The organism is Bacillus cereus group sp. MYBK95-2 (assembly GCF_051915225.1).
Lineage (GTDB): Bacteria > Bacillota > Bacilli > Bacillales > Bacillaceae_G > Bacillus_A > Bacillus_A cereus.
Window position 1 is genome coordinate 57,672 of the sequence record NZ_JBQAEH010000002.1, and the last position, 57,671, is coordinate 115,342.

Below are 57,671 nucleotides of genomic sequence, written 5' to 3' on the forward strand. Positions count from 1 at the left end.
AAAGCATACGTTCAGGCAGGAGCAGGAGTCGTTTACGATTCAGATCCAGTAGCTGAATATGAAGAAACATTAAATAAAGCGAGAGCGCTTTTGGAGGTAATGAAATGATTGTACTTATCGATAATTACGATTCGTTCACATATAACTTGTATCAACTGTTAGGCGAACATGAAGAAGAAATTGTAGTTGTAAGAAATGATGAAATAACGATAGAACAGTTAGAAGAGGTGAATCCAAGAGGAATTGTACTTTCACCAGGACCAGGAAAACCAGAGGATGCTGGCATTTGTATCAACGTCATCCGTCATTTTTATAAGAACGTTCCCATATTAGGGATTTGTCTTGGCCACCAAGCGATCATAGCTGCATTTGGAGGAGACATTGTTAGAGCAGAATGTATTAAACATGGAAAAACATCGCGTGTGAAACATAACGGAACGTCAATCTTTTCATACGCTACACAGCCGCTAACGGCAATGCGCTATCATTCCCTTGTTGCAGCGCAAACGAGCTTGCCAGAGTGTTTTGACATATTAGCGACAGCGATGGACGACGGAGAGATAATGGCAGTCCGTCACAATTATTATCCGCTCTTCGGATTACAGTTTCATCCGGAATCAATCGCAACAGAAGAAGGCGGAAAGTTAATACGTGCCTTTTTAACAGAAATAAAAGAGGAGGAAAGAGTATGAATAACTATCTTCGTAAATTAGTGGAGGGTCAACATTTAACAGAAGAGGAAATGTATAAAGCAGGACTACTTTTATTAAGTGAAAACATATTAGAAAGTGAAATTGCAGCTTTCTTAGTCTTACTGAAAGCGAAAGGTGAAACTGCAGAAGAAATATACGGTCTCGTTCGAGCTCTTCGCGAAAAGGCATTGCCGTTTTCGAACCATATACAAGGAGCAATGGACAATTGCGGGACGGGTGGTGACGGTGCTCAAACGTTTAATATTAGCACAACATCAGCATTCGTACTGGCAGGAGCAGGTGTAAAGGTTGCAAAACATGGTAATCGTGCTGTTTCTAGTAAAACAGGAAGTGCAGACTTATTAGAAGAACTAGGTGTAAATATTAGTAGTACGCCAAACGAAATTGATTATTTACTAGAGCATGTGGGCATTGCATTTTTATTTGCACCAGTGATGCATCCAGCACTAAGGCGCATTATGAAAATAAGAAAAGAGTTAAACGTGCCGACGATCTTTAATTTAATTGGTCCTTTAACAAATCCAGTGAATTTAGAAACACAATTTGTCGGTATTTATAAACGAGATATGTTATTACCAGTTGCGCAAGTATTACAAAAGTTAGGCCGGAAACAAGCGCTTGTCGTAAATGGAAGTGGTTTTTTAGATGAAGCATCATTACAAGGGGAAAATCACGTAGTCCTTTTAAAAGATAATGAAATAGTGGAAATGAGTATTGATCCAGAAAAGTATGGTTTTTCAAGAGTGAAAAATGAAGAAATTAGAGGGGGGAATTCAAAAGAAAATGCAAAGATTACGCTTGAAGTATTGAGCGGAGAAAAGAGTGTTTATCGCGATACAGTTTTATTAAATGCAGGTCTAGCTCTTTTCGCAAATGGAAAAACGGAAACGATTGAAGAAGGAATTAAACTCGCGGCACATAGCATTGACTCTGGAAAAGCATTAGCCAAATTAAACTTATTAATTGTAGCAAGCAACGAAAAATTAGAAAGGGTGAACTAAAGTGGGGACGATTTTAGATAAAATTGTAGAACAGAAGAAAAAGGAAGTTGCGGAGTTATATGAAATATATACACCAGTAAAAACAAAAAGAAAGACACATTCACTTGTAGAAGCGTTACAGCAGTTTACTGTCATTGCAGAAGTAAAGCGAGCATCACCATCAAAAGGAGATATCAATTTACACGTTGACGTACGAAAACAAGTGGGAACATATGAGAAATGTGGTGCAGGAGCAGTATCTGTTTTAACAGATGGTCAATTTTTTAAAGGATCGTTTCACGATTTACAAACAGCAAGAGAAGAAAGTAACATTCCGCTTTTATGTAAAGATTTCATAATTGATAAGATTCAAATCGATAGAGCGTATGAAGCGGGAGCAGATATTATTTTACTAATTGTAGCAGCGTTAACGAAAGAGAAGTTAAAAGAGTTGTATAGCTACGTGTTAGAAAAAGGATTGGAAGCGATTGTTGAAGTTCATGATGAACAGGAATTAGAAACTGCGATTGTATTAAATCCGCACGTTATTGGCATTAATAATCGTAATTTAAAAACGTTCGAAGTAGATTTAAGCCAAACTGAAAAGCTTGGAAAAAGATTGAATGAGGAGAAATTATTTTGGATTAGTGAGAGTGGCATTCATTCAAAAGAAGATATTATCCGTGTTAAAAGAGCTGGAGCAAAAGGTGTATTAGTTGGAGAGGCACTTATGACATCATCTTCTATTAGTAGTTTTTTTGAAGATTGTAAGGTGAATATATGAAAGTGAAAATTTGCGGCATCACTGATGTGGAAACAGCGAAAAGTGCGTGCGAATATGGCGCAGATGCACTCGGATTTGTTTTTGCAGAAAGTAAGCGGAAAATCACTCCAAAGAGAGCGGAAGAAATCATTCAGGAGCTTCCAGCCAACGTGTTAAAAATCGGTGTTTTCGTAAATGAATCAGTAGAAGTGATCCAGAAAATTGCAGATGAGTGCGGGTTAACACATGTACAACTACATGGGGATGAAGACAATTATCAAATTAGAAGATTGAATATTCCGTCTATAAAATCGCTAGGAGTAACTTCAGAGAGTGATATGAAAAACGCTCAAAGGTATGAAACGGATTATATATTATTTGATAGCCCGAAAGAAAAGTTTCATGGAGGAAATGGAAAGACATTTTCATGGGAACTACTTGGGCATATGCCAAAAGAATTGCGAAAGAAAACGATATTAGCTGGTGGATTAAACGCTCTTAATATAGAAGAAGCAATTCGAACTGTTCGGCCATACATGGTCGATGTGAGCAGTGGAGTAGAGACAGAAGGAAAGAAAGATGTAGAGAAAATAAAACAATTTATTATAAAAGCGAAGGAGTGTTCCAAATGAACTACGCATATCCAGATGAAAAAGGACATTACGGTATATACGGAGGACGATATGTTCCAGAAACGTTAATGCAATCTGTGCTAGAACTAGAAGAAGCATATAAAGAAGCGATGCAAGATGAAGCATTTCAAAAGGAATTAAATCATTATTTAAAAACGTACGTCGGAAGAGAAACACCGCTATATTATGCTGAAAATATGACGAAGTATTGCGGTGGTGCAAAGATTTATTTAAAACGTGAAGATTTGAACCATACAGGAGCTCATAAAATTAACAATACAATCGGTCAGGCACTACTTGCAGTGCGAATGGGCAAGAAAAAAGTTGTCGCTGAAACAGGAGCTGGACAACACGGAGTTGCAACAGCTACTGTATGTGCTCTTCTCGGATTAGAATGCGTCATTTTTATGGGAGAAGAAGATGTAAGACGTCAAAAATTAAATGTGTTCCGAATGGAATTACTCGGAGCGAAAGTAGAAAGTGTAGCGGCAGGTAGCGGTACATTAAAAGATGCGGTAAACGAGGCGCTTCGTTACTGGGTTTCACATGTGCATGATACGCACTACATTATGGGATCTGTTCTCGGACCACATCCATTCCCGCAAATTGTCCGTGATTTCCAAAGTGTAATTGGAAATGAAACGAAAAAACAATATGAGGCGTTAGAAGGAAAGTTACCAGAAGCAGTCGTTGCTTGTATTGGCGGTGGTAGTAATGCGATGGGGATGTTTTATCCGTTCGTACACGATGAAGAAGTTGCTCTTTACGGCGTAGAAGCAGCTGGAAAAGGCGTTCATACAGAAAAGCATGCAGCAACTTTAACGAAAGGAAGCGTTGGCGTTCTCCACGGATCAATGATGTATCTTCTGCAAAACGAAGAAGGACAAATTCAAGAAGCACACTCTATTTCAGCAGGACTTGATTATCCAGGTGTTGGTCCAGAACATAGCTTGCTAAAAGATATTGGCCGCGTTTCCTATCATTCGATAACAGACGAAGAAGCATTAGAAGCATTTCAATTATTAACGAAAAAAGAAGGCATTATCCCGGCGTTAGAAAGCTCGCATGCTGTCGCATACGCATTAAAATTAGCGCCGCAAATGAAGAAAGATGAAGGGCTTGTCATTTGTTTATCTGGCCGCGGTGATAAAGATGTAGAGAGTATAAAACGTTATATGGAAGAGGTGTAAAAAATGGGAGTAGAAAAAATTAAAGCAGCGTTTGAAAATGGCAAGAAAGCATTTATTCCGTACGTAATGGGCGGAGATGGTGGCCTTGAAAAATTAAAAGAAAGAATTCGTTTTCTTGATGAAGCAGGAGCAAGCATCGTTGAAATTGGTATTCCGTTTTCAGATCCAGTTGCAGATGGCCCAACGATTCAAAGAGCAGGGAAACGAGCGCTAGATAGCGGCGTAACATTAAAAGGCATTTTTCAAGCGTTAGCAGAGGTAAGGAAAGAAGTACAAATGCCTTTTGTTCTTATGACATATTTAAATCCGGTACTTGCATTCGGAAAAGAGAGATTCATTGAGAACTGTATAGAAGCAGGTGTAGACGGCATCATCGTTCCAGACTTACCGTATGAAGAACAAAATATTATTGCGCCGTTACTTCGAGAGGTAAACATTGCGCTCATCCCACTGGTTACCGTAACGAGTCCTATTGAAAGAATTGAAAAAATTACGAGTGAATCAGAAGGGTTCGTTTATGCTGTTACAGTAGCGGGCGTAACGGGAGTACGTCAAAACTTTAAAGAGGAGATTCATAGTTACTTAGAAAAAGTAAAATCACACGTCAACTTACCAGTAGTCGCTGGATTCGGCATCTCAACAAAAGAACATGTAGAAGAAATGGTTACAATATGCGACGGAGTTGTCGTTGGAAGTAAGGTCATTGAGCTTTTAGAAAATGAAAAGCGAGAAGAAATATGTGAATTAATATATGCAACAAAACAAAAAGAAGAGGCATAGTCTCTTCTTTTTGTTTTGCGTAATAAATGTTAAAATATACAGAAAATACATATAAATTAGAGGGTGAGAAGGCATGCTAAGACGTAAATTACTATATCTATTTTTAACTGTACCATTATACGCTTGGCTCATTAGCATGACGAAAATAGAGTTAATGGCTCTATTTTTAGGGTATGTATTCATCTTTTCCAACTTAAATCGCATTCAAGAACAGTCTATTTTAGAAATATGTCTATTTTCGATTAGTATAGAATTATTTAGTATCGTTTCGATTGTATTATTAAACGAATTATTTTTACGGATTCATTCATTTACATTAATGAAATTTTGGAATATTATATTGCAAGCAATATGTACTTACATTGTGTTTGTTGTGTTGAAAGAAATAGTCGGAAAGCAGACAGTTTTTCAGGATAATAGAAAATGGGAGTGAATGAAAAGGAGCCGTTTGGTTCCTTTTTTGAATCTGTTGTAAAAACAATTGAAAATTATAGCATCTGTTATATAATAATTAAAAATTGTATTTTAAACGAAATGAGATGATAACATGGCCATATTGTTGGCACTTATCCCAATTATGATGATTTTCATTTGTTTATTTTTATTTAAACAAACGTCATTAAGATCCTCGTTAATTTCTTATGTTGTGTCTGTTGGAATCGTTTTACTCTCGCCAACGTTTCAATTAGGGATAAGTGAAACTGTGCACGCAACGATTAAAGGATGGTTAATTTGTTTTATTGTCGGATACGTTTTATTTTTCGGTATTTTTTTATTTCACCTCATGAACAAAATGGGGTACATCGATCAAGTAGCACGTTTTCTAGAAGCAGTTACTCAGGATCGTTTATTACAAATGCTGCTTATGTGTTTTGGCATTTGCCCACTTATTGAATCAGTAAGTGGATTCGGTATTGGCTTCATGGTTGCAGCACCTATTTTTCTTTCACTAGGATATAAACCATTTCAAGCTGTACTGCTCTCATTCATCGGCTTACTAGCTAGTTCATGGGGCGCAATGGCAACGGGTACGATTATCGGTTCGCAGCTAATAAATATGCCTCTTACAACACTTGGTACAAATACAGCGCTATTAAGTATTCCGATGTTTGCTTACTTCGTTATTCTTTCTTTACACGTTGTTGGCGGCTGGCGAGCGGTTATAGAAAAGTGGAAAGAAGGAGTAGGATTCTTTCTATTATTTTCTCTCGGAATCTACCTTTCTAATGCGTACGTAAGTGTTGAACTAGCAGGGATATTAAGTTCTATCGTTACGATTACATTTGGCTTTCTTATCATTAAATTAAAAGGAAAAAGTGGGCAAAATCTTATAACAGAACATGCCGCTGCAACGGAGAGAGAAATATCCATTATAAAAATTATTAGCCCTTATATATTTCTAACAGTTTGTATTTTACTTTCCCGCCTCGTTCCAGCATTACATGATTTGTTTAGATCATATGCGGTTCTTGATTTGAAATCATACTCTTACAAACTAGAGTTACTATATTCACCAGGATTTTGGCTCGGTATGACTTGCTTATTTACTATTATTTTCTTCCGCATCCCGTCTAATATTATTAAACAATCACTCTCACAAATGATCAAACAATGGATTCCTTTTGCTATTACGACGACAATGTTTATCGCCATTTCAGAACTAATGGGTGCATCAGGCATGCATTCATTACTCGCAAAGACAGCTGGTGATACATTTGGAACGTTTTTCGTTTTCGTTGCGCCGTTTATTGGCGCTATTGGTGGATTTTTAACAGGTAGTAACGCAGGATCAAATGCAATGTTTATAAAACTACAAATGCAAACTGCACAAAACGTTGCACTCCCGTGGCAATATGTCACAACACTTCAAAACACCGCATCATCAGTAGCGACAATCGCTTGTCCATCACGGATTACACTAGGTGCTTACTTATGTAATATCCCTTACCGTGAAAATGAACTATTAAAGAAGACGACGTTAATGATCTTTGGTGCGGTTTTGCTTGTAGTGGTAGAGGTTATTGTTTGGTATATGTTGAGAAATTAAAAATCCTCCTAACATAGGAGGATTTTTTTTATGAATGGATAATGATTTAAATATGAATAGCTTCTACTCAATGAATAGGAGATGAAATGTATGCCCCTAAAAAACTACGGTGTATTAAAAGGTACAGTTATACAATCAAAGATGGGAAAAGGGAAAACTCCTCATTATCAAGTTCATTTACAAGGCGAAGCAGAAGTAGATTATCGCATTGCAATTAACGTAAAGTCGCAAAGTTATCCGTCAGAAGTTTTATATTTTGCGAGCGACAATATTCGGTCAGAGGCGATTCATATTTTACCGACATTACCATTCGGTTTTACAGAAATAAAAAACAATGAACCGAAAGTAGCTTTAGATTATATAAGAGGAAATCTATTTGACTCAAATCAAATGATTCCTTTACCTCCCGAAAAAGCAGGAGCAGATAATGATTTAAATGAAAAAATAGAACGTTATATAAAACGAGCGATAGAAGAAAAAGCAATTATTTACGCGTTTGGCGAAAGATGGGGACCAGAAGAAAATACACCAGATTCCTATTTTCATTTCAAACCGGGAAACGGTATACATGATATTCATATGAATCAAGGGAATGTAGAAAAATGGCAAGGTGATGATGGAATATGGCAAGATGGAGGGATACTCATTCACTTTGAAAAGGAAGAAGAATGGATTGGTATCTTTCTTGCATTCCAATCACAGTCATGGTGTACCGATGAAGAAGGGCATGCTCGTGTTCCGGTTGAACATTGTGATTATAAGAGGAATAATTAATAAGAAGAGGGCGTTCAAAAAGAACGTCCTCTTCTTATTTTATAAAACGAAAAACTAACAAGTGTAGAAATACAAGAGAAAAGCAGTGCTACACTAGAAAACGCAATGAGATACATATTATATTTCATAACCTGTCCAATTAGCTGGTTACTGTCGTATTGAAACAGTCCCGCTATGATGTTGAATAAAAATAAAACGATAAACATGACGATAACTCCGTCTATTGATCCTTTAATGTCTGGTTTACTTAAAGCGATATGTGCGGAAATGCAAATGGCGATAAATAAAAATAACCAAAAGGAAGGATTCAATAAATTGCCGATTGTAAATAAGTTTTTCAATAATACAAACGTCGACAAGAGCATGTTTTGAATCATTTCTACATTAATAGAAGTAGAAGCAATCGTTTTTTCGAGAGTTGTATTAAATAAAAAATATGATTCTGGTACGAAATAGCGCATTAAAAGGATTAATGCAGTAATACCAGAAATAATAGGCCCAATGCCGATAAAGAAATTCCCAATTCGTTGATACACACTTTTTTGATTGTATTGATGTTGTATGTAACCTAAAGCCCCTTGACTTGTATCTGTTGGGAAGAACTGAGTCGCCACAATTTTATGACGGAACAGTACGCACATAATGGCATGTCCAAGTTCGTGAATCGGAACACCGATCCAAGCCGTTAATAGGAATCCTTTTCTTCCGAAAGCTCTCGACCAATACATGCGTGTGAGAGATTCTACATAGCCTAATAGAAATCCAATTACAATGATAACGCCAATTAAAGATAATAATTGGATTACGCTTGTAAGGAGTATTTGAAAAATTGAGTTTACCAATTCCATTGCCAGTCATCCAATCTGTTAAAAATATTATTTATTCTGTTTCATAATAGCATTTTTTTCAAGATTACTAGTACATATATTTTCTTTCGGAAGAAGGATTTCAGAATCTTTTTCTTGTAGTCATGTTTTATGTACAAATTCATATATTGAATTTGTAACACCCTATATGGTATATGCTTAAGGAGGGATAAGAGAATGAAATGTCCGTCATGTCATACAGAAAATGCAGCGGAGGCAAAGTTTTGCGGGAATTGTGGACATTCGTTAACGGAAGAAGTAGTGGCAAGTAGTGGCCAAGAAGAAGGGCCGGAACAAGCACGTGCGGCACAAGCAAAGGAAGCTCGGCCAAATGAAACGGTAGAGCAAGCGAAGCGGTTCGCGAGCGGCTATTTTCAATTTTTTAAACATGCATTACAAGCACCGACAGCGATTATGAAAAGCGGCGCTATTGAAGTGCGAAATGGAATTGTAAGTCTTGTTCTTATTTGTTTTTTAGGAGCATGTATTTTTTATAGAATGATGAGTGCAGCATCAGCAGTTACGAGAACATTTGCACTAGATATATCTACTCCCACGTTTTTTGGAGAATCTATAACGGTCTTTTTCTTTTTATTAATTTTAACTTTATTTGTCGGATTTATTATTTTTGTAAGTGGCAAGATGATGAAATCATCTTTTTCGTTTCTTGAAGTATTTGGTATATGGGGAACGATAGCGACGCCGGCTATTGTCATATTAGTCCTTTCTTTTCTTTTTAGTTTCTTATTAATCTTTTTCTTACCTATATTATTATCCGTAGCTGCAACTTATATAGGAATTAGTATAACTGTAGCCGTATTAAAGCTAGACAATGGCGGATTAGATCTCGTTTACACACTTATTATTGCAAATGTTTTAATTGGAATTGCAACGTTCATTGTACTTTGGTCTTACATTAGCACGATAATTCAAGCCTTAACAAAGGGAATAACTGGCTTCTAATGAAAAGGTGGTTGACTGAATGAATGTATGTACAAAGTGCGGAGCTCAGTTTGAAGATGGTGTGCAATTTTGTCAAAACTGCGGGTCGAAGAGGGGACGTCCTGTAGTAAAGAAGAACATGAGCGGTGGTACAAAAGTTGGCATTACACTGTTAGCACTATTTGTTATAGCGATTATTGGATTGTATTTGTACGGAGCATCGTATTATACGCAGGTGGCACAAGTAGACCGGATGATTACGATTTTACAAGAGAGGGACGGAGAGAAATTAGCTGAGATCGTTACGGCAGATGATCCATCGCTTATGATAACGAGAGAGAGTTTAACGCCTCTATTTTCATATATAAAAGAAAATCCATCTTACGTAAATGAATTAAAAGGATATTTGAGACAAGGTGAAAAACAACGGGATGGAATAGAAAGAGTTGATTTTTCATTAACGAAAGACGGAAAGTATTTCTTTATATTTGATCGATATAAATTGAAAGCGAAGACGTACTATACAACTTTGCTTACAAATGAAAAAGGCGTATCGTTAAAAATGAACGGAAAAGAAATTGATAAGACAGATGACAAAAAGTTTGAGAAGCAATATGGGCCATTTCTTCCGGGAAATCAAGTGTTTCAATCAGATTATAAAAATGACTATGTAAAATTATCTCGTGAGGAAAAGGTTGTACTTATGAAACAAAGCCAAAATAACGTAACGATAGATTTAACGTTGCAAGGTCAATATATTACAGTTCAAACGAACGCGCCTGGTGCAACATTGTACGTAAATCAAAAACCGGTTACAGCGCTAGCAGGAGAAGAAATTACATGGGGGCCTGTAGCGACTGATGGAAGTGCGACGATTTATTTAGAACGAAATGGAGAAAGCGGACGAGAAACGACACAAGTAGAGACGATAACGACACTTTCGTCTTATAATCTTCCATTCCAAAAGAAAAGTACAGAAAAAACAGTTGTTTATAATGTTACTCCAACGCCCGCGACTGGGTATGTATATAATGGTTTCATCTTTCCTGATAGTGATATTCGAAAATTAACGAGCGCAGATTTAACATATTTATCGAAAGAGCAGTTGAAAATTGCTAGAAATGAAATATATGCAAGGCATGGACATATTTTTCAAACGAAAGATATGCAAGCGTATTTTGCAAAACAGTCTTGGTATAGAGAAAATCCTTATTTTAAAGGAACGTTAACAGATATTGAAACTTATAATATTGAACTAATCAAATCAAGAGAATAGGCACTTGAAAAAGGTACAGTGTATATTGCTGTACCTTTTCTATCGTTATTTAGCTGGACCAGGATCCCTTGAGAAAAAGATATGAAAGAGAAATGTGACTTTACTTGATCCTCCTGATGTACTAGCTTGTATATGTGATAAAGGACCAGACGTTAGGGCAGCCTCGGAATGGGGTGGTACGACTATTTTGAGCGCATGATCTGATTCTGGTGAAGCAGTAACAGTAATTGTATCATCAGAGAAGTTTATAATTTTAACAGAACCGACTGGAAAGATGGACTTGCCAGCATGTGATGCTGAAGCGAATTGGGTAGCTTTCCAAATATCTTGCGCAAACGTATCATCGTTAGATAACCAAGCACGAGCGCTATATATTGTTGCATTAATGGAAAATTCTTGGTCAAGTGAGACGGCGGGTTTCGGTTCTTTTGGTTCTTGCGGTTCATCTGGAAGCTGGGCGAGAAGGCCGGCGCACATATATTTCACCTACTTTCAATAGTAACTGTTATAGCATATTAAACATATTGTTTATAAGACACGACAGTTACCTATTCACGTATAAGTTTGTGCAACAAATTTGAAGATAAAATTCTCTTTCTTTACAATGGAAGTAGGTGTTATTTCTATAAAATATGGAAAACGTAAAGAGTATGTAAAAAAGAAGGAGTGGTAAAGTGAACTATGTCATTATTGGCGGAGATGCAGCTGGTATGAGTGCAGCGATGCAAATTGTTAGAAACGATGAAAATGCAAATGTTGTAACTTTAGAAAAAGGTGAAATTTATTCGTACGCTCAGTGTGGATTACCGTACGTCATTAGTGGTGCTATCGCTTCAACTGAAAAGTTAATCGCGCGTAACGTAAAGACGTTTCGTGAGAAATATGGAATTGATGCGAAAGTGCGTCATGAAGTAACGAAAGTAGATACGGAAAAGAAAATGGTGTACGCAGAGCATACGAAGACGAAAGATGTCTTTGAATTACCGTACGATCGATTATTAATTGCGACTGGAGTGCGTCCTGTTATGCCAGAATGGGAAGGACGGGAATTACAAGGCGTTCATCTTTTAAAAACAATTCCTGATGCTGAGCGCATATTAAAAACGCTAGAAACGAATAAAGTTGAAGATGTATCGATTATTGGCGGTGGTGCCATTGGACTTGAGATGGCAGAAACATTCGTCGAACTTGGTAAGAAAGTAAGAATGATTGAGCGAAATGATCATATCGGTACGATTTATGATGCAGATATGGCAGAGTACATACATAAAGAAGCAGATAAACATCATATTGAAATTTTAACGAATGAAAATGTAAAAGCATTCAAAGGGAATGAACGAGTAGAAGCAGTTGAAACGGATAAAGGTACGTATAAAGCGGATCTTGTTTTAGTATCTGTCGGAGTGAAGCCAAATACTGATTTTCTTGAAGGAACAAATATACGTACAAATCATAAAGGGGCAATTGAAGTAAATGCATATATGCAAACGAATGTGCAAGACGTATATGCAGCTGGTGATTGCGCAACACATTACCACGTTATAAAGGAAATTCATGATCATATCCCGCTCGGAACGACTGCCAATAAACAAGGGCGACTTGCTGGACTGAATATGCTTGATAAACGAAGAGCCTTTAAAGGTACGTTAGGTACAGGTATTATTAAATTTATGGATTTGACGCTTGCAAGAACAGGATTAAATGAAAAAGAAGCGAAAGGGCTACACATCCCGTATAAAACAGTCAAAGTAGATTCGACTAATATGGCGGGCTATTATCCAAATGCGAAACCACTTTACTTGAAATTACTATACCGTTCCGACACGAAACAATTATTAGGCGGACAAGTAATTGGAGAAGAAGGTGTAGATAAACGGATTGATGTAATCGCAATGGCACTCTTCAATAAAATGAGCATTCACGATTTAGAAGATGTCGACTTAAGTTATGCCCCACCATATAACAGCGTTTGGGATCCAATTCAGCAAGCGGCAAGGAGAGCGGAATAGCACTTTTTAAAGTGCTATTTTTTTGTTAAAGGGGAATTATCATTTTTGTCGAATGAAGAGGATCGGGAAATAGTTACATATTTGGAAGGGGAGTTTTTTTATGATTGTAGCACTTCAAAAAGTTCAAGAATCAGAAAAAGAAATATTACGTAATTTGTACGCTTTATATCTTCATGACCTTTCTAAGTTCACTATGAATATAACTATCGGAGCGAACGGATTTTTTGAATACGAAGATTTGCATATGTTTTGGAAAAATGACGGAATCACGCCGTATTTTATAAAAGTTGATCAGAGTATTGTAGGATTCTTATTACTACTGGAACGTCCGTTTTTGAAGAAGGAAAATGATTTTGGTATTAATAATATTTTCATATTGAATCAATATAAAGGAAAAGGAATCGGTAAACAAGCTGTTGAGAATTTACTAGAAGAGAAAAGAGGACAATATTTCGTTATCGAACTTGTAAAAAATGTACCAGCATTGTCGTTTTGGAAGAAAGTATATAAAGAACTAAACATTGAATTTGATGAGAGAGCGCAGCTAATTGATGATGAAGAATGTCTCGTTCAAACGTTTAAAATTTAATGAAATTGGTGTTCCTTTTATATTAATTTGAAATTTAACTTTCTCCCGCTATTTGCGGGCAGTAAGCTCCCACTGATTAAAGTTTCACTTTATTTTGAATATACCGTTTCCCCTTGAAAACATATTAAGTATCGCTTATATTTTCATATAGTATATATTTTTTTAACGAAGCAATGAACGAACCTGGGGGCGCAGTATGGCAATTAACATGAAAACAATCGAAGAATGGATTGCTGAATCAAATGCAAGACATGAAGAAGACTTTGGACACGTTGTGGAAGAAATGAAAGAAGTATGTGTCGGACTTGATAACGCGACATTAATTTATACGAAAAATGTATTTTGTTTCGGTAAAAAAGTAGAAGTATTTTTCTTCTTCCAAGACCATGTCGTGATTGGACAAGAAAAAGACGAATATGTTGAGATTGAAAAATTAAAGTATGATGCCATTACAAATAGTAACTTAAAAACAAATGACAAAAATACTACGTTAGAATTAAAGTTTGCTAACGGACAATCTATCAACTTAGATAGTTTAAATGATAACTACGGTACGAAAAATTGGTTATTTGCTAGACAAATTAAGAGTATTTTTAAGTTAATCTAGTAAAAAAGCAGACCCTTTGAGGTCTGCTTTTTATTTAATTCCTATTACACAAAGACAATCTCTTTCTTCGTAACATTGTACACTTGTAAATCCTGTTTTATAAAAGAGATTTATTAGTTCTTCGGTCGTGTTAAATTTCTTCATATGATATTGAATTTTGAAAGTTTCAGCCACTAATAAAAAGGAGCCGTCCGGTTTTAAGACGCGAAATACTTCTTTTATATCTTGTTCAACATCAGGCCAAAAATAATGAGTTTGAAAGGCGGTAATGAGATCGAAGAAGTTCGTATGATGTGGAATAGAAGAAACGCTTGCTTGTTGAACAATTACTTTTTGTTTTTGAACATCTTTTGCATTCGTCTGTATAGAATTTTTCACAGCTTGATTGGAGTAATCAATCCCATATATTTCCCCAAGTGGAGTTCGTTTTGAAAGAGTGTGTATGGTTTTACCTCCACCACAGCCGATGTCTAATACGACTGCATCTGTCTTTATATGTACTTTCTGCAATGCCCAATTTATTAATCTCGTATGTGCAGCGTTCATAATACAAAGCATGGAGGAACCAATTGTTCCGCTAGGATTTTTTGCTTGCTGAATTAACCGTTGTAAAATGCTCAAGTTAAATTCTCCTTTTATGTAAGAATATATACTCATTTCGCCTTTTATAAATTAAATCCTTTAAAAAAGCACGCCGATAGACGGCGTGCTTCTAACAATGCAAATCCCCTTTTAACCAATTCCGCGCCCGATATGCCCCAACTGGAACTTGAATAAGAGATGTTTCATTCCCAGCATCTATTCCGTACAATTGATCACATGAATTTGTATCAAAACTAAGTAAAGGATGCCCGCCCATCCCCATCGCGGTCGCTGCAAAAACGAGTTTATGAACGAGTATACCAGCTTCCATTTGGTGAATGCGGTATCCTCTATAGCCTAATGCATTTGTATAGTAATCTTTCTTTCCGACTACATGTAAGCAAAGTGGTACTTGAAAAAGGTTCACGTTATCCATCGTCATACTAGACTGAAGTGGGTAGCGAAGGTCTCCATATCGAATTGGTTGTATGGAATGTGTTTTACTGTTATAAGCGTAAGCCCCGTTTTTAATATTTTTCACGTTATAAAAACATCCATATAAGGAGACGCTTGTATTTTCATTTGTATACTTACCGTCAAGATCGTTGTAATAGGGGAAGGAGAGACTCGCTTCTTGTAGTAAAGTAGCGAGCTCAGCTGCATCCCATTTCGTTAAAATAAAGTCAGCATCAGGGGAATACCGTTTTCTGCAAAGTTGTAAGAAATCATAATATAAACGCTCTACTTTCGGCAGTTGTACAGCGTGCGCATGATGTTGATAGTGCTCTTCATGAGCTAGTGTTTGGAACTGTGCTGTCGATTCGATCATAGAAGCCTCATTTATTTTTGTTATCATAGGATACTCATTTACATGCTTTGAGCGAACGAAATGTTCATGTGCGAGCGGCGGAATTTGTTGCAACAACTCATGAGAAGTAACTGTTTTATTTTCACGGTAATCATTGTGAAACCAATTAGTTTCTGGCTCTGTACTTAAAGGAATAACGGCATACACACTTTCTTCACATTCTGACAATCCGAGTAAATGATTCAGTGCACGGTCTAGAAATTGAAAGTATACGCCGTTCGTATAACCGAACTGTTTTGCACATTCTAGTAATTGTCCAATGAGAACCCCGCTATCTAATCCTTGAAGTCGATATGAAAAGTTATTGTATTTAAAGAAGTTTTTCCAAAACATAGTGGATACAAATGCAGCACCGAAACAATCATGTATATTACAGCGATTACCGAGTGCGTCTGCTAAATAAGAATCGAAATTTCCTTCGCGAAGTAAAATAAGTCGGTGATGCGCGGCGTCATAATGGTAAATGCCGTTTGGATAATCGTCAATCTTTAAATAGATATACAATTCATTCGGATATAAGGCACCGCCTGAAGGAATGGATCTACGTAATACATTTCTCTCGCTATTTAGCTGACATAATTGTGTTACACCAAATGAATACCAAAGGTAGTGACCAATCTCATTTAGAGTAGGTGTAGTAGAAGAGTTCGATAAAGATAACGGGATTTCTAAGGAGAGCGGGATGGTAGGTACATTTCGATATAATTTATAAGGAAGCGGTGCGTCTTTCCAGTCCACCTCATGATTCGGCATAATTTCATCGATAGAGAAATGGAGATGATGTAAAAAAGTATCTAGCTGCATGAAATCCCTCCTTTACTATGGAAACGGGTGCGGATGTGGATTTAATTTTTCATTTGTTAAAGGTTCGTCTGTATATCCAAGTGTCATCGGTACGGTATATACCCGGTCCAGTCCTGTAACCCGAGTAAGATGGTGTCCGAACGTCATTGGTAACATACCTGGAATAATAACTTTTACACAGTGTAGTCCGTTCTTTTCTATAAGGGGAACGGTTTGATCTACAACGATTACTTCAAGGTCAGATTGATGCAAACGATTTAAAAGTTGGTGGAGATCGGATGTTAAATCCATATCAAATGATTGTGATACATTCATTTCTTGGAACGTTTGCACCGGTGCATCTTCTCGTAAAAGGAAGTGAAGACGTTCTTCCGTTTCTTTCAATCCGTACAGCATACTATGGTCTTCCATTTTATTAACGAAATAAGGATCTTGTAAGCATTTTTCGTAGTATTCTCTTTTGTGCTCGAGCTCATCGTCTGTTATAAGTAACATGCCTGCTATTTCTTGAATGGCACTTTTTAAAGCTCGAATAGGATCTAAATGAGCGCCTCCTGCACAAACAACGTTCATTCCATTTTCACGCGTATTTTTTGCAATTACCCATAAGCTAGGGATGCCGTGTTCCATCGTCGCGTTAAAAGCGTGTAATTCATATCCGGTAATCGTACGTAACCGCTGAATCATTAATTGTAATTCTGTATCATTTGCTGAACTCAGATCAAGGCGGGGAAGAGGTAATTCTGCATACCAAGTGAGTAAGAAGGCATCACGCTCTACAATTTCTAAAATGCCGTGAAAAATCGCTTCTTCTAAACTACCGCCAATTGCACATCCATTTGATGTTTCATACACGAAAGCATCTCGATGACCGAGGCTATAATAAGCAATTGATTCAGGAACTAAAAGCGGTCTGTTTTGTGATAAAGAATATCCCCATACCCAGTTTTGCTCATAATCAGGATCAAACGGCTTAAATGGAAAATTATCACGATTGTAATGTTCATTTGTATGTACACCGAGCGAGAGGGGATTTAGTGCATGTTCCTCTAAATCATGGAAACTACCATGCACATTTGTCTTTTTCCCTCGAGGCGACATACCGCAATATCGTTCTAAACCTTCTAAAATAGCAGTTGCTTCACTTACTGCAAATGAATGAGTTCGGCCTGCAACACCTTCATTTCCAAACATTAATGGCATGTTTATAATGACGTCAGCGAATGGTAATAATGAATGCTGCATTTTGCCGTTCAACATACCGACCCGATAATCTAAATAGTCTCTCGTTAAAAATGTGTTTAATTCATGAATGGAACGGCAGCGATACGTTTCGGTGCTTACTTTTAAACTCGGTTGTAAAGAAACTTCCGCCGCATCCGCAGTATCATCAGGTAAATTACTACATACAGGACAGAGAGGATCTGGAAGAAAAGAATGCCGCGTACATTGTAATGTTTGTAAGTTTAGTAAAATAAGTTTATTTTCTAAAGAAGAATGGTTATGAGTTAATATTTTTTCTGTTTCTGCGCAAATAAGATGGCACATTTGTAACATTCCATTTTGGGTGGCACGTACATCACGCCTCGTTACATTATCTGCTTTAAAGGCATATTTCCGCTGTAGTTCCCACATTTCTTTTTGATCAAAACCAGCGATAAAACGGCGTCCATCAGAACAATGGGAACATCCAGGCGCAAGAGGATGAATGTAAGGACCGATAATACCTTCGCCAAATGAGGTAAAACCACGTAGCCACGGAATATGATTTGACCGAAAAATTAGCTCAGCATCATGATGAATAGTAGAAGGAGATCCATCATGTAATACGAGAGCGAGATGAATATTTTCAGGAAGTTCTTCTGTAAGGGTATGCTGACGAATGATGGAATATTGTTTGCATAAATGATCGTGTACATAGTCTGCAAGAAGGCCATCCCCTATAAGCAATATATTTTGTGTCATAGACCGTCCTCCTTTGCAATTAATACTCCGTATACACCATCTAAGTTTTCTTTCAAAAATGATTCAATTGCTAAATCAAATACGAATGGATAAAAATTATGTTCTTCTAAATGCTGTAAGGCAAGCTGTAAAGATTGCACACTTGGAATTTCTTCTTCCGCTTGTATTTCCACTCTAAAAGAATCCGTGTCATATAAAATAATAGATGATTCAGGCAAGATATTAGCTCTGTAAGGAGTCTCTTCACTTTGAATGTGGAGCAGTGATAGTTGTAGTGCGTTCCGTAAGGCTAATGTCATATTAATATTAGATGCACCGTACCATCTATCATTTATACCAACCCAAATGACTGGAAAACTGAGAATCTCTTCACTCATTGCGATTTTAGGTGTTTCATGAATTGTAGCAAGAGCATCGTAATAAAATCTACAATGTTTATCGTGAATATCAGTTAAATCAATCGTTGTAAGTTCTTCTAGCATATGTGACTGCCGTTCATACAATTTATTGTTTAAATGTTGTTGTAGTGCCCGGTAAAACCCTTCTGTCATCGTTTCTCCAGCACCGATACCGATATCGTTATGTTCAGGAATAAGGCGGTGAATGATTTCTGCTACATATGTTTCAATCCCTGTTAAACCAGCTTCTCGGCGTGCTTCATTATGAGTCAATCCACTGCGAGTCATAAGAGGCAGAAGGGGAGCTGGGCCATCTGATAATGGAGTGGCTACTTGAATATAGCATTGTGATAACGGTAATTGATATGAATCTTGTTCATCCCATACATGGAATATACCGGCTTCTTTAGAAGTTAATGAATCAAAAAAGCGGAATACATCAGTTGAAGTATGTTGGCCATACCGATGCTCAAGTTTTTCAGAAAGATTTTCTATCGTATCAATTGTAAAACTTTCATCAGTTGCAAGAGGGTGTTTTATAAAAGGATGCCACGTTCCTTCAAGTGTTTCATAGTTTAATAAAAAGAATTGTGATTCTTTTTCACGATAAGAATCATCCGCGACATGTTTAAACAATTCAAAAACGATTACATTTGCTAACATGGCAGATGTAATTTGTGAGAAGGAATCCGATGAATTTTCATTTTGCAAAGTCGTTTCATGTAGCCGATGCCATGCGGATTCCCAGCATTCATCACGGTTTTCCATTACGACAGGTCCAGCTATACCGAGTGTTGATAAACAAATAGCTGGTATAAAATTCTTTTTCGTTTCTCTACAAATAGTGTGAACTGTTTTTAAACCGTCAATGTCTCCATTTTGAGAAACATATAAAATCCAATCAAAAGGTTCGAATACTTCACGTAAGGGACGGTCAATTGTAGTATCGATTTCTTGAAGGAGTACACTGTTATCAACTTCATATGCACGTTCTATTAGCTCATGTATTCTGTCATAGTTTGTTTCATCTCGATCTGTAACGAGGTAATGAAATGTAGGTAAACCAGATTCTAATAAAGAAGAAACTAAGGAAGTGAGCATATCCCCAGAACCAAGTACAAGGACATTTGCTCCGCGGTACGTTTCGAATTTTAAAGCACCTGAATGAGAATCGGCTTCTAAAAATTCAATTTGCGAAGCATATCTGTCGAGTAATGTACTGTTTAATTCATGAGGTGCATCTTGATTTGCATCGCGAACGAAACCATTTTCATATAAAATCTCTCCAATTTCAAATACCCGATTTTGATAGGGGAGAGGGAGGCCATCGGTTATTTCTGCTAAAGAATAATTTCCGTTAAACATTGGCATTAATTTTTCAATCCAGTCATAAATTCCATCACCGTCCATGCGAAATGAACTGGCGTTATTTCGAAAATAGACACCCCCGTTTGAATCGGGGAGGAAGAAAGTATCCTTATTTACTTTAAGTTTTGCATGAATTGGAAGGTTATTCATTTTAATCCTCCTTACGTTTAGGCATACATTATTAGCTTATGTCATGACATTTGTCCCGTATGAACGCAAAAAAAGGCTGTAGAATGATGTATTCTACAGCCTTTATATATTAGATTATTAATCCATCAACCTTCTAATAATAATGATTTTGGATCTTCAAGCATATCTTTAACAGCAACAAGGAAGCTAACTGCTTCTTTACCATCAACAATACGGTGATCGTAAGATAAAGCAATGTACATCATTGGGCGGTTTTCCATACGCTCGTTATCAATTGCAACTGGGCGTACTTGGATTTTATGCATTCCTAAAATACCAACTTGAGGGCTATTTAGGATCGGTGTTGACATTAGAGAACCGAATACACCACCGTTTGTAATTGTAAATGTACCACCTTGTAGTTCTTTTAATGAAAGTTTGTTATCGCGTGCTTTTTTACCTAATTCACGAATTTCGCTTTCGATTTCAGCGAAGTTTAATTGGTTAGCATCGCGTACAACTGGAACAACTAATCCATCTGGAGCTGCTACTGCAATACCGATATCATAGAATTTTTTAATGATAAGCTCGTCACCTTGAATTTCAGCATTTAATAATGGGAATTGTTTTAATGCTGCAACAACTGCTTTTGTGAAGAATGACATGAAGCCAAGACGTACATCATGTTTTTTCTCGAAAGCATCTTTGCGTTCTTTACGTAATTCCATGATCGCACTCATATCAACTTCGTTAAATGTTGTTAACATTGCAGATGTTTGTTGAACTTCTACAAGACGTTTTGCAATTGTTTGACGGCGGCGGGACATTTTCACGCGCTCAACTGGTTTTTCGAATTCCGTTTTTGCAACTGGAGCAGGAGCTGGACTCTTTGGAGCAGCTGGTGCTTCTTTTGGTGCTGCAGCATGAGCTTGTACATCATGTGGTCTCACGCGTCCAAGTGGATCTGTACTACGTACGTCGTTTAAGTCGATTCCTAATTCACGAGCCATCTTTCTAGCAGCTGGTGATGCGATAGGACGGTTTGTATTTGGTAACCCTTGTAGTGTTGCAGTTTGCTCAGCACTTGGTGCCGCAGCTTTCGGTGCTTCAGCTGTTTCTTGTTTTGGTTGCTCAGCAGCCGGTGCAGGTGTACTTACTGTAACTGGTGCTCCATTAGCATCTAAAATTGCGATAGTTGCGCCAACTTCAACTGTATCCCCAGGTTCGCCTAGTAACTTCGATACAATACCTGAATCTTCTGCAATGATTTCTACATTGACTTTATCAGTTTCAAGCTCAACAACGCTGCCACCTTTCTCAACTTTGTCGCCTACGTTGATAAGCCATTGTGAAATAGTTCCTTCAGTAATAGATTCTGCAAGCTCAGGTACTTTAATTTCGATCATTTTAAATGTCCTCCCCTTATTTGCCTAACGGTGTGTTTTTTCTTCTTTTGTCTTCGGTAATCTCCATTTGTTAGCCTGGCCTTGGGCAGAATATCTGCCCAAGGAACAAGCTAGAAACCTTCATTGTTACTTTTTAGTTGCTGTAAACTTCAATTTCTTGTTTATCTTGACGGAAGTTATACTTCACATCTAAAGCGTGTGCAACAATTAGTTCTTGCTCAGCTTTGTGAGCGAATGGATCGCCGCCAGATGGACTAGAGCGATCAGGACGTCCAATGTAGCCTGTTTTCACTTTATCTCCAGCAAGTTCGAACAGAATTGGAGCCATGTAATGCCATGCACCCATATTACGAGGTTCTTCTTGAACCCAAATGATTTCTTCTAAGTTTTTAAAGCGTTTAATAATAGATTGAACTTTCTCAGCAGGGAATGGGTACAATTGCTCAATACGAACGACATGAACTTCGTCTAAGTTGTACTCATGTTTACCAGACTCGATTTCTGCTGCTAAGTCAATCGCCATTTTACCTGTGCTTAAAACAAGACGTTTTACTTTATTTGGTTTCATGCCAAGGTTTTCTTGTTCTAAAGCAGGTTGGAAACGTCCTTCGCTTAACTGACTAGCAGTTGAAAGCGTAAGTGGGTGACGTAATAAACTCTTCGGCGTCATCAGTACTAATGGTCGAACAGCTTCTGTTCCTAAGATAGATGCTTGACGACGCAGGATATGGAAGTATTGAGCCGCGCTCGTTAAGTTTGCAACTGTCCAGTTATTCTCAGCAGCTAACTGTAAGAAACGCTCTGGACGTGCACTAGAGTGTTCTGGCCCTTGACCTTCATAACCGTGTGGTAATAGAAGAACTAAGCCAGATTTTTGACCCCATTTTGCTCTTCCAGCTGACACATATTGATCAAATAATGCTTGCGCAGTATTTGAGAAGTCACCGTATTGCGCTTCCCACATAACGAGAGTTTCTGGAGCGAATACGTTATAACCATATTCGTAACCAACAACAGCAGCCTCTGATAACGGACTGTTATGAACAGAGAACGATGCATTAATGTTTGGTAAGCGATGTAACGGTGAATATGTTTCGTTTGTATCAGTATCGTGTAATACGATATGACGGTGTGCGAATGTACCACGCTGTGAATCTTGACCAGTTAAACGAATTGGCGTACCTTCTTGTAAAATAGAAGCGAATGCTAACGATTCAGCAAGTGCCCATTCAATTTTACCGTTCTCTTCAAGAGCATCTTTACGGCGCTCAAGAATTTTCTTCACTTTCGGATATACGTTAAATCCTTCTGGCCAAGATAGTAGACCTTCATTAATTGCACGAAGTGAGTCAATCTCAACACCAGTATCAATTGGTTGAATACCTTTTGCAACAACATCTGGTACTTTAACGTGAATTGTTGCGTCGCTCGTATCAGCTGGTGGTACTTGTGCATAGTCGGATTTTAATTGCTCTTGTGTAAACTGTGTAATTGTTTCAACCTCATCTGCATTTAGAACACCAGCAGCTTGTAATTGATCTGCATAAATTGCCCTTACAGTTGGATGGTTTTTAATTTTTTTGTACACTTGTGGTTGCGTAACTGCTGGATCATCCATTTCGTTATGACCGTAGCGGCGGTAACCAATTAAATCGATTAAGAAATCTTTTTTGAACAACATGCGATATTGAATCGCAAGGTTAGCAGCTGCAAGACAAGCTTCCGGATCATCAGCGTTCACGTGAACAATCGGAATATCGAAACCTTTTGCAAGGTCACTAGAATATTTCGTAGAACGAGAATCATAGCTATCAGTTGTAAAACCAACTGCATTGTTTGCGATAACATGAATCGTTCCGCCTGTTTGATACGCGTTCAATCTGCTTAAGTTGAGTGTCTCAGATACAATACCTTGACCAGGGAATGCAGCATCACCATGAACTAAAATTACGAATGATTTTGAAGTATCTTGATCTGGAAGACCAGATTTTTTACGATTCTCTTGAGCAGCACGTGCGAAACCTTCTACTACAGGATTCACGAACTCAAGATGACTCGGGTTATTTGCTAATGTCACGCGAGTGCTAACTTCTTCGTTACTAACGACTTGTTCTCTACCTAGGTGGTATTTCACATCGCCAGTCCAGCCAGAATTAGCCACTGCGCCTTCTATTTTTGCATGTTTGAACTCAGCAAACATGTGGCTATATGGTTTTTCTAATACGTGAGCAAGTACGCTTAGGCGACCGCGGTGAGCCATACCAATCATGACATCCTCTACGCCGTTCTTAGCACCTTCTAGAACAATTTCATCTAAAACAGGTACAAGCATATCAACGCCCTCGATAGAGAAACGTTTTTGCCCAACGAATGTTTTATGCAAGAATTGCTCGAAACCTTCAACAGCTGTTAAACGTTTTAAAAGAGCAGTTCGTTTTTTATTTGATAGTGGTTGACGCAATGAATTTGATTCCACCATTTGATGCAACCACGCGCGTTCTTCACTATCTTGTATATGAGAAAATTCATAAGCTAAAGATTTTGTATAAACGTCTTTTAATCTATGAATTACATCAAGTGCAGTGTGAATACCTTCTGGTGCATCTGGCCATACTGTTTTCGCTGGAATCGCTTTCAAGTCAGCGTCGCTCAGTTCGTTCAATGCTTTCTCAAGAAGAGATTGTCCATTTGCAGCATCTTCCATCGGGTTGATGTGAGCCAACGTGTGCCCGAAAGAACGAATCTGCTCAACAAGTTGAACGACTTTAAGAATTTTTTCAATGTTACCTGTGTTTTGAGGAGAAAAATGTGTTGCTGTGTTGTCCCCTGTTACGACATCATCTTGAAACGAAGGAGCTCCAAAAATTTCAAAAAGCTCTTGTAATTCCGGATCAACAGAACCTGCTCCAGTTACGTAAAGATCATACTGCTCAATAACATAACCAAGGTTCGGACCGTGGAACTTGGCCCAAGGGTTTGTCGTTGTATTCTTCCTCGTCATTTGTTTAAACCTCCCAATGCATATAATCCTTTTCCATACAAAGGTGCATTTTGCTCTTTTTCAATAAGTAATAAATCAATAATCAATGTAAATGTTTTCTTTACTCTTATGTTATTACAATAATTTACATAATACCAAACACTATTACTTATCTGTTTTGTAAAAAAACATTCACAATAACTTATCACCCAAGTTAATCTTTCATGTTATAAAGTAATTTTACAGAAAAATGGGGTGGATATATTTGGTATGCCTATACTAATAGCTGTAATTGTTGCATTTAAATATAGGTATAATAGTTAGAATGTTTCGATAAAATTAGTTTGAATTATGTATATTGAAATAATAAGCGCTTTCATAGATATTATACAACAATATAACGGAATATAGTATAAAAAATAAAAAATTATGAATTTATCGTAAACTTTATTTAGATAGTGTTAAATATTGAAAGGAAAGTGAAGGATTTCTACAAAAAAAGTTGCTAAACATAAAAAATGCTCCATAAACAGTTAGTTTCTATAAATATGACGAAAAACACCGTAAAACAAATAACGTATTTCGTGAAATAAAGAAATAAATGAAATGTTTTAAAAGGATAAAACAAATATGGAGATATTAAATTTTAAAAAAAGAAGTGAGGAGATATAGTAACATTTATTTACAGTGTTCCGTGTTTCGCTTCAAAATAGACGTGCTGAAATTGAAAAAAGTTTCTTCTATATTATTGAATATACTTATGGCACTTACAATGAGTACCGTCTTTATCTCATTTGTTGTTTTGGCAAAAAGATATTAAGATGGAAGAGAGAAAGGAAGATTAACATATGCAAATGATGTATGCTTTTGGCATTGGGCTTGTATTATTTTTAGCTGTATTCTTATTTATTCGTAAAGACGTTCAAGGCGGGACGTTAACGAAACGAGGATTTTATAAAATGATCGGCTGTTTAGTTGTTATGTTTATAGCGATTATTGTAATGATCGTTTTAATAAGTCAGTCACTATAGAATGAAAAAACGGAACCTTACTTTGGTAAGGTTTTTCTTTATTATTCAACCTAAAAATTACCACTAAATCCATTTACTATAAATGACTTATATTATATAATCCAATGAAATGATAGATAAGGAGTGTAGTATATGAATAAAAAAACTATCTTCTATTTATTAACTTGTCTACTACTTGTAGCTAGTACTACTTATATAATATGTAACAAAAGAGAACGAGTGCCACCTATATTAGTATGGGACAAACAAGAATACTATGTTACGAATGAACCAGCCAAAGTAAAAGAAGTTGGGCAAAAACTTGGCGAAGTAACAAAGAAAATTAAAACAAGTAGAAAACCTACTAAAAATAGAGAATCTAATACATTACAAGAGAAAACAGAAGTATTTACAATGATTGAGGAAGAAAAAAGTGATTACCCGCCTTTAATCATAAAGGAAGCTTATAGTGATGAATATAGGGTAGTGAGGCCGATGTTGAAGCAAGTATTGTGATGAAAAGGGGATTCATATGCAGACAGTAATTTCGTATCCGTGGGTGTTAAGAAAAATATTTGTCTTTTTCCTCCTATCGGTGCTGTTTATATTTTGATGAATAGAGGAGCGATACAAAAGAGAGATTTTATATTTATTATTTGCTGCTATGAATATATCACTTTGGTTATTGCTTATGATTTTTGATTGGAGTATGTGGATGGTAGTAGGGCATTATTTGTTTGGAGCAGTTGTTATTGTTTTTTCGAATATGAATAAGAGCTAAGCCAGCAACCTTAAAGTTGCTGGTTTTTATTTTGCTATTTATAATGAAGAAACAAATTTTTAATAGAGAGTAGTGGGCGTTATGAGATGGAAAGAGGGAACGTTTGAAAAAATAGACACGAATAACTCATCTGTTGAGCAACTTATAAACACGTTTAAGGAACAAAACTTAATTGGTGGAGCAATAATAAGCTGTTTTAAAGTGCATAACGAAAATTTTTTAAAGAAATACCACATTCGGAAGATGGACATGAGCACTTCTTTAGAAGAATCTTCAACTCTTTAGATATAATCAATAACTTAGAAGAGTTAAAAATACATACATCAGACAAATATAAGTTTCGTTTTAAAGAGCAGCTGGCAGTTATGCTTGATGGTAGCATTGCTGCGCAAATTTTGTGGGGCGGAGCATATGAAGGGTTTAAGGAACGACCAGTTATCGCAAAACAATTAGCAGTCAATGTATGTCAATATATGTTCCAAAATCGATACGAAGATATTAAAGTGTTCGAAAGCTATCGCCCTTGGACAGATTGGTTTTACGATGTTGCGTGGGATGTTACTTGGATGGTGTTAGATAGTAGGGAACAGAAAATGTGGTTCATTTGTGCTACGGATACAGATTGATAGAAGAGGGACCTTGTAGGAATGCTGCAAGGCCCTTTATCTTTTGGGAATTAATAGAAAACGAATCATATAAATGCTATACTAAAAAATGTTTGTAATGTCAGTTTCATAATATTGTATGATGCTGACTTACTAGAAAAGATAAGAGGAGAATGAGCGTGCAAAAGATAAAGAGATTATTGCTATTAATGATGGTAGTAGGATTAACAGCAGGTGTTTTAGCAGGGTGTGCAAATCCGAAAGATACTACAGAAGAATTTTTAACAGCGATACAAAAAGGTGATGTAGAAAAGGCTCGTACATTTGTTGAGAGTGACAAGGAATTTAATAAGCTAAATGAAAAAACAGATGATGCTGAGGCAAAAGCAATGCTAAGTGCAATTACAAAGAACTTTAAATTTGAAAAGCTAGAAGAAGTATCGAAAAAGGATGACAAAGCAGAAGTGAAAGTGAAAATTACATCTGCTGATCTATCCGTTGCTGTAACAAAAGCAGTGGGAGAAGTTATGCCAATGGCCTTCGCTAGCGCATTTAGTGAAGACAAAGAACAATCTGAAAAAGCAATCGAAAAAACAATGACCTCAACTATCATCAAAAACTTAACGGATAAAGATGCAGCAATGGCAACTCGCGAAGTTACATTGAACTTAAAGAAAGACAAAGATGGCGACTATAAAATCGTTGCTGACGATAACTTGAAAGAAGTATTGTTTGCAAATGCGAAATCTTTGGAGAAGATGTTTGGTGGGAAGTAATTGAATTAGATAAAAAAGAGACACTATATCACGTAGAAGGTTGATATGGTGTCTCTTTTTTATATGACCCCGGAGAGGCTCGAACTCACGACCTCCACCCTGTCAAGGTGGCGCTCTCCCTGCTGAGCTACGGGATCCCAACTATAAATGTTACCATCAGCAATGTATTTTCATTTCATTCGTGTAATCGGAGGATTTGTACAATTTGTTGAGTATTGTAACATTTGATGTATTCCTATAATAGCAACAAAATTTCATAGTGTAAAGATGTAATTTTCTGAATATCATTATTCCAATTTGTATATAAAAAATAAGCCCCGAAGAGCTTATTTCAATAATAATAATATCACCGCAATTATCAATGATATTATCAAAAATACAAGCATAAATAATAGAGCTCGTTCATGAGCTATCGTCCTGTAACTGTCATTCCTGCTGTGTAAATTGTATCTACAGAACCGTCAGCACTTACAACTTCAACTTTATAGCGATATGTTCCATTGTCTGAAATGTTTTCGCCATATCCTGTGAAAGTAGAAATTTCATCGTTACTTCCAGCTGGAACCCATTGATTTTGCCAATGGAAGAAAGTATCATATTCTCCCCAGTTATCGCCATATTTTTTCTCGATGCTGACATTGTAATGAATATCTTCAGCTCGGTCATTTGTAATTCTTGCAATTACGCTGTTACCAAAAGTAACTTGTGTAGAGTGTACTTGAACTGTAACACCGTTCAACGTTTCGCTAGGACCACAAATATAACGACAGAACTCGCTTGCTGCGTCAGCATGTGCTTTTGGTGTTTCAATGTTCATAACCGTTAAACCCCCTAAAGCTAAAGCTCCTGTTAATAATACTTTACTAAATGCCTTCACTTGAAATTCCCCCTAAGTATATTCTCAATTCGTTCGATAGATATCACATTAAGTAGTTTTATAACATTAATCTAATCGAACACTTTTTTCCTCGAGTGTATTCGCTATGAATCTTTCATCTTGTAGTAATCTAACCTCTACATAAAATTTCATAGTTTTGATTTCATATATGTATCATGATTTACATAGAACAAATCTGTTAATACGTTTTGGTTATTTGCTTATCCCACTACTCTTTATTACCTTTTATTGGTAAAACGTTGGTTTTATTATATACCATTATTATCTATTTACAAGAGAAAACAATACTGTATGCAAAAATGCATAATAAAAAACACTACTTGTATTCTGAATTACAGAATACAAGTAGTGTTGGGTTTCAATTAATATTTAATTGGAACCTAATGCTAATTTTTTATGTTTAACAGTATACATATATCACTGTTTTTTTAGTCATAATTGATAAAATTTGTTCAGGGGACGCTCTTCCTGTTGAGCTATGGGATCTTTAAAAGGGAAAGTATAAGCGATTATGAGAGTAATGTATGAAGGGATAATGATGAGAAGCGAATTTAGTAGAAAGTAGTCTTTGGATGTAGAGGTTATATTATTTCCGATACCAATCCAAAGGACCTTCATCACTCAAATCAACAAGAAAAGGGAACAAGAAGTGTAAAGGTAAGCTTATAAGTTCTGGCATAGCGTTCACTGTTTTCTTTGATAGATATTGCCTCCCAAAACAATACGGACAATCTTTTTCAAATGTCACGAGTATTGACCATACATCTTTTACTTTCCACTTCGTTTTACAATACGTACAACGCGCCATTGAGTTCCTCCTCAGTTTAAGGTGTTTTCTAATATATTCTACTTTATTGTACGAAAGTCATTTGAATTTGATGTGGTAAAATGCAAAACAAGCCTAACCTCGTTCTACATTCAGGGAGGGGTTAAGCTTGTTTTAATTCCGTTCAATGTCTCTTTGTATCAGGCTGTTTATACATTGCCTAGATAGCTTCGTGTTAAATTCGGGAGAATAATTTTTCCATCTTTACTGTATTTTTCGAATAGCTCTGATAGGAGAAAAATAAAGTTTTTATACTGTTCGTCATTTTCTTTCGGAGCATAAGATGCTGATAAATTCCTTCCCAAAAACCCTTCATAATCAAAAAGTAAATCATTTTGATATTCTTTAAAATCATACTTTCCATCTTTAAAAAAGTTGTTAAATACTTCTGGAGTTTCATCTATTCCACCGCTAAAGCCTTTAAAGTTTGGACAGGTTTTCTGGCAAATTTCTGCATTCTCTTTAATAAGTGGACTAGTTAAATCTCTACTATTCCAAACAAGTGCAACATTTGCTTTTTGTTTTAAAATTCGTTGGCATTCGATTTTGAAAGCCTCTTTATCAAACCAATGAAATGCTTGGGCAACAGTTACTAAATCTACACTATTTTCTTTTAAAGTGGTATGTTCAGCAGTTGCTTTTATGGATTGAAAACGAGAATATAGTTTTAATGATTGCTCAGCCATCTTTCTCATATCATCATTTGGCTCAACTCCAATAACATGTAAACCACTTTCAAGCAGCTGGTGGCTAAATATCCCCGTACCTGAACCAATATCAGCCACAATCCGATTCCCTTTCAGTTGGTTAGCTGAAAGCAAGTAATCAATATATTCATTAGGATAACTAGGGCGATATTTTGCATATATATCGGCCCTGTCAGTAAAATTTTCTGTTGTTTTCACAGTACTACCTTCTTTCTTACGATATGATGTACAGAAATAGAAATTAAATATGAATTCCGGCATCAGTCTCTAAGTCTACAACTTAAGAGTCCAGCTAAATAGAAAGCCTCAGTTTCTTTATTCAAATATCCTTTATCCGTTTAGTATACTATTTTAGATAATATCTTCCAAAAGACTATAATGGCTTACTCAATTATGTTTTAAAGTGTATATTTTTATGGATTTATTTAATAATTTATGAGCAATTGTATGCCGTATTACGTTTACGTAGGTAAGAGATTTTCATTTTTGCTATTTAAATTGGCCAATATATCCTTTTTACAATTTACTGAAAATCATGTATAACAGAGATACATGATTATTTTATCTCGCTATTTGCGGGCAGTAAGATCCCTTACCTCGAAATTCAGCAAAAGCAAAGTAGTTAGGTTGGGTCGGGATGGCCGTAAAAGTCCGATTCGTGAGGGTTGATTAAAGTTTCACTTTATAAATATTCAGAAGTAGAGGGAGAAAAGTTGTAATGGTAAGAAAAACGTTCAAGATGCGCGTGTCTAAAAATAGAACGATTTCGATTAATGGTTCGATTCTTGATGTAGATGTTACACATGATGAATTTTTACAAGAGTTTGTTGAGTGGGTCGATTCTAAAGGTTGGTCGTTTATGGGGATAACGGATGAGATTACGCCTGAGGAAGCTAGTCAAAAGTTAATAGATTCGTTGATTGATGAGAAGGATAAGAAAGAGTAATTCCTTCTTATTTTTATTGTATATTTATGTTCTTTATCGTAAAAATATGATATAGTAAAAAATAGTGAAAATTCTTCCAGTTTAATACAAATTACATATGATTGGTAGATTTATTATTTTGTTAGAGGAGTAAATGGAAAAGGGAGAGTCATATGGTAAATTTTAAGAAAATTTTGGTTTTTATTACAGTTATTTGTTTGTTTTTGTTGACACCTATGACATTGCGTGCTGAGACGAATATTGGAGTAAATCCAGAACAAGTTGCACCACCACCTGCAGAAGGACCGAATGTTTTTAGTCAGTTTGCAACGACAATTGATGCAAAAACAGGAGATGTTTTGTATGACAAAAACGCATATCACCGTGCATATCCTGCTAGTACGACGAAGGTATTAACAGCGATTTTACTCATGGAGCATACAAAGCCAGAGGATCAATTTACATTTTCACAATTAGCATTAGATCAAGAGAAGAGTAATTATCAAATTGAGTTTCAACCTGGAGAGACAATTAATAGAAATACTGCGCTTATGATTTTAATGGTGCTGAGTGCGAATGATGTGTCGTATGCGATTGCGGAGCGGATTGGCGGGAGTGTTGAGAATTTCGCTAATATGATGAATGAGAAAGCGAAGCAATTAGGGGCGAAAGATAGCCACTTTGTAACACCGAATGGATTACATGATCCGAACCATTATACGACGCCGTATGATATGGCTATGATTACGAAGGGTGTGCAAAAGTATCCTGAAATTTTACAAGCGATGAATACGAAAAGAACGACAGTTACGACGTCTAGGCAGACGGTGTCTATTTTTAATAAATCTAATTTTTTTGAAAATCCATATAGCATTGGCGGTAAAACAGGGTTTACGAATGAAGCGCGTAATACACTTGTTTTATTAAATGAGAAAGATGGAAATCGTATTATAAGCGTAGTAATGGCTTCTCAAAGACCTGAAATTTATGAAGATTTGAAGCAGATGGCGGAATATTCTTTCGGTCAATTTACGAAGCAAATGGTGCTTGATAAACATAATTGGCATCAAAAAACAACATATTTAAATAAAGATGTTAATTCTGAGTTGGAACAAAGTGCAGAGCTTATGCTTAAGAAAGATGAAGGGAAAAATGTGAAAACTATTTTCCGGGCGGCTTCATTAGATAAAGAATCTTTATATCATAAAGGAATACATCGTGGTGAGGTAGTTGGTGCAGTTGATATTACGAAAAATAATCAAACAATTGCGACGGTAAATGTTCTTTCAACAGAAGATGTCACTTTTGCGATGCCTAAAAAAGATACAACTATGCCTGAAGTAAAAGACTCAAATATGAAAGTAATAAGTGTTGGGATAGGTGCGATTGTATTATTTGGAGCAATTTTATATGTAGTGTTGCGCCGAAATACAAAAGGAATGAAATCAGAAGGTAAATAAATTACTAATAAAAAGACTGTGTAAAATTTTGGCACAGTCTTTTATATATATCTTAAATAACTAATAATTGTAAATTTTCTTATTGCAATAACTTAAAGTTCGTTATATCATTTACTTGTGTTCTTGTTAAAGAACAAAATGGATATTGCATACTTCAAATAATATAAAACAACGGAGAGGGAGAGAGACGATGAAATTAATATGGAAGATAATTAGCAACGCGATCTCATTTGTTTTATTTGCATTGATGGTTTTTTTAGCTTTTGTAGTTATTTCTTCAAAAGCAAGCGGTGGTGATCCGACAGTGATGGGATATCAATTTAAGAGCGTTCTTTCAGGATCAATGGAGCCGACGTTTTTAACAGGATCAATCATTGCAATAGAACCAAACAAAGATGGTTCTAAATATCAAAAAGGTGATGTTATTACCTTTAAAGAGAAAGATCAAAAAATTATCACTCACCGTATTATCGGTGTGAAAGATACAAATGGAAAAGTAATGTATGAAACAAAAGGGGATAACAACAACGGACCAGATTTAGAGCCAGTACTTGCAGAAAATGTAGTTGGAAAGTATGCAGATATTACAGTTCCATATGTTGGTTATTTACTGAATTATGCGAATTCGAAAGCAGGAGCAGCATTACTTCTTATTATTCCAGGAGTCTTTTTGCTTGGTTATTCCGCTATTTCTATTTTTGGTGCTATTCGTAGCATTGACGGAGAAAAGAAAGATAAAAAAGTAGAACAATCCGTCTAGTTCGTTTGGTTATACTTTCCGTTTAGGAAGTTAACAAATATATATTAAGGGGATATGGACATGACTTTAAAGAAAAAATTAGGAATGGGTATTACATCAGCAGTATTAGGAGCAGCTTTAGTTGGTGGAGGAACATTTGCATTTTTCAGTGATAAAGAAGTGTCAAACAATACATTTGCGGCTGGAACACTGGATTTAGCATTAAATCCATCAACAGTTGTTAACGTATCGAATTTAAAACCTGGGGATACAATTGAAAAAGAATTTAAACTAGAAAATAAAGGTTCTTTAGATATTAAAAAGGTTCTACTGAAAACAGATTATAATGTAGAAGATGTAAAGAAAGATAATAAAGATGATTTTGGTAAACATATTAAAGTAACATTCTTAAAAAATGTAGATAAGCATGAGACAATTGTGAAACAAACTACTTTAGATAAATTAAAAGGTGACACACTTACAGCTGTAGATAATGATTTATCGGCTTGGTTCTGGGATGAAAAAGGTATTTCAGCAGGTAAATCTGATAAATTCAAAGTGAAATTTGAGTTCGTTGATAATGGAAAAGATCAAAATCAATTCCAAGGCGATAAGTTACAATTAAATTGGACGTTTGATGCACAACAAACAGCAGGTGAAGAAAGATAATAATAAAAAGGGCTATCACATGGATAGCCCTTTTTCTATTTTTCTAGTATTTGTCTATCAATTTTAATAGTTCTTTACTATAATATAGATAATGTTCTGTATAAAGAACGTAATGTTCGATGGGAGAGATTAAGATGCTGAAAAGACCGCGTAATTTTAAAAAGATGCTTATATTGCCGTGTATGTGTTCTATTACGTTTTATTTAGGATCTCAAATTATGACGCATACAGAAGCGGCGTTCATTCATGAAACGAAAGTAGAAGCGACGCTTTCTACAGCAATTATATTTCCGAAAACAGTTAATACGTTAAAAGAGCAATCTGAGAAACATAAACAGTTTATTGAGCGTGAGTATGGAACGATGAAGGGGAAATTGAAAGCAACTTCTATTGAAGAAATAAAACAGGCGATTTCTGTATGGCAACAAGGGCGTGAGAAAATTGTTGCTGAGAAGGAAGCTCTGCAAAATGTATATACTGAAATAGAAGCTCCTTACAATCAAATACAAGAAGAATTAAAGGTAAATAAAGATGAGTCGATGCAGCAAGTGTCCATATATGTAAATGAAGGATTTCGCAGTATCAAAGAGAAGCGTGACTATATTGAGAAAGAAATTAGCTTGAAAGCTATTGATGAGCAAATTCAGGCTCTTCAGCAACAATTAAACGTTGCAATTGAAGCGGAAGGACAAAAGAAAGTAGAAGAACAAAAGAAAGCAGAGGAACAGAAGAAAGTAGAAGAACAAAAGAAAGCCGAAGAACAAAAGAAAGTAGAAGAACAGAAGAAAGCCGAAGAACAAAAGAAAGCCGAAGAACAGAAGGAAGTAGAAGAACAGAAGAAAGTAGAAGAACAGAAAAAAGTAGAAGAACAGAAAAAAGTAGAAGAGCAAAAGAAAGTGGAAGAACAGAAAAAGCTAGAAGAGCAGAAGAAAGCGGAGTAACTGCTTTAGTGAAACAGCCAGAAAACAAGAATGTGGTGTAAGAGAGAGTGAACGAATAAGCAAGACTAGTAATATTTATACGAGTGTGAGGGAACGTTAGCCCTCACCTCTTTGTTTTTCTTTTTTCTTATAGTATTAAGTGATTTGAGTGTGAAAAAAGTTATAAATTATCATTATTTTTTCCGAAAAGTCTAAAAAATATTGAGAAATAAAAATAACTGAAAATATTAATAAATATGTGTTGTGTTTATATAGAGTTGTTCGTTATAATGAACATAAGGTTTTTAAAAAAGAACGCATATTAGCTAAGCTAATATAGTTTTCTTTACATCTCTTATTGAAAAATAAGTGATAAAAATATAAAAAAAAGCTAGGGGGAATTGATTGTGAGTCTGAAAAAGAAATTAGGTATGGGAGTTGCATCAGCAGCATTGGGGTTAGCTTTAATTGGTGGAGGAACATTTGCATTCTTTAGCGATAAAGAAGTATCAAACAATACATTTGCAGCTGGGACGTTAGACCTTACATTAAACCCTAAGACGCTTGTAGATATTAAAGATTTAAAACCAGGGGATTCTGTTAAGAAAGAGTTCTTATTACAAAACAGCGGTTCGTTAACTATTAAAGATGTTAAATTAGCAACAAAGTATACTGTTAAAGATGCAAAAGGTGATAATGCTGGTGAAGACTTTGGTAAGCACGTTAAAGTAAAATTCCTTTGGAACTGGGATAAACAAAGTGAGCCTGTATATGAAACAACTTTAGCAGACTTACAAAAAGTTGATCCAGATCTTTTAGCTAAAGATATCTTTGCTCCTGAGTGGGGAGAAAAGGGTGGATTAGCAGCTGGTACAGAGGATTATCTATGGGTACAATTTGAATTCGTAGATGATGGAAAAGACCAAAATATCTTCCAAGGTGATACATTGAATTTAGAATGGACATTCAATGCTAACCAAGAAGCTGGGGAAGAAAAATAATAAAAAAGCGGGTATTCCCGCTTTTTTTATAAAGAAAAAGAAGTGCTGGTTGTAAGCACTTCTTTCTATTATTATTTTTGATTTTGCTTCCACTTTGTAAATTCAAGAAATTCACGAAATTGTTCTTTGGAGACACCAGAGTTCATTGCATCTTTAACGAGTTGTGTCCATTCGGAGTCTAGGTTAGTTTCCTTTGTTGTTTCATCATGAAGTAAAGTATCAACTGGAATTTGTAGAACTGCTGCGATCTTTTCAAGAAACTGAATGGAAGGGTTTTTTTGTAAATTTCGTTCTATAGAACTAATGTAAGATTTAGCAACGCCAGCTTTTTCGGCAAGTTCAGTTAATGAAATCCCTTTTTGTAAACGAAGGCGTTTTATACGTTCTCCAATCATATTTGCGCACCTTTCTATCAATATGTAGTTGTCTTATGATGTCATTATTATAACATAAACTTCGTTAAAAAGAACAAACCTATTGAGCCTGACTGGATGGCTTCATACGTTGGAAAAATTGCTCGATGTCTTGCATGGCGATACCAGCATCTAGAGCTTCAAGTATTAAATCAATCCATTCTTGATCCAGTGCGTCTGTCTTATCTTTGTACAAATGTAATTCCTCCCTAATTATCGGTCATAATTGCTGCTACAGAATACATGATAATGCAATCGGATTTTGTGTTTTATATAGTGAATTATCAAATATTGTGTAGATGAAACAAAGATAAAATCCCCATTAAACTCCCTCTATGGAAATTATAAATTGTTCGATAAAAACTTTCAATATTTTCAGAAAACATTGTTGAATTGTGATATATTCGTATGCTAACTATGAAATTTTTACAAATATATTAAAAATATTACATAATATGACTAAATATTGAAAAAATATTGAATTTTTAATAAAATTCAATTTGTAATACATATTATTTATTAGGGGAGGAAATAAGGGATGAACAAGAAACCGTTCAAAGTTTTGTCATCAATCGCTTTAACAGCTGTATTAGGCCTTTCATTCGGAGCTGGCACTCAATCTGCATATGCTGAAACGCCTGCGAATAAAACAGCTACGAGCCCAGTTGATGATCACTTAATTCCGGAAGAACGTTTAGCAGATGCGCTAAAAAAACGTGGGGTAATTGATTCGTCAGCTTCAGAGAAAGAAACAAAGAAAGCTGTCGAAAAGTATGTAGAGAACAAAAAGGGTGAAAATCCTGGGAAAGAAGTACCGAATGGGGATCAACTTACGAAAGAAGCATCTGATTTTTTAAAGAAAGTGAAAGATGCGAAAGCAGACACGAAAGAAAAATTAGATAACCCTGCAACAGGAACACCTGCAGCGACAGGCCCAGTTAAAGGCGGTCTAAATGGTAAAGTACCAACTTCTCCAGCGAAACAAAAAGACTATAACGGTGATGTACGTAAAGATAAAGTACTCGTTTTACTTGTAGAGTACGCTGACTTTAAACATAATAATATCGACAAAGAGCCTGGATATATGTATTCTAACGATTTTAATAAAGAACATTATGAAAAAATGTTATTCGGCAACGAGCCGTTTACATTAGATGATGGAAGTAAAATTGAAACGTTTAAACAATATTACGAAGAGCAATCTGGTGGTAGTTACACAGTGGACGGAACAGTTACAAAATGGTTAACAGTTCCTGGTAAAGCTGCTGATTACGGTGCAGATGCTGCTAGCGGCGGTCATGATAATAAAGGACCAAAAGGCCCACGTGATTTAGTAAAAGATGCATTAAAAGCAGCTGTAGATAGCGGTCTTGATCTATCAGAGTTTGATCAATTTGATCAATATGATGTAAATGGTGATGGAAATAAAAATCAACCGGATGGTTTAATTGATCACTTAATGATTATTCATGCAGGTGTTGGACAAGAAGCAGGTGGTGGTAAATTAGGTGATGATGCAATTTGGTCACATCGCTGGACAGTTGGACCAAAACCATTCGCAATTGAAGGTACACAAGCGAAAGTTCCATATTGGGGTGGAAAGATGGCAGCGTTCGACTACACAATTGAACCAGAAGATGGAGCAGTTGGTGTATTCGCGCATGAATATGGTCATGATTTAGGTTTACCAGATGAGTATGATACACAATATAGCGGTGCTGGTGAGCCAATTCAAGCTTGGTCTATCATGAGTGGCGGAAGCTGGGCTGGTAAAATTGCAGGTACAACACCAACGAGCTTATCACCACAAAATAAAGAGTTTTTCCAAAAAACAATCGGTGGTAACTGGGCAAATATCGTAGAAGTAGATTACGAGAAATTAAATAAAGGTATCGGCCTAGCAACATATTTAGACCAAAGTGTTACGAAATCTAACCGTCCAGGTATGATTCGTGTTAACTTACCAGACAAAGATATAAAAACAATTGAGCCGGCATTCGGAAAACAGTATTACTACAGCACAAAAGGTGATGATCTTCATACGAAGATGGAAACACCACTGTTCGATTTAACAAATGCAACGACTGCAAAATTTGACTTCAAATCATTATATGAAATTGAAGCAGAGTATGATTTCCTTGAAGTACACGCTGTAACGGAAGATGGTCAACAAACGTTAATTGAAAGACTTGGTGAGAAAGCAAATAGTGGAAATGCAGATTCGACAAATGGAAAATGGATTGACAAATCATATGATTTAAGCCAGTTCAAAGGTAAGAAAGTAAAATTAACATTTGATTACATTACTGATGGTGGTTTAGCATTAAATGGTTTCTTACTTGATAATGCTTCATTAACAGTAGATGATAAAGTAGTATTCTCTGATGACGCAGAAGGTACGCCACAATTCAAATTAGATGGTTTTGCTGTTTCTAACGGAACAGAGAAGAAAAGCCATAACTACTATGTTGAGTGGAGAAACTATGCTGGTTCAGATAACGCGTTAAAATTTGCACGTGGTCCAGTATATAACGCTGGTATGGTCGTATGGTATGCAGATTCAGCTTACACAGATAACTGGGTAGGTGTACATCCAGGACACGGTTTCCTAGGTGTAGTGGATTCTCATCCAGAAGCAATTGTAGGAACTTTAAATGGTAAACCGACAGTGGAAAGTAGTACGCGATTCCAAATCGCAGATGCGGCGTTCTCATTCGATAAAACGCCAGCTTGGAAAGTTGTATCTCCAACGCGTGGAACGTATACGTATGATGGTTTAGCAGGTGTACCGAAGTTTGATGATTCTAAAACGTATATTAATCAACAGATTCCAGATGCAGGACGTATTTTACCGAAGCTTGGTCTGAAGTTTGAAGTAGTAGGACAAGCTGATGATAATTCTGCAGGTGCTGTTCGTTTATATCGTTAATACTGTAAAACTACCGAGAGATTTTCTTTCGGTAGTTTTTTTGTGAGCAATGAATTTTATATAGCTGAAAAAGTCATATATAATGTAACCTTAAGAATAGAAATTTGTTATATATGAAGTCTATATAAATAATGAAAGAATTGGATAAAAATAGTGGGAGAAGGTGAGTGAATGAGTATTTCCTCTATTGTAAGTAGGCAAAAGGAATATTTTTTAAAAGGGCATACGAGAAGCATCGAAATGCGAAAGAATAATTTGAAGAAGCTTTATGAAGGCATTCAGCATTTTGAAGAAGAAATATTTCAGGCGTTGAAATTAGATTTAAATAAGTCAGTTCACGAGTCGTTTACAACGGAAGTTGGATATGTATTAAAAGAAATTTCCTTTCAATTGAAACATATGTCATCGTGGAGTAAACCGAAACGAGTTCGAACAGCACTTACTCATTTTGGATCAAAAGGAAAAGTAGTGCCAGAACCGTATGGTGTGACACTTATTATTGCACCGTGGAACTATCCTTTTCAATTAGCAATTGCACCACTTGTAGGAGCACTGGCAGCTGGAAATACAATCGTTTTAAAGCCGTCAGAGTTAACACCAAGCGTTTCAAAAGTGCTTAAGAGAATGTTAGATGAATTATTCCCAGAAGAGCTTGTAGCGGTAGTAGAAGGTGGCGTTGAAGAGAGTACATCTTTGCTGAGGGAACCATTTGATTATATTTTCTTTACTGGTAGTGTTGGCGTTGGAAAAGTTGTAATGGAAGCAGCAGCGAAACAGTTGACGCCGCTCACTTTAGAACTTGGCGGGAAAAGTCCTTGTATTGTACATAAAGATGCAAAGATAGAGATGACAGCAAGAAGAATTGTTTGGGGTAAGTTTTTAAATGCAGGGCAGACGTGTGTAGCGCCTGATTATATGTATGTGCATTCTTCCGTGAAAGAAAAGCTAATTGAGGCACTGCGACATGAAATTATAGAGCAGTATAGTAAAGAACCTTTGCAAAATGAAAATTATGTGCGTATTGTAAGTGAGCGCCATTTTGAAAGATTATGTGGATTTTTACAAGATGGTCAAGTCGTAATTGGTGGAAACTATAAGAAAGATACATTACATATTGAACCGACAGTACTAGCGGATATTACATGGAAAGATACTGTTATGGAAGATGAAATTTTTGGTCCGATTTTACCAATCATAGAGTACGACAACATAGAAGATGTAATTGGCACAATCCAGCAACATCCGAAGCCGTTAGCGTTATATGTATTTTCTGAAGATAAAGAAGTACAAAAGAAAGTGACGAGTAATATTTCATATGGTGGAGGCTGTATTAATGATGTTGTCTATCATCTTGCTACGCCATATTTACCTTTTGGGGGTGTTGGAAGTAGTGGATTAGGGGGTTATCATGGGAAAGAAAGTTTTCGGACTTTTTCACATTATAAAAGCATTTTAGCCCAATCTACAGCATTCGACATGAAAATTCGTTACTCTTCTACAAAAAGTGCTTTAAAATTCATACGAAAGTTGTTAAAATGATGATGGTGTTTATCAGTAGGCGTAGCCGTATGATAATAGCCCCTTCGCAATGGAAGGGGTTTTTCTGTTCGACGTTATGTATCATGCGAAAATGAATCAAACATACTACATAAAGAATAGAAACGAACGCTTGTTAAATAACCATTTTTGTTTGGATCGAAACAAAAAATAGTCTATAGAACATAAATATTTATTCATGAATATAAAAATTTAAAATTTAAGGTAGATAGGACGGGAAAATGAAAAAGATTATTAAAGTTGAAGCAGTTGAAAAACATTTTGGAAATCAAGTGATTATCCCACCTCTTTCTTTAGATATTAAAGAGGGAGAGTTTTTAACAATTTTAGGGCCGAGTGGCTGCGGGAAAACGACTTTACTTCGTATGATCGCAGGATTTGAAACTCCAACTAAAGGGAATCTTTTATTAGATGATGAAAGAATTAACGATTTGCCACCATATAAGCGTCATATGAACCTAGTGTTCCAACATTACGCACTATTCCCACATATGACAGTAGAGAAGAATATTTGTTTTGGTATGAAAATGCAGAAAGTATCAGCAGCAGAGCAGAAAGAGCGTGCTGAAGAGGCAATGCGTTTAACGCAGTTACTTGAGTTCCGTAATCGTAAACCTGCGAAGCTTTCTGGTGGACAACAGCAGCGTGTTGCAATTGCAAGAGCGATTGTAAATAATCCGCGTGTATTACTATTAGATGAGCCACTTGGAGCGCTTGACTTTAAGTTACGAAAAGACTTGCAACGTGAATTGAAAAACTTACAACGTAATTTAGGAATTACGTTCATATACGTAACGCACGATCAAGAAGAAGCAATGAGCATGAGCGATCGTATTGTCGTTATGAATAAAGGACATATCGAACAAATCGGAACGCCGAAAGAAATTTATAATAAGCCGAAAACATTGTTCGTTGCGACATTCATCGGTGAAAATAATATTGTGAAGAACGGGGAAGGCTATGTAGCAATTCGCCCTGAAAATGTAAAAGTACGTTCGGTTGAAGAACCAATTTTAAAAGAATACCATCTTGGACATATTGAAGATATTGAGTTTGTCGGAAATATGGAGAAGCTTTATGTACGTGATGAGAAAACATCAGAATTACTAATGGCATATCAAACTGCTGAAGAGGCAGCGCAGTGGAGCATTGGAGATAATGTATATGTAGGCTGGGAGCAAGAGGACGAGGTGACCTTAAATTGAAAAAAGGGAAATTACTCGCACTACCTACAGTCGCGTGGCTGCTAATTTTCTTCCTAATCCCGCTCGTATTCGTATTAGGATTCGCCTTCATGCAGCGCGGAGCTTACGGGACAGTAGAAATGCAATTTACGCTGGAGAATATATCCCGTGTATTTGATCCATTGTACTTAGGAACGTTATGGGAAACTGTTAAGATCGCAGTTATTACAACAGTAATATGTTTATTAATTGGTTATCCGTTTGCGTATACAATTACAATTGTTGACCGCAAATACCGCTCTATTCTTTTATTATTGGCAACGATCCCGTTTTGGATTAACTTTCTTGTTCGTTCATACGCATGGATTGTTATTTTACGTTCACAAGGTCTTGTGAATACGTTGTTATTAAAGCTTGGCATTATTAGTGAACCGTTAAATTTATTATATAATACTCCTTCTGTAATACTCGGAATGGTCTATTCTTTATTACCATTTATGATTTTACCAGTGTATGCAGCAATTGAGCAGCTGGATAAGCGTAAGCTAGAAGCGGCTTATGATTTAGGAGCAACACCAATAAAGGCATTTTGGAATATAACAGTGCCGATGACGATGTCAGGAATTGCGACTGGTTCTATTTTAGTATTCGTTTCTTCTATCGGAATGTTTGTTGTATCAGACGTGATGGGCGGATCGAAAGTAGCATTAATCGGAAACGTTATTCAAAATCAATTCTTAGGTGCACGTGACTGGCCGTTTGGATCTGCGTTATCGATTATCGTTGTTCTATTCTCTGTTCTGTTAATTTACTTATATTATCGTGCAACGAAAGTATATAAATATAATGAGAACGGAGGGGAATAGGCAAAGATGAAGAAGTTTTTAGTTTCTTATTCTTGGTTAATTTTGTTATTCTTGTATTTTCCAATGATGGTTTTAATGGTCTATTCTTTCAACGACTCTCGCATTAATGCGGAGTGGGAAGGTTTTACATTCCATTGGTATACAGATTTATTTCAAAAACAAGATGTTATTGATGCATTTGTAAATAGTATTACGATTGCAGTTATAACAACGATTGTGACAACGGTACTTGGTGTATTCTTTGCAATTGCTTTACATCGTTATAAATATCGTTTCGAAGGGGCTATTAATGGCCTTGTATATTTACCAATTTTAATTCCTGATATTTTAATGGGATTATCTTTACTAATTCTTTTCAGTCAGTTAGGAATGGAACTTGGACAAACAACGATTATTATTGCACATATTACATTTAGCATTTCGTTTGTTGTTGTTATTTTAGCTGCGCGTCTTTCAAGTATGGGACGTGACTTAGAAGAAGCTGCAAATGATCTAGGAGCAACGCCTTGGCAAACGTTTCGTTATGTAACGTTCCCAGCAATTGCACCGGGAGTTATTTCGGCAGCATTATTAACATTCACATTATCAATTGATGATTTTGTAATTAGTTTCTTCGTATCAGGACCAGGATCAACAACATTGCCACTATACATTTACAGTATGGTTAAGCGCGGAGTATCACCAGAAATTAATGCTCTTTCTACAATTTTAATTGTTGCTATCGTAGGATTAATGGTTCTATCTGAAATCTTCCGGAACAAAGGTGCAGATGGTGAAGAAAACTCTGGAGGACACCTTCCTTTATAATACGAACGATATAGAAAGTACAAGGGGGTAATAAACCGATGAAATTAATGAAAAGAATAGCTGGCGCAGCAATTAGCTTTAGCCTTGTTGTTGGTGTGCTTGCTGGTTGTGGTGAAAAGAAAGAAGAATTAAATATTTATAGTTGGGCTGACAATTTTGATGAGCAAGTGCTAAAAGATTTTGAAAAGAAGTATAATGTGAAAATTAACTATGACAAGTACGCAAGTAATGAAGAAATGCTTGCGAAATTACAAGCTGGTGGCGCAAAGTATGACTTAATTCAGCCGTCGGATTACATGGTTAAAACAATGGCGAAAATGGACTTATTAGCGCCGTTAGATAAAAAGAATATCCCGAATATCGAAAATATGGTTTCTAATTTTAAAACACCTGCGTTTGATCCAGAGAATAAATATTCTTTAGTGTACACTTGGGGTGTAACAGGGATTGCATACAATAAAAAGTATGTGAAAGAAGCACCTACAAGCTGGGCGGACTTATGGAATGAGAAATATAAAGGACATGTAACGTTACTGAACGATTCTCGTGAAGTATTAGGAGTGGGTCTTAAGAAGCACGGGTTCTCAAACAGTACGAAAGACGATGCACAATTAAAGACAGCAGCAGATGATTTAAAGAAGCTACTTCCAAACTTATTAGCATTTGATACAGATAACATTAAACAAAAATTTATTACAGAAGATGCTTGGATCGGAACAGTTTGGTCTGGAGATGCAGCATTTATCACAAAAGATAATAAAGATGTAGAATATGTTGTACCAAAAGAAGGCGGCACAATTTGGGCTGATACGTTAGCAATTCCAAAAGGTGCAAAACATAAAGAGCTTGCTGAGAAATTTATGAACTACTTACTAGATGAAAAAGTAAGTGTGAAAAACTACGAGTCAATTGGTTACAGTAATCCAAATGAAAAAGCTCATCCTCTTCATAGTAAAGAATACCGTGATAATCACATGATTTTCTTAACGAAAGAAGAGTTAGATCGTACAGAATGGCTTGTTGATGTAGACGATAAGTTAAAAGACTATGATCGTTACTGGACAGAGCTAAAAACAAAAGGTAAATAAGCAAGGAAATGCGGTTTCTAAAGTAGAAATCGCATTTTTTCATAGTAGGAGGAAATCGTTTGAAGAAGAAGTTACATCAGTATGAGGTAATGTGTATCGGTTTGTTATTTGCTGTATTTGGTATTGTTGCTTGGCGCGTACATGCAGGTGGCGTTACAGTGATGGATACATATGTCCGTGGATTAGTAAGAGGGCTACAAACGGAAAGTTCTCTTACATTTTTCTCGTACTTTACAAAATTGGGATCAGCAATTGGGATAGTCGCTACGCTCGTTATAAGTTTGCTTGTTTTTTGGAAGAAGCGTTATTATGCTGCGATGATTGTATATCCAATGGGAATTTTAGTAACACATCTTGTGAATAAAGGGATAAAAGAGATTGTAAAGAGAGAACGTCCGTCATTAAATGAAGCGCTAGATGCACTTGGATATAGTTTTCCTAGTGGACATGCAATGCTATCAATTATGACATTTGGATTTCTTACTTATATCATTGCTGCTAATTTGAAAAGCGTAGCTGGGAAATGTGTCACAACGATTTTGATGGGTATAGTAATTCTATCGATTGGATTAAGTAGAGTCATTTTAAATGTACATTACCCAACTGATATTTTAGCTGGTTACTGCGTAGGTGGTATTTTGTTAATTATCGCGATTTACTACCATCGTTTACTTACTGAGAGATTAGGGCTTAATAAAGAGAGATAGAAAAACGTCTGGAAAAACTATTATTATAGTTTTTCCAGACGTTTTTTGTTTATATCAAGATGTGATACAGTATAAGTGACAATTGAATTATGTAAAGTAGGTGAAAATGTGTGAAGACAAATGTACATAAAGTTGATAAGTGGGGGAAGTTAGGAGCCTTTTTGTATCAGTTTCGTTATACAGTAATTGTAGCGTTACTGTTGCTCGCAATCGCACTTGGGATTTTTGCTCCAAAGCTACCGGGAGTATTAGGTGGTGACGGTTTCCAAACCGAAGGCGACTATCAAAAAACGAAAGAAATTTTAGATAAAGATTTTAAGAAGTCTCAAGATACGCTGCTGCTCGTTTTTGAGAAAAATAAAGATGCTTCGCATGAGGAATTTAAAAAGCGAATAAATGAAATTGTAAAGAATGTTCAAGAGAAAGAGAACTATGAATCTTTCCATCACCCAATCCAAAATAAAGAAATGCTACAAGATGACATCGGCTATGCGACAATTTTATTTTCCGGGAAAACAAATAAGGAACGAATGGAAAAGACATTACAATTTGCTGATGAGATTGAGAAAGAAAGTAATATAGCATTAAAAGTAACACCTACAGGGTTTCCGAAAATTAATAAAGAGATTAATGAAAGAACGCAAAATGATTTAAAAGTAGCAGAGATGATTGGATTACCAATTGCGTTTCTTGTATTACTATTTTCGTTTGGTAGTCTTTTGGCATCAATTTTACCGATTTTGAATGGGGCGCTTAGTGTTATTAGTACGATGGGTATATTGTATTTCATCGGTGTTGATAAAGAACTATCTATTTTCGTGTTAAACGTTGCACCGATGATTGGACTTGCATTATCTATTGATTTTGCGCTATTATTTGTGAACCGTTTTCGAGAGGAAGTTGCTAAACGAACGGTAAAAGAAGCGATAGCAATTACATATCAAACGGCAGGACGTGCGATTGTATTTTCAGGATTATGCGTATTTGTTGGGTTATCCGGTTTGTTTTTCTTTAAGATAGATTATATTCAATCTGTCGCGATTAGCGGAATGATTGTTGTCATTATGAGTATTTTATTCTCACTCACACTTCTTCCAGCACTATTATCGTTAATCGGTAAAAGAATATTAAAAAAGAATCAAGTAGCACATACGCCGGCAAAAGCATGGCGTAAATTTGCAAAATTTGTGATGAAACATCCAATTGCAATGATTATTGTTGTTACAACATTTATTGTTATTTGCTTATTACCGTTACGTACAGCTAATTTGCAGTTCCCTGGTGTTGAAGCTTTACCTGAAAAGAGTGATACAAGGATTGCATATGAAAAGTATGAAGAAGCATTTAATGAAACTGTCAAAACACACGCTGATGTTACGTTAGTTGTAGAGACGAAAAAAGATATGAAAGAAAAAGAAAGTCTACAAAAGATAGAAGAAGTCGTTCAAAAGTTAAAAGGTGATAAGAAAGTACATGAAGTAAGAAGTTTATACGACGGGTTAACTGGAATGAAAGCAGATCAAGTTGTTGGAATGTTGCAGTCGCCAGAATCAGCGAAACTAGCTCCTGTATTTGAAGCATACACGCAAGGGAATAAGACGACGATAGAAATATTTTTGAAAACAAAACCACGTACAGAGACTGCAAAACAGTGGGTACGTGACTTTAAAAAGAACTATAAAGAAACGGATGTTACGTATTATCTAGGCGGAATGACGACGTTTCAACAAGAATTAGAAGATGAAATTAAAGATAAAGTTGTAATTGGTATGTCTGTTATATTTGGATCGACCTTTGTTATATTATTATTTGCATTCCGATCTATACTCATTCCAATTAAGGCAATTGTTATGAATATACTTAGTTTAAGTGCAACCATTGGAATTGTTGTTTGGTTATTTGAAGGTGGTCATTTCGGCTTAGAAGCAAGTCCGGTTCTGTTTGTCTTACCAATCTTCATTTTTGGCCTCGTATTTGGGCTTAGTATGGATTATGAAGTATTTCTTATTTCACGTATTCATGAGCTCTATGAAGAAACAGGAGATAACGATCAAGCAACGTTAGAAGGGCTCGTTTCAACAAGTAGAATCATTACATCAGCTGCTTTAATAATGATTGTTGTAACTGGTGCATTCGCATTTACTGATATTTTACCAGTAAAGCAGATGGGTCTTGGCGTTGCATTAGCAATATTTCTTGATGCAACAATTATTCGTCTTATGCTCGTACCAAGCTTAATGAAGTTATTTGGAGACTGGAACTGGTGGTTACCATTTCGAAAAAAACGAGAAAAATCATCGTAAAAAATGCTCATCAATATGATGAGCATTTTTTATGAATAGCAAAGCCTACATTTTGCAAATAGTATGTGATAAGAACATTACATAATAAGTAGGTGAAGGCAATGTTTCGTTATTTTAAGTTTAAGTTAAATGATACAGTACAGTTTGCCGAGAACGATGGGCATATGTATCGCATTGTCGGTTATCGGTTAGAAAAAGGATTTTATCCAAAAGATGAATGGACTCATATCATTTATGAACTACTTAGAGAATTTGACGGGTATACGATGGATGCAGAAGAGGAAGAACTTGTAAAGGTCGTTCAAGTAGAGGATGAGTATTACAAAATACAAGAAGTATCAGGTTATCGCTATCCAGTAAAAATGAAACAAAAACAACAAGTGATGAAAATAGAAAAGATGGACGATTTATTAGATGCTTACAATGATTATAAAAGGTTGGCGGATTTCTTTAAGGATTTATCGTATGAACAAAAAGCTGAAGAAGTATTGTTAGAAATGAAAAGACTTAGAGCTTGAGGGGCAGTCTATTATAAGACTGTCCTCTATTTTTGACGGTGCATCAAAGTGTGTTTTCCGTTACAATGAGAGAATCAATAGAAATAAGGTGATAAACAGTATGGAAACAAAGAAAAAGGGTGAATGGTGTGAAATTACCGTTCCAGCTAAATGGAATGGTATAAGTATTGAATCGGTATTAAAAGTAGAATGGGAAATACCGAAAAAGCTATTACATCAGCTTCGTATGGAAAAAGGTGTTACGGTTAACGGGGAACAAAGAAGATGGAATGAGCTTTTAAAAGAGAACGATAAGTTACAAGTCCATATGTTTGCGGAGGAAGAGTACGGTGTAGATCCAGAATATGGTGAATTACATGTAGTATACGAAGATGATCACGTACTTATCGTAAATAAACCAGAGCAAATGGACACACACCCTGCTGAAAAAGGTGGAACCGGGACGCTTGCAAATCTTGTTGCTTTTCATTTTCAAATGCAAGGTTTAGAGACGAAGGTGCGTCATATTCATCGTTTAGATAAAGATACGACAGGTGGTGTCGTGTTTGCTAAGCATAGAATTGCTGGTTCAATTATGGATCGCTTATTAATGGAAAGAAAAATTAAAAGAACGTACGCAGCGCTCGTTGAAGGGAAAGTAAAGAAGAAACAAGGAAAGATTGATGCTGCTATCGGAAGGGATCGCCATCATGCTACAAGGCGTCGTATTTCTCCAAAAGGTGACCAAGCTATCACATATTATAAAGTAGAAAAGTATTTTAAGAAGCAAAACACGACTTTCGTAACGTTACAATTAGAAACGGGTAGAACACATCAAATTCGTGTTCATATGAGTCATAATGGTAATCCATTAGTTGGGGATGTATTATATGGTGGACAAACAAAATATATGTCCAGTCAAGCATTGCATGCGATGAAGATACATTTCTTGCATCCAATTACGAAAGAAGCGATTGAAGTTGATGTGCCGTTTCCTACAAGGTTAAATAATAAAATAAAAGAATTTCAAAAAGAAAATGCGTAAAGTATAAGTTTTAACTTGAAAAAAGTAGATTTTTGCAGGGATTTCTCTAAAAGAAGCGAAGCCGTTAAGAGAAAAGAGAGGTGAGAATCACTTGATTAAATATAAGTATGTACTGGGAATATTTTTCGCTTGTCTTTTACTTACTCTATTTCTCTATCCCTATTTACCAAATCGTATGGCAGTACATTGGAATGTAAATGGTCAGCCAAACGAGTTTATGAGTAAACAAGTCGTTGTAGCATTTATTCCCTGTTTTATTATTTTTTCATATGGATTTTTGTATATTATTTCACATAATATATTTAAGTTTAATGAAAGAGAGCATGGTATTATAGGCGGATTTATAAAGAAAATTACGTTATTTATGTTGTTTATTCATACGCTTATCCTCTTTATTAATTTTGGGGATTTGATATCCTTTCAAACAGGATTAACGATTGGGATTAGTATGTTTCTTTTTATGCTGAGTAAAGAATTTAAGAAAATAAAAGGCAAAGAAAAAGAAAAAGATCCAATTAAATTACAAAAAATTTGTTTAGTGAGTAGACGGATTTTTCAAGTGATGGCATGTGGCATATTGTTTTCATTGTTTTTGAACTTAGAGTGGGGATTTTATGTATTGCTTAGTGTAATAAGCTGTGGATCTATGTTGTTTATGTTATATATTTTCTATTCATACATAATAGAAAGCTATGAAACTTAAAAAAGAGTCTTCTCATTATGAGAAGACTCTTTTAATCTATTTACTTCGTAATAAATTGTTGTGTCCAGTAGTTGCCGCTTTCTACATAACCAACACCGATGTGAGTGAAGCCGTTATTTAAGATGTTTGCACGGTGTCCAGCGCTGTTCATCCAAGCTTGTACTACTTCTTCAGGTGTACGTTGACCTTGAGCGATGTTTTCACCTGCAGATGTATAAGAAATACCAAATTTCTTCATCATGTCAAACGGAGACCCGTATGTAGGGCTGTTATGATCAAAGTAGTTGTTTTTTTGCATATCTTCAGACTTAATACGTGCTACTTTGCTTAATTCAGTATCGATTTTTAGTGCTGGTAAGCCTTGTTTTGCACGCTCAGCGTTTGTTAATTCAACAACACGTTGTTCAAACTCGCTTAAAGATTTTGCTTCTTCAGCAGGTTTTTGTTCAGCAGGTTTTTGAGTATTGTTGTTTTCAGCAGGCTTTTGAGCTTCTGGTTTTTGAACTTCTTCAGCAGGCTTTTGCTCGGCAGGTTTTTGCTCAACTGGCTTTTGAGTTTCTGGCTTAGCTGTTGGTTGCTCAGTTACAACATTTTCAGTAGGTTGTTGACCAGGAATGAAGCAGTTTGGTTGGAAGTTTCCTTGTTGCCATTGTGCTAATGATTCAACTCCCATAGATTCTAAGAATGCTTGTAATTCTTGTTGGCTCATTTGTTTCATCATTACTTTTGAATGCTGAATATTTTGAACCTTTACGTTAGATGGTTGTACTGTTGCAGCTTTTGCATCTAGAGAAGATACTCCTAAAGTAAGAGCTGTTGCAGCAGCTACAGATAATAAAACACGCTTTTTCATGATGTGTGTCCCCCTATATAAAGTTTTAATTTGTTTTCACACGATTTGTTTTTGACAGCCTGTCTGACTGACAAATTCATCGTAGCATACAATTTGCGAGAAAAAAGATGGAAAAAAATTCATAGACTTTAAAATTACCTAATTTATCCTAAGAGAAGAAGGGAGCAAAAATAAGAGAAATATAGAGTATAAAAGGAATTTATAGTGTTTTTATACTTGGTTTTAAGAGGGGGTTTTTGGATAAAGTTACCTAAATAGAAAATGAAGAATCCTATTGTATCAATGGTTTGAACGTTTTTTTGAGGAATATAATGGATTGATTTTTACAAAACTGTAATGTTTCTGTTGTTCTTTTTTATAATAAAGTAACATATTTTTAATGTTGTAGCAGACAAAAAAGCGGCTATCTCTTTACATAGACGAAGGAGATAGCCGTTTTCCTATTATTACGTATGTTACGAGTTAGTTTCAATTGCTTCTAATAATAAATCCACAATGTGAATTCCTCTCATTTTATGAGAAAGCCCTTCTCGCTCAATACCCAATTTCATTTGTAATAAACAACCTGGATTTGCAGTAACAATGGTTGCTGCTTCTGTTTCATGCACACGGTCCATTTTGTAATCTAGAAATTCCATTGATAACTCTGAATGAACAATATTGTAAATACCAGCAGAGCCACAGCAGCGGTCGGCATCTTTCATTTCTCGATATGTTGCACCTTGGATAGCCTCTAGTAACATACGAGGTTCAGAAGATGTGCGCATAACATTGCGTAAATGACAAGAGTCTTGATACGTAATAACTTGCGGCGTGAGTCGTAAGTCAGTTCGCTTATGGAAGTCTAGTTCTACTAGTATAGCAGTAATATCTTTAATTTTAGAAACAAACTGCTTAGCACGTTCAGCCCAATCCGGATCATCTTTTAAAAGATAATCATAGTCTACGAGATAAGCCCCGCAACCACCTGCATTCGTAATAATATAGTCGATGTTTAAATCTTCGAATGCTTTTATATTTCGCTTTGCTAATTCTTTTGCTCCACTCTTTTCACCAGCATGTCCATGCAATGCACCGCAGCAACTTTGTGTTTTTGGAATAACGATATCACAACCAGCTAATTGAAGAAGTTTCATCGTTGCGTTATTTGTTTCTAAAAATATCGTATCCATTAAGCAGCCTGTGAAGAATGCAACTTGTTTTTTCTTTGTGCTTTCTGCAGGTAAAAATGAAGGACGATCTTTCATGGCTTTCATTTTAGGGACTTTTGGTAAAACGAGATCCATCGTTGCAAGTGTTTCAGGGAATAACTTCATAATCCCTGTTTTATGTGTTAGCGTTTGTAAACCAGAACGTTGATAAAATCCGATTAGTCCAGTTAATGTTCTCATTCGATTTTGATGGGGGAATAGTCCTTCAAAAACGACTTTTCGAACAGCTTTCACTGGCACTGAGAATTTTTTATTTTGATTAATAATATCACGAGCTTCTTCTAATAAATGTCCATAATTTACACCAGATGGACAAACAGGTTCACAAGCACGGCAACCAAGACAAACGTTTAATGTATGTTCAACATCTTCATCTGGTTCGATTAAACCATCAACGACTGCTTTCATTAATGCGATACGTCCGCGTGGTGAATGTGACTCTTTATATCCGGATTGAATGTAGGTAGGACAAGTAGGTAAACAAAAACCGCATCGCATACAGTTTAGTAATTCATCTTCACTTAATCGTTCTTTAAATTCTTTTTGAATATTTTCTTTATTTAATGTGGTCATTGCTCAACCACCACTCTTTTTCGAGTGTCTTTCGCGAACATCTTTCCAGGATTCATAATGTTATTTGGATCGAAAGCTTGCTTTATTCCTTGCATAGCTGCAATACCTTCTTTACCTAATTTCATTTCTAAATATGGAGCTTTCATTGCACCAACACCATGTTCACCAGTAATTGTGCCACCAAGTTCAATTGCTTTCGCAAATATTTCAGCAAAAGCTTGTTCAGCTCGGTGCATTTCTTCTGCATTACGAGCGTCTGTCATACAAGTTGGATGTAAATTACCATCACCAGCGTGTCCAAACGTACAAATAGGAATATTATATTTTTTTGCAATGGCATTAATAGCTTCAACCATCGGAGCGATTTGTGAACGTGGTACAGTCGCATCTTCTAATATTGTAGTAGGTTTTAATCGTGCGAGCGCTGATAGAGCACTACGGCGAGCGGTACGAAGCGCATCTGCTTCTGTTTCGTCTTTTGCAATACGAACATCAACTGCATTCATAGAGCGGCAAACATTAGCCATGTTTTCAATATCTCGATTGACTACTTCGGGAGGGCCGTCTTGTTCAATTAATAAAATTGCTTTTACATCTGTAGGTAAACCGATTTGCGCAAACTCTTCTACTACTTCAATTGTCGGTTGGTCTAAGAACTCCAGTGTTGCTGGAATGATTTTATTTGCAATAATAGAAGAAACAGCACGTGCAGCTTCATTAATATCTTCATATAGTGCAAGCATTGTTTTCTTTGTTTCAGGCATAGGAACAAGTTTTAATATAGCTTCTGTTACCACGCCAAGTGTTCCTTCAGAACCGATAAATAAACGAGTTAAATCGTAACCAGCTACATCTTTTGCTAATTTACCACCAGTGCGAATAATATCGCCATTTGGTAAGACAAGTTCAAGCCCCATTACATAATCACGTGTTACGCCGTATTTCAAACCGCGTAATCCACCTGAGTTTTCATTAATATTACCGCCGATTGTAGAAATTTTCATCGAGCTTGGATCTGGTGGATAAAATAAACCTTTTTCTTCTACCGCTTTAATAATATCAAGTGTAATGACACCAGCTTGTACAGTAATTGTTAAGTTTTCTTCATCAATTTCTAAAATATTGTTCATATGGCGGAAAATAAGGACGATACCGCCTTCAAGTGGACATGTTCCTGCGCAAAGATTTGTTCCAGACCCGCGCACATACACAGGAATTTTGTGAGTGTTACATACTTTTAATACTTCAGCTACTTCATTTGTATTACGAGGAGCAATGACTGCATCAGGCATTGCTTGGAAGTTTGGAGTGGCATCATAACTATAAGTTAAACGCCCCATATTGGATGTATCTACATTATCTTCGCCAACAATAGATACGAATGAATGAATAATTTGTTTTTCTAACATTGGAAATCCCCCTCAAACTGTTAACGTGTTTAGTTATAATAAACAACGTGGTAACAGTGCTTTCATTATAATGATAAAAAAGTCGAGGGATTCTTTCTATGTATAATCATCTAAAGATTAATCTGTTTTATCGTTCTTTTTTGTATGATCATCTAATAGGAGGAGTGCGAAGTATAAAACGTTTAAGTCTTTGAATTGTTTTGGATCAAGTCCTGTATGTTCTTCAATCTTTTTTAGCCTGTAATGTAATGTGTTAATGTGTATATGTAATTGTTTAGCCGTCTGTTTATAAGATTGGTTATAATCGATAAATAAGCGCAAAGTATGTATAAGCTCAGGAAATGATAATAAGTTTTCGATGGTACGCTCTAGAAATTGTTCACGCGTTTCGGCAGAAATATCTTGTAAACACATTTCTAAACGTAAATCTTCATTAAATACAATTTTTTTCGTTTCCAATGATACAGAAAGAGCGCGTAATGCTTGTTCGTAACATATGTTCATATTGTTTGAGGTAACTGTTTGTCCAATCCCGATATATAAAGAAATAGAAAATAAAGTTTCGCAGTCTTGTTTTAACCGTTTTAAAAATTGATAAGTTTGCTCTTTTGAGCTCGTTGCTGTAAATAAAATAAAACGATCATTTCCCCAACGAACAAATAGATGCTCTTTTGTTAAAATATTACGTATGTGTTGCCATATTTTACGCTGGAGCATCGTGTCATTTTTGCCAATAGAAAACAAAATAAGTTGTTTTTTCTTATATAAATCAATGCCAAGTGTTTTGGCGCGATCAAGAAAACTCGGGGACCACTCTGTATTTTGAAGCCAATCAAAGACAAAAGCTTCATAAGAACGGTGCTCAAGTTCTAGTTGCTCTAAAAAGTAGTTTTCATGAATTAATAATTCGGTCATCTTACGCAATATTTCTCCGTAGCGTGAAATATTTTCAGGTTCTCCTGTAATCCCAATGACACCAATTACTTCATCATGAAATAATAAAGGAAGATTCATCCCAGCCTTTACACCTTGCAATCGCCTTTCATCTTCTTTTGTAATGATGACGGTTTTCTTTTGTTTGGCGCAGCGGAGTGCACCTTCATGAAATTGACCAATTCTTTCTGTATCTGTACTTGCGATAATAACGCCTTCTATATTAATGATAATAATATTTTCTGTAATTAGTCTGCGTACTTCTCGTACAATTTTATTCGCTAAATCAGGAAATAGCATAATTGACACACCTCAAATTCTATTTGTTGTACATTATATATGTAAATTGAGTAAGAAAGGGAAATTTCACACTTTCCACACATTTATTTGTTATTTTACAATTATAACGAAATCATCCGAAGATGGAGGGAATCTTTTGAGAAAGTATGTTTTTCTTCTCTGTTTTTTATTTCTACTAGTAGGGTGTCAAGGAAGTTCATATACACCAATTGCTAAAGATAAAAATGTTATTATAACTACGAATATAAAAGAAGGCAGCATTAGTTTTATTGATAAAAAAGATAAAAAGTTAATTACGACATGGGAACTAAATGAGCCAATGGCCGGAATCACACTGCTTCCAAATGGCGATGAAATACTTGTATACGGTAAGCAATTAGAATATATGTATGTATATTCACTAGCGGAAGGAAGGCAAGTGGGAAAATATAAAACTGGAAAGGGCATTGTAAATGTGGTGGTATCAGCAGATAAAAAACAATTATTTGCTGCTGATCAAAATGTTCAAAAGGTAAGATTCTTTACGATAAATGGGAAAGAGACAGGAAGTGTTTCAACAGGAAAAGGGCCTATAACGATGGTAGAGTATCAGAATCGGTTATCTGTACTAAACTTTTATGATACGAAACTAACGACAATTGATACGAAGAAAAAAGAAGTTATTCAATCCTTTATGATTCCGCCAGCATCAACAGGAGCGACGATTAGTCCTGATGGGAAAGAAATATGGATTGGCGGACATGGTGATGGAAATCAAGTAAATGAGAAAGTGTTAGTGTATTCTTTACAGAGTGGAGAAATGGTGCGTTCTTTACACGCTCCATTTATGCCTGTGAATATAACGAAGGATAGTAAGTACGTATATGCACTCAGTCATGGATCGAATACACTTAGAAAGTTTGATATTAGCACATATAAAGAAATAGCTTCTGTAGAAGTAGGGTCGAATCCATTTGCATTTTTTGAGAGCGGAGCAGAAGGGTATGTAGCCAGTTATGATAGTGATGAAGTGTGCGTTATAGATATGAAGAATTTGAAAATAAAACAAACAATTAAAGTCGGAAAAGGACCGTTTCAACTCATAGAGAGGGAAGGGAAGGACAATGAATAAATATAGAGTGCTAGTTGTAGATGATGAAAGTGATATGAGACAGCTTGTTGGAATGTATTTGGATAACTTTGGATATGAGTGGGGAGAAGCTGAGAATGGAAAAGAGGCTCTTAAAAAGCTAGAAACGGATCATTATGATTTCGTTGTATTAGATATAATGATGCCAGAAATGGATGGACTTTCAGTTTGTAAAGAAATTAGAAAAACGTCAGATGTGCCGATTATATTTTTAACGGCAAAAGGTGAAGAGTGGAATAGGGTGAACGGCTTACGTATGGGAGCAGATGACTATATTGTAAAACCGTTTAGTCCTGGTGAATTGGTTGCCCGTATGGAAGCTGTGCTAAGAAGATATACAAAGCAAGAACAGCAAGAAGAGATTCAATTTGGACCAATTCTTATCAATGAAAAAAGTAGACGAATAGAGGCGGGTGGTGAGCCGATTTCTCTTACTGTAAAAGAGTTTGATTTATTATATTTTCTTTGCCAACATACAGGACAAGTATTTAGCCGGGAGCAATTACTTGAAAAGGTATGGGGATATGATTATGCCGGAAGTACAAGAACGGTAGATACGCATGTGAAAACGATGCGCTTGAAGCTTGGAGAAAGTGGAAACTACATTCAAACTGTTTGGGGTGTAGGCTATAAATTTGAGGTGTAACGTATGTTTACGATGGTACAAAAACTTTGGCTTACAGTAGTATGTGCAGTATGTGTAACAGTGTCCTTTCTTTATTTCGTATCTTTATACTCGTATGAAAAATTATACGTTGATAATTTAAAAGCTTCGTTAGTAATGGAAGGAAAAAGTCTTGCTGCTCAATATGATAAGCGTGAAGGAATATCAACTTTTGAAGAGAAAGTAAGATCGTTTGATCAAATATCTAGTTCAGACGTTATTTTCGTGTCTAATCCGCGTGATTTAAGTGCATGTTTGCCTTTTGATGTGCATCATCATTCTCTTATAAGTGAAGGAGATAGGCAAACGCTATTAGACGGGAAAACTGTGACAAAAATAGGATATGAAGAACATTTTGACCGTAATATTATGGGGGTTGTCATCCCTGTATTGGAAAATAAAAAATTAGTCGGAATTGTCTATTCGTATATTCCTTTAAAAAGTATAAAAGATTTAATCTATGATATGGGTCTTATTTTAGCACCGTTAGCAATTGCTATGATTTTAATTACGAT

At 35.9% G+C, this 57,671-nt stretch carries 55 protein-coding genes, 1 tRNA gene and 3 pseudogenes (2 of these 59 cut by a window edge); 41 read left to right on the top strand and 18 right to left on the bottom strand.

The features are described from left to right. From trpE to ACTFN4_RS07245, 10 genes are all read left to right on the top strand, one after another. Positions 1-108: the 3' portion of an anthranilate synthase component I gene (gene trpE / locus ACTFN4_RS07200; RefSeq protein ID WP_439962179.1), read on the top strand. It extends 1,311 nt beyond the left edge of the window; the window shows 108 of its 1,419 coding nt (coding positions 1,312-1,419); its start codon lies beyond the left edge, outside the window; it ends in the stop codon at positions 106-108. Further along, positions 105-692, top strand: a complete 588-nt coding sequence (locus ACTFN4_RS07205; RefSeq protein WP_088345314.1) for an aminodeoxychorismate/anthranilate synthase component II — start codon at positions 105-107, stop codon at positions 690-692. The genes trpE and ACTFN4_RS07205 overlap by 4 nt, the downstream gene beginning before the upstream one ends. Then, positions 689-1,714 carry an anthranilate phosphoribosyltransferase gene (gene trpD / locus ACTFN4_RS07210; RefSeq protein WP_439962180.1) on the top strand — a complete coding sequence of 342 codons (1,026 nt, stop codon included), beginning with the start codon at positions 689-691 and terminating at the stop codon, positions 1,712-1,714. The genes ACTFN4_RS07205 and trpD overlap by 4 nt, the downstream gene beginning before the upstream one ends. Before the next feature lies 1 nt (position 1,715). Then, the gene (gene trpC, locus ACTFN4_RS07215) at positions 1,716-2,477 is read left to right on the top strand and encodes an indole-3-glycerol phosphate synthase TrpC (protein ID WP_098583321.1); all 762 of its coding nucleotides are present in this window, start codon (positions 1,716-1,718) and stop codon (positions 2,475-2,477) included. Next, positions 2,474-3,088, top strand: a complete 615-nt coding sequence (locus ACTFN4_RS07220) for a phosphoribosylanthranilate isomerase (protein WP_071741040.1) — start codon at positions 2,474-2,476, stop codon at positions 3,086-3,088. The genes trpC and ACTFN4_RS07220 overlap by 4 nt, the downstream gene beginning before the upstream one ends. After that, positions 3,085-4,278 carry a tryptophan synthase subunit beta gene (gene trpB, locus ACTFN4_RS07225; RefSeq protein ID WP_016124290.1) on the top strand — a complete coding sequence of 398 codons (1,194 nt, stop codon included), beginning with the start codon at positions 3,085-3,087 and terminating at the stop codon, positions 4,276-4,278. Before ACTFN4_RS07220 ends, trpB begins: the two co-directional genes overlap by 4 nt. Before the next feature lie 3 nt (positions 4,279-4,281). Then, entirely contained in the window at positions 4,282-5,058 is a 777-nt protein-coding gene (gene trpA, locus ACTFN4_RS07230; RefSeq protein WP_000537825.1) for a tryptophan synthase subunit alpha, read from the top strand. Positions 5,059-5,131: 73 nt separating this feature from the next. Then, positions 5,132-5,491, top strand: coding sequence for a DUF4029 domain-containing protein (locus tag ACTFN4_RS07235; protein WP_000946131.1), 360 nt, complete (start codon positions 5,132-5,134; stop codon positions 5,489-5,491). A 114-nt stretch (positions 5,492-5,605) separates the two neighbouring features. Further along, positions 5,606-7,105, top strand: a complete 1,500-nt coding sequence (locus ACTFN4_RS07240; RefSeq protein WP_439962181.1) for an L-lactate permease — start codon at positions 5,606-5,608, stop codon at positions 7,103-7,105. 90 nt (positions 7,106-7,195) lie between these two features. Then, complete coding sequence (locus ACTFN4_RS07245; RefSeq protein ID WP_439962182.1) at positions 7,196-7,879, top strand: DUF2278 family protein; 684 nt, start codon at positions 7,196-7,198, stop codon at positions 7,877-7,879. A gap of 14 nt (positions 7,880-7,893) precedes the next feature. Here ACTFN4_RS07245 and ACTFN4_RS07250 read toward each other — a convergent pair whose 3' ends face one another. Continuing rightward, on the bottom strand, positions 7,894-8,727 hold the full coding sequence (locus tag ACTFN4_RS07250) for a hypothetical protein (protein ID WP_439962183.1): 834 nt from the start codon (positions 8,725-8,727) through the stop codon (positions 7,894-7,896). A 195-nt stretch (positions 8,728-8,922) separates the two neighbouring features. On the opposite strand from ACTFN4_RS07250, the gene ACTFN4_RS07255 reads away from it, so the two are divergent. Beyond that, a complete protein-coding gene (locus tag ACTFN4_RS07255; protein ID WP_000650086.1) occupies positions 8,923-9,708 on the top strand; it encodes a zinc ribbon domain-containing protein in 786 nt (261 codons plus the stop codon). A 19-nt stretch (positions 9,709-9,727) separates the two neighbouring features. Continuing rightward, the gene (locus tag ACTFN4_RS07260) at positions 9,728-10,963 is read left to right on the top strand and encodes a TcaA 3rd/4th domain-containing protein (protein WP_439962184.1); all 1,236 of its coding nucleotides are present in this window, start codon (positions 9,728-9,730) and stop codon (positions 10,961-10,963) included. 45 nt (positions 10,964-11,008) lie between these two features. Here ACTFN4_RS07260 and ACTFN4_RS07265 read toward each other — a convergent pair whose 3' ends face one another. Next, on the bottom strand, positions 11,009-11,440 hold the full coding sequence (locus ACTFN4_RS07265) for a hypothetical protein (RefSeq protein ID WP_000332407.1): 432 nt from the start codon (positions 11,438-11,440) through the stop codon (positions 11,009-11,011). 197 nt (positions 11,441-11,637) lie between these two features. Between ACTFN4_RS07265 and ACTFN4_RS07270 the strand changes: the two genes are divergently transcribed. From ACTFN4_RS07270 to ACTFN4_RS07280, 3 genes are all read left to right on the top strand, one after another. Then, entirely contained in the window at positions 11,638-12,972 is a 1,335-nt protein-coding gene (locus tag ACTFN4_RS07270) for a CoA-disulfide reductase (protein WP_439962185.1), read from the top strand. Positions 12,973-13,072: 100 nt separating this feature from the next. Continuing rightward, positions 13,073-13,561 carry a GNAT family N-acetyltransferase gene (locus ACTFN4_RS07275; RefSeq protein WP_439962186.1) on the top strand — a complete coding sequence of 163 codons (489 nt, stop codon included), beginning with the start codon at positions 13,073-13,075 and terminating at the stop codon, positions 13,559-13,561. A gap of 196 nt (positions 13,562-13,757) precedes the next feature. After that, a complete protein-coding gene (locus ACTFN4_RS07280) occupies positions 13,758-14,168 on the top strand; it encodes a DUF3908 family protein (protein ID WP_000996782.1) in 411 nt (136 codons plus the stop codon). 30 nt (positions 14,169-14,198) lie between these two features. On the opposite strand, the gene ACTFN4_RS07285 is transcribed toward ACTFN4_RS07280, so the two are convergent. The 6 genes from ACTFN4_RS07285 to odhA form a co-directional block, all read right to left on the bottom strand. Next, a complete protein-coding gene (locus ACTFN4_RS07285; RefSeq protein ID WP_439962187.1) occupies positions 14,199-14,789 on the bottom strand; it encodes a class I SAM-dependent methyltransferase in 591 nt (196 codons plus the stop codon). 91 nt (positions 14,790-14,880) lie between these two features. Further along, positions 14,881-16,422 (bottom strand): SagB family peptide dehydrogenase, encoded by a 1,542-nt coding sequence (locus ACTFN4_RS07290; RefSeq protein ID WP_439962188.1) that lies wholly within the window; start codon positions 16,420-16,422, stop codon positions 14,881-14,883. A 15-nt stretch (positions 16,423-16,437) separates the two neighbouring features. Next, positions 16,438-18,387 (bottom strand): TOMM precursor leader peptide-binding protein, encoded by a 1,950-nt coding sequence (locus ACTFN4_RS07295; RefSeq protein WP_033695722.1) that lies wholly within the window; start codon positions 18,385-18,387, stop codon positions 16,438-16,440. Beyond that, positions 18,384-20,303, bottom strand: a complete 1,920-nt coding sequence (locus ACTFN4_RS07300) for a putative thiazole-containing bacteriocin maturation protein (RefSeq protein ID WP_439962189.1) — start codon at positions 20,301-20,303, stop codon at positions 18,384-18,386. Before ACTFN4_RS07300 ends, ACTFN4_RS07295 begins: the two co-directional genes overlap by 4 nt. A gap of 125 nt (positions 20,304-20,428) precedes the next feature. Further along, the gene (gene odhB / locus ACTFN4_RS07305) at positions 20,429-21,688 is read right to left on the bottom strand and encodes a 2-oxoglutarate dehydrogenase complex dihydrolipoyllysine-residue succinyltransferase (protein ID WP_439962190.1); all 1,260 of its coding nucleotides are present in this window, start codon (positions 21,686-21,688) and stop codon (positions 20,429-20,431) included. A gap of 133 nt (positions 21,689-21,821) precedes the next feature. Continuing rightward, on the bottom strand, positions 21,822-24,689 hold the full coding sequence (odhA, locus tag ACTFN4_RS07310; RefSeq protein ID WP_000197120.1) for a 2-oxoglutarate dehydrogenase E1 component: 2,868 nt from the start codon (positions 24,687-24,689) through the stop codon (positions 21,822-21,824). Between the two features lie 721 nt (positions 24,690-25,410). Between odhA and ACTFN4_RS07315 the strand changes: the two are divergent. The 6 genes and pseudogenes from ACTFN4_RS07315 to ACTFN4_RS07340 all read left to right on the top strand — a co-directional run. Then, positions 25,411-25,488 (top strand): annotated as a pseudogene (locus tag ACTFN4_RS07315) (permease); the annotation flags it as partial. A gap of 28 nt (positions 25,489-25,516) precedes the next feature. Next, complete coding sequence (locus ACTFN4_RS07320; RefSeq protein WP_001178302.1) at positions 25,517-25,699, top strand: DUF3976 domain-containing protein; 183 nt, start codon at positions 25,517-25,519, stop codon at positions 25,697-25,699. 132 nt (positions 25,700-25,831) lie between these two features. Then, positions 25,832-26,194, top strand: a complete 363-nt coding sequence (locus ACTFN4_RS07325) for a hypothetical protein (protein ID WP_439962191.1) — start codon at positions 25,832-25,834, stop codon at positions 26,192-26,194. Between the two features lie 16 nt (positions 26,195-26,210). Next, positions 26,211-26,459: pseudogene (locus tag ACTFN4_RS07330) on the top strand (hypothetical protein). Positions 26,460-26,540: 81 nt separating this feature from the next. Beyond that, positions 26,541-27,085: pseudogene (locus ACTFN4_RS07335) on the top strand (hypothetical protein). Positions 27,086-27,243: 158 nt separating this feature from the next. Continuing rightward, positions 27,244-27,840, top strand: a complete 597-nt coding sequence (locus tag ACTFN4_RS07340; protein WP_001169495.1) for a DUF4878 domain-containing protein — start codon at positions 27,244-27,246, stop codon at positions 27,838-27,840. A gap of 64 nt (positions 27,841-27,904) precedes the next feature. Here ACTFN4_RS07340 and ACTFN4_RS07345 read toward each other — a convergent pair. The 4 genes from ACTFN4_RS07345 to ACTFN4_RS07360 all read right to left on the bottom strand — a co-directional run bounded on the left by ACTFN4_RS07345 (position 27,905) and on the right by ACTFN4_RS07360 (position 30,469). Then, positions 27,905-27,977: transfer RNA gene (locus ACTFN4_RS07345), tRNA-Val, on the bottom strand. Between the two features lie 272 nt (positions 27,978-28,249). Beyond that, positions 28,250-28,717 carry a hypothetical protein gene (locus tag ACTFN4_RS07350; protein WP_439962192.1) on the bottom strand — a complete coding sequence of 156 codons (468 nt, stop codon included), beginning with the start codon at positions 28,715-28,717 and terminating at the stop codon, positions 28,250-28,252. Positions 28,718-29,324: 607 nt separating this feature from the next. Continuing rightward, a complete protein-coding gene (locus ACTFN4_RS07355) occupies positions 29,325-29,546 on the bottom strand; it encodes a hypothetical protein (protein ID WP_000090221.1) in 222 nt (73 codons plus the stop codon). Positions 29,547-29,713: 167 nt separating this feature from the next. Then, entirely contained in the window at positions 29,714-30,469 is a 756-nt protein-coding gene (locus ACTFN4_RS07360; protein WP_000858660.1) for a class I SAM-dependent methyltransferase, read from the bottom strand. 520 nt (positions 30,470-30,989) lie between these two features. Here ACTFN4_RS07360 and ACTFN4_RS07365 point away from each other — a divergent pair. The 6 genes from ACTFN4_RS07365 to calY all read left to right on the top strand — a co-directional run bounded on the left by ACTFN4_RS07365 (position 30,990) and on the right by calY (position 35,985). Then, positions 30,990-31,217 (top strand): hypothetical protein, encoded by a 228-nt coding sequence (locus ACTFN4_RS07365; protein WP_000251856.1) that lies wholly within the window; start codon positions 30,990-30,992, stop codon positions 31,215-31,217. 152 nt (positions 31,218-31,369) lie between these two features. After that, positions 31,370-32,656: a D-alanyl-D-alanine carboxypeptidase family protein gene (locus ACTFN4_RS07370; RefSeq protein ID WP_048534151.1), complete on the top strand. Its 1,287-nt coding sequence runs from the start codon at positions 31,370-31,372 to the stop codon at positions 32,654-32,656. 190 nt (positions 32,657-32,846) lie between these two features. Beyond that, positions 32,847-33,416 (top strand): signal peptidase I SipW, encoded by a 570-nt coding sequence (gene sipW / locus ACTFN4_RS07375; protein WP_000767792.1) that lies wholly within the window; start codon positions 32,847-32,849, stop codon positions 33,414-33,416. A gap of 60 nt (positions 33,417-33,476) precedes the next feature. Next, positions 33,477-34,064, top strand: a complete 588-nt coding sequence (locus tag ACTFN4_RS07380) for a CalY family protein (protein ID WP_000172852.1) — start codon at positions 33,477-33,479, stop codon at positions 34,062-34,064. Between the two features lie 134 nt (positions 34,065-34,198). Next, positions 34,199-35,005 carry a DUF4047 domain-containing protein gene (locus tag ACTFN4_RS07385; RefSeq protein ID WP_439962193.1) on the top strand — a complete coding sequence of 269 codons (807 nt, stop codon included), beginning with the start codon at positions 34,199-34,201 and terminating at the stop codon, positions 35,003-35,005. A 386-nt stretch (positions 35,006-35,391) separates the two neighbouring features. Further along, complete coding sequence (calY, locus tag ACTFN4_RS07390; RefSeq protein ID WP_000053713.1) at positions 35,392-35,985, top strand: biofilm matrix protein CalY; 594 nt, start codon at positions 35,392-35,394, stop codon at positions 35,983-35,985. 71 nt (positions 35,986-36,056) lie between these two features. Here the strand turns inward: calY and ACTFN4_RS07395 are convergent, their stop codons facing one another. Together ACTFN4_RS07395 and ACTFN4_RS07400 are read right to left on the bottom strand one after the other, a co-directional pair. Next, positions 36,057-36,380, bottom strand: coding sequence for a helix-turn-helix domain-containing protein (locus ACTFN4_RS07395; RefSeq protein WP_000578885.1), 324 nt, complete (start codon positions 36,378-36,380; stop codon positions 36,057-36,059). Between the two features lie 79 nt (positions 36,381-36,459). Next, positions 36,460-36,594: an anti-repressor SinI family protein gene (locus ACTFN4_RS07400; RefSeq protein WP_000276219.1), complete on the bottom strand. Its 135-nt coding sequence runs from the start codon at positions 36,592-36,594 to the stop codon at positions 36,460-36,462. A 342-nt stretch (positions 36,595-36,936) separates the two neighbouring features. On the opposite strand from ACTFN4_RS07400, the gene inhA1 reads away from it, so the two are divergent. From inhA1 to ACTFN4_RS07455, 11 genes are all read left to right on the top strand, one after another. Next, positions 36,937-39,327: a M6 family metalloprotease immune inhibitor InhA1 gene (inhA1, locus tag ACTFN4_RS07405; protein ID WP_001035936.1), complete on the top strand. Its 2,391-nt coding sequence runs from the start codon at positions 36,937-36,939 to the stop codon at positions 39,325-39,327. Between the two features lie 171 nt (positions 39,328-39,498). Continuing rightward, positions 39,499-40,866, top strand: a complete 1,368-nt coding sequence (locus ACTFN4_RS07410) for an aldehyde dehydrogenase (RefSeq protein WP_000028375.1) — start codon at positions 39,499-39,501, stop codon at positions 40,864-40,866. A 239-nt stretch (positions 40,867-41,105) separates the two neighbouring features. Further along, on the top strand, positions 41,106-42,089 hold the full coding sequence (gene potA / locus ACTFN4_RS07415) for a spermidine/putrescine ABC transporter ATP-binding protein PotA (RefSeq protein WP_000720333.1): 984 nt from the start codon (positions 41,106-41,108) through the stop codon (positions 42,087-42,089). Next, complete coding sequence (gene potB / locus ACTFN4_RS07420; RefSeq protein ID WP_000715500.1) at positions 42,086-42,934, top strand: spermidine/putrescine ABC transporter permease PotB; 849 nt, start codon at positions 42,086-42,088, stop codon at positions 42,932-42,934. Before potA ends, potB begins: the two co-directional genes overlap by 4 nt. A 6-nt stretch (positions 42,935-42,940) precedes the next feature. Beyond that, positions 42,941-43,741: a spermidine/putrescine ABC transporter permease PotC gene (gene potC / locus ACTFN4_RS07425; protein WP_000714192.1), complete on the top strand. Its 801-nt coding sequence runs from the start codon at positions 42,941-42,943 to the stop codon at positions 43,739-43,741. A gap of 38 nt (positions 43,742-43,779) precedes the next feature. Continuing rightward, the gene (potD, locus tag ACTFN4_RS07430) at positions 43,780-44,829 is read left to right on the top strand and encodes a spermidine/putrescine ABC transporter substrate-binding protein PotD (RefSeq protein ID WP_439962194.1); all 1,050 of its coding nucleotides are present in this window, start codon (positions 43,780-43,782) and stop codon (positions 44,827-44,829) included. A 59-nt stretch (positions 44,830-44,888) separates the two neighbouring features. Then, positions 44,889-45,536 (top strand): phosphatase PAP2 family protein, encoded by a 648-nt coding sequence (locus ACTFN4_RS07435; RefSeq protein WP_000727797.1) that lies wholly within the window; start codon positions 44,889-44,891, stop codon positions 45,534-45,536. A gap of 110 nt (positions 45,537-45,646) precedes the next feature. Next, positions 45,647-47,839, top strand: a complete 2,193-nt coding sequence (locus ACTFN4_RS07440; RefSeq protein ID WP_000856405.1) for an MMPL family transporter — start codon at positions 45,647-45,649, stop codon at positions 47,837-47,839. A gap of 101 nt (positions 47,840-47,940) precedes the next feature. Next, complete coding sequence (locus ACTFN4_RS07445) at positions 47,941-48,357, top strand: hypothetical protein (RefSeq protein ID WP_000490301.1); 417 nt, start codon at positions 47,941-47,943, stop codon at positions 48,355-48,357. 100 nt (positions 48,358-48,457) lie between these two features. Further along, a complete protein-coding gene (locus ACTFN4_RS07450) occupies positions 48,458-49,381 on the top strand; it encodes an RluA family pseudouridine synthase (RefSeq protein ID WP_439962195.1) in 924 nt (307 codons plus the stop codon). A 91-nt stretch (positions 49,382-49,472) separates the two neighbouring features. Beyond that, entirely contained in the window at positions 49,473-50,084 is a 612-nt protein-coding gene (locus tag ACTFN4_RS07455; RefSeq protein ID WP_006917704.1) for a DUF1648 domain-containing protein, read from the top strand. Between the two features lie 40 nt (positions 50,085-50,124). Here the strand turns inward: ACTFN4_RS07455 and ACTFN4_RS07460 are convergent, their stop codons facing one another. The 4 genes from ACTFN4_RS07460 to ACTFN4_RS07475 all read right to left on the bottom strand — a co-directional run bounded on the left by ACTFN4_RS07460 (position 50,125) and on the right by ACTFN4_RS07475 (position 55,363). Then, positions 50,125-50,937, bottom strand: a complete 813-nt coding sequence (locus tag ACTFN4_RS07460) for a CAP domain-containing protein (protein WP_439962196.1) — start codon at positions 50,935-50,937, stop codon at positions 50,125-50,127. A 455-nt stretch (positions 50,938-51,392) separates the two neighbouring features. Further along, positions 51,393-52,721 (bottom strand): (Fe-S)-binding protein, encoded by a 1,329-nt coding sequence (locus ACTFN4_RS07465; RefSeq protein WP_439962197.1) that lies wholly within the window; start codon positions 52,719-52,721, stop codon positions 51,393-51,395. Beyond that, a complete protein-coding gene (gene glcD / locus ACTFN4_RS07470) occupies positions 52,718-54,130 on the bottom strand; it encodes a glycolate oxidase subunit GlcD (RefSeq protein ID WP_000890755.1) in 1,413 nt (470 codons plus the stop codon). Before glcD ends, ACTFN4_RS07465 begins: the two co-directional genes overlap by 4 nt. Positions 54,131-54,247: 117 nt before the next feature. Next, positions 54,248-55,363 (bottom strand): CdaR family transcriptional regulator, encoded by a 1,116-nt coding sequence (locus ACTFN4_RS07475; protein WP_000898641.1) that lies wholly within the window; start codon positions 55,361-55,363, stop codon positions 54,248-54,250. A gap of 136 nt (positions 55,364-55,499) precedes the next feature. Here ACTFN4_RS07475 and ACTFN4_RS07480 point away from each other — a divergent pair, with 136 nt between their 5' ends. The 3 genes in view from ACTFN4_RS07480 to ACTFN4_RS07490 are tightly spaced (at most 3 nt apart) and all read left to right on the top strand, a layout consistent with a single transcriptional unit that may run on beyond the window. Beyond that, the gene (locus ACTFN4_RS07480) at positions 55,500-56,474 is read left to right on the top strand and encodes a YncE family protein (protein ID WP_001234154.1); all 975 of its coding nucleotides are present in this window, start codon (positions 55,500-55,502) and stop codon (positions 56,472-56,474) included. Beyond that, the gene (locus ACTFN4_RS07485; RefSeq protein ID WP_001046398.1) at positions 56,467-57,138 is read left to right on the top strand and encodes a response regulator transcription factor; all 672 of its coding nucleotides are present in this window, start codon (positions 56,467-56,469) and stop codon (positions 57,136-57,138) included. Before ACTFN4_RS07480 ends, ACTFN4_RS07485 begins: the two co-directional genes overlap by 8 nt. 3 nt (positions 57,139-57,141) lie before the next feature. Continuing rightward, positions 57,142-57,671, top strand: partial view of a sensor histidine kinase gene (locus ACTFN4_RS07490; RefSeq protein WP_000494796.1) — the 5' end (the start) only. It continues 871 nt past the right edge of the window; only the first 530 of its 1,401 coding nucleotides appear in the window; it begins with the start codon at positions 57,142-57,144; its stop codon lies beyond the right edge, outside the window.

Bases quoted from the DNA above. Each gene is read 5' to 3' on its own strand.
- ACTFN4_RS07205 (WP_088345314.1), top strand. From the start codon at position 105: ATGATTGTACTTATCGATAATTACGATTCGTTCACATATAACTTGTAT.
- trpD (WP_439962180.1), top strand. From the start codon at position 689: ATGAATAACTATCTTCGTAAATTAGTGGAGGGTCAACATTTAACAGAA.
- ACTFN4_RS07220 (WP_071741040.1), top strand. From the start codon at position 2,474: ATGAAAGTGAAAATTTGCGGCATCACTGATGTGGAAACAGCGAAAAGT.
- trpB (WP_016124290.1), top strand. From the start codon at position 3,085: ATGAACTACGCATATCCAGATGAAAAAGGACATTACGGTATATACGGA.
- trpA (WP_000537825.1), top strand. From the start codon at position 4,282: ATGGGAGTAGAAAAAATTAAAGCAGCGTTTGAAAATGGCAAGAAAGCA.
- ACTFN4_RS07235 (WP_000946131.1), top strand. From the start codon at position 5,132: ATGCTAAGACGTAAATTACTATATCTATTTTTAACTGTACCATTATAC.
- ACTFN4_RS07240 (WP_439962181.1), top strand. From the start codon at position 5,606: ATGGCCATATTGTTGGCACTTATCCCAATTATGATGATTTTCATTTGT.
- ACTFN4_RS07245 (WP_439962182.1), top strand. From the start codon at position 7,196: ATGCCCCTAAAAAACTACGGTGTATTAAAAGGTACAGTTATACAATCA.
- ACTFN4_RS07250 (WP_439962183.1), bottom strand. From the start codon at position 8,727: ATGGAATTGGTAAACTCAATTTTTCAAATACTCCTTACAAGCGTAATC.
- ACTFN4_RS07255 (WP_000650086.1), top strand. From the start codon at position 8,923: ATGAAATGTCCGTCATGTCATACAGAAAATGCAGCGGAGGCAAAGTTT.
- ACTFN4_RS07260 (WP_439962184.1), top strand. From the start codon at position 9,728: ATGAATGTATGTACAAAGTGCGGAGCTCAGTTTGAAGATGGTGTGCAA.
- ACTFN4_RS07265 (WP_000332407.1), bottom strand. From the start codon at position 11,440: ATGTGCGCCGGCCTTCTCGCCCAGCTTCCAGATGAACCGCAAGAACCA.
- ACTFN4_RS07275 (WP_439962186.1), top strand. From the start codon at position 13,073: ATGATTGTAGCACTTCAAAAAGTTCAAGAATCAGAAAAAGAAATATTA.
- ACTFN4_RS07280 (WP_000996782.1), top strand. From the start codon at position 13,758: ATGGCAATTAACATGAAAACAATCGAAGAATGGATTGCTGAATCAAAT.
- ACTFN4_RS07290 (WP_439962188.1), bottom strand. From the start codon at position 16,422: ATGCAGCTAGATACTTTTTTACATCATCTCCATTTCTCTATCGATGAA.
- ACTFN4_RS07295 (WP_033695722.1), bottom strand. From the start codon at position 18,387: ATGACACAAAATATATTGCTTATAGGGGATGGCCTTCTTGCAGACTAT.
- ACTFN4_RS07300 (WP_439962189.1), bottom strand. From the start codon at position 20,303: ATGAATAACCTTCCAATTCATGCAAAACTTAAAGTAAATAAGGATACT.
- odhB (WP_439962190.1), bottom strand. From the start codon at position 21,688: ATGATCGAAATTAAAGTACCTGAGCTTGCAGAATCTATTACTGAAGGA.
- odhA (WP_000197120.1), bottom strand. From the start codon at position 24,689: ATGACGAGGAAGAATACAACGACAAACCCTTGGGCCAAGTTCCACGGT.
- ACTFN4_RS07320 (WP_001178302.1), top strand. From the start codon at position 25,517: ATGCAAATGATGTATGCTTTTGGCATTGGGCTTGTATTATTTTTAGCT.
- ACTFN4_RS07325 (WP_439962191.1), top strand. From the start codon at position 25,832: ATGAATAAAAAAACTATCTTCTATTTATTAACTTGTCTACTACTTGTA.
- ACTFN4_RS07355 (WP_000090221.1), bottom strand. From the start codon at position 29,546: ATGGCGCGTTGTACGTATTGTAAAACGAAGTGGAAAGTAAAAGATGTA.
- ACTFN4_RS07365 (WP_000251856.1), top strand. From the start codon at position 30,990: ATGGTAAGAAAAACGTTCAAGATGCGCGTGTCTAAAAATAGAACGATT.
- ACTFN4_RS07370 (WP_048534151.1), top strand. From the start codon at position 31,370: ATGGTAAATTTTAAGAAAATTTTGGTTTTTATTACAGTTATTTGTTTG.
- sipW (WP_000767792.1), top strand. From the start codon at position 32,847: ATGAAATTAATATGGAAGATAATTAGCAACGCGATCTCATTTGTTTTA.
- ACTFN4_RS07380 (WP_000172852.1), top strand. From the start codon at position 33,477: ATGACTTTAAAGAAAAAATTAGGAATGGGTATTACATCAGCAGTATTA.
- ACTFN4_RS07385 (WP_439962193.1), top strand. From the start codon at position 34,199: ATGCTGAAAAGACCGCGTAATTTTAAAAAGATGCTTATATTGCCGTGT.
- ACTFN4_RS07395 (WP_000578885.1), bottom strand. From the start codon at position 36,380: ATGATTGGAGAACGTATAAAACGCCTTCGTTTACAAAAAGGGATTTCA.
- inhA1 (WP_001035936.1), top strand. From the start codon at position 36,937: ATGAACAAGAAACCGTTCAAAGTTTTGTCATCAATCGCTTTAACAGCT.
- ACTFN4_RS07410 (WP_000028375.1), top strand. From the start codon at position 39,499: ATGAGTATTTCCTCTATTGTAAGTAGGCAAAAGGAATATTTTTTAAAA.
- potA (WP_000720333.1), top strand. From the start codon at position 41,106: ATGAAAAAGATTATTAAAGTTGAAGCAGTTGAAAAACATTTTGGAAAT.
- potC (WP_000714192.1), top strand. From the start codon at position 42,941: ATGAAGAAGTTTTTAGTTTCTTATTCTTGGTTAATTTTGTTATTCTTG.
- potD (WP_439962194.1), top strand. From the start codon at position 43,780: ATGAAATTAATGAAAAGAATAGCTGGCGCAGCAATTAGCTTTAGCCTT.
- ACTFN4_RS07445 (WP_000490301.1), top strand. From the start codon at position 47,941: ATGTTTCGTTATTTTAAGTTTAAGTTAAATGATACAGTACAGTTTGCC.
- ACTFN4_RS07450 (WP_439962195.1), top strand. From the start codon at position 48,458: ATGGAAACAAAGAAAAAGGGTGAATGGTGTGAAATTACCGTTCCAGCT.
- ACTFN4_RS07460 (WP_439962196.1), bottom strand. From the start codon at position 50,937: ATGAAAAAGCGTGTTTTATTATCTGTAGCTGCTGCAACAGCTCTTACT.
- ACTFN4_RS07465 (WP_439962197.1), bottom strand. From the start codon at position 52,721: ATGACCACATTAAATAAAGAAAATATTCAAAAAGAATTTAAAGAACGA.
- glcD (WP_000890755.1), bottom strand. From the start codon at position 54,130: ATGTTAGAAAAACAAATTATTCATTCATTCGTATCTATTGTTGGCGAA.
- ACTFN4_RS07475 (WP_000898641.1), bottom strand. From the start codon at position 55,363: ATGCTATTTCCTGATTTAGCGAATAAAATTGTACGAGAAGTACGCAGA.
- ACTFN4_RS07485 (WP_001046398.1), top strand. From the start codon at position 56,467: ATGAATAAATATAGAGTGCTAGTTGTAGATGATGAAAGTGATATGAGA.